The sequence below is a fragment of the Priestia sp. JSM ZJ58 genome (assembly GCF_044383985.1).
GTDB lineage: Bacteria > Bacillota > Bacilli > Bacillales > Bacillaceae_H > Priestia > Priestia zanthoxyli.
Window position 1 is genome coordinate 115,344 of the sequence record NZ_JBISEM010000004.1, and the last position, 40,557, is coordinate 155,900.

The 40,557-nt window shown below is 33.3% G+C and carries 48 protein-coding genes and 3 pseudogenes (1 of these 51 cut by a window edge); 27 read left to right on the forward strand and 24 right to left on the reverse strand.

Annotated features, from left to right (window positions below; all coding sequences use genetic code 11):
* From ACH6EI_RS24605 to ACH6EI_RS24620, 4 genes are all read left to right on the forward strand, one after another.
* Nucleotides 1-662: the 3' portion of a hypothetical protein gene (locus ACH6EI_RS24605; RefSeq protein WP_145983843.1), read on the forward strand. It extends 70 nt beyond the left edge of the window; 662 of the gene's 732 nt are visible here — the last part of the coding sequence; its start codon lies beyond the left edge, outside the window; its stop codon occupies nucleotides 660-662.
* Nucleotides 659-1,888, forward strand: coding sequence for a glycosyltransferase family 2 protein (locus ACH6EI_RS24610; protein ID WP_226313334.1), 1,230 nt, complete (start codon nucleotides 659-661; stop codon nucleotides 1,886-1,888). Before ACH6EI_RS24605 ends, ACH6EI_RS24610 begins: the two co-directional genes overlap by 4 nt.
* Complete coding sequence (locus tag ACH6EI_RS24615) at nucleotides 1,885-2,895, forward strand: hypothetical protein (protein ID WP_108674948.1); 1,011 nt, start codon at nucleotides 1,885-1,887, stop codon at nucleotides 2,893-2,895. The genes ACH6EI_RS24610 and ACH6EI_RS24615 overlap by 4 nt, the downstream gene beginning before the upstream one ends.
* A 272-nt stretch (nucleotides 2,896-3,167) precedes the next feature.
* Nucleotides 3,168-3,308 carry an anti-repressor SinI family protein gene (locus ACH6EI_RS24620; RefSeq protein WP_108674947.1) on the forward strand — a complete coding sequence of 47 codons (141 nt, stop codon included), beginning with the start codon at nucleotides 3,168-3,170 and terminating at the stop codon, nucleotides 3,306-3,308.
* 26 nt (nucleotides 3,309-3,334) lie between these two features.
* Here the strand turns inward: ACH6EI_RS24620 and ACH6EI_RS24625 are convergent, their stop codons facing one another.
* Nucleotides 3,335-3,466 carry an anti-repressor SinI family protein gene (locus tag ACH6EI_RS24625; RefSeq protein ID WP_318858014.1) on the reverse strand — a complete coding sequence of 44 codons (132 nt, stop codon included), beginning with the start codon at nucleotides 3,464-3,466 and terminating at the stop codon, nucleotides 3,335-3,337.
* 317 nt (nucleotides 3,467-3,783) lie between these two features.
* Nucleotides 3,784-3,891, reverse strand: a pseudogene (locus ACH6EI_RS24630) (hypothetical protein); the annotation flags it as partial.
* Between the two features lie 340 nt (nucleotides 3,892-4,231).
* Between ACH6EI_RS24630 and ACH6EI_RS24635 the strand changes: the two are divergent.
* The 6 genes from ACH6EI_RS24635 (at nucleotide 4,232) to ACH6EI_RS24660 (ending at nucleotide 10,332) form a co-directional block, all read left to right on the forward strand.
* A complete protein-coding gene (locus ACH6EI_RS24635) occupies nucleotides 4,232-5,332 on the forward strand; it encodes an amidohydrolase/deacetylase family metallohydrolase (protein ID WP_108674946.1) in 1,101 nt (366 codons plus the stop codon).
* Complete coding sequence (locus ACH6EI_RS24640) at nucleotides 5,310-6,413, forward strand: DgaE family pyridoxal phosphate-dependent ammonia lyase (protein ID WP_108674945.1); 1,104 nt, start codon at nucleotides 5,310-5,312, stop codon at nucleotides 6,411-6,413. The genes ACH6EI_RS24635 and ACH6EI_RS24640 overlap by 23 nt, the downstream gene beginning before the upstream one ends.
* Before the next feature lies 1 nt (nucleotide 6,414).
* Nucleotides 6,415-7,170 carry a 2-dehydro-3-deoxy-phosphogluconate aldolase gene (gene dagF / locus ACH6EI_RS24645; RefSeq protein ID WP_108674944.1) on the forward strand — a complete coding sequence of 252 codons (756 nt, stop codon included), beginning with the start codon at nucleotides 6,415-6,417 and terminating at the stop codon, nucleotides 7,168-7,170.
* Entirely contained in the window at nucleotides 7,163-8,179 is a 1,017-nt protein-coding gene (locus tag ACH6EI_RS24650) for a sugar kinase (RefSeq protein ID WP_397378312.1), read from the forward strand. Before dagF ends, ACH6EI_RS24650 begins: the two co-directional genes overlap by 8 nt.
* 8 nt (nucleotides 8,180-8,187) lie before the next feature.
* Nucleotides 8,188-8,913, forward strand: a complete 726-nt coding sequence (locus ACH6EI_RS24655; protein WP_397378332.1) for a GntR family transcriptional regulator — start codon at nucleotides 8,188-8,190, stop codon at nucleotides 8,911-8,913.
* An 87-nt stretch (nucleotides 8,914-9,000) separates the two neighbouring features.
* Nucleotides 9,001-10,332, forward strand: a complete 1,332-nt coding sequence (locus ACH6EI_RS24660; RefSeq protein WP_397378314.1) for a GntP family permease — start codon at nucleotides 9,001-9,003, stop codon at nucleotides 10,330-10,332.
* Between the two features lie 133 nt (nucleotides 10,333-10,465).
* Here ACH6EI_RS24660 and ACH6EI_RS27850 read toward each other — a convergent pair.
* From ACH6EI_RS27850 to ACH6EI_RS24685, 6 genes and pseudogenes are all read right to left on the reverse strand, one after another.
* Nucleotides 10,466-10,579 (reverse strand): annotated as a pseudogene (locus ACH6EI_RS27850) (DUF8096 family protein); the annotation flags it as partial.
* A gap of 510 nt (nucleotides 10,580-11,089) precedes the next feature.
* On the reverse strand, nucleotides 11,090-11,530 hold the full coding sequence (locus tag ACH6EI_RS24665; protein ID WP_108674941.1) for a pyridoxamine 5'-phosphate oxidase family protein: 441 nt from the start codon (nucleotides 11,528-11,530) through the stop codon (nucleotides 11,090-11,092).
* Between the two features lie 56 nt (nucleotides 11,531-11,586).
* Nucleotides 11,587-12,456: a GNAT family N-acetyltransferase gene (locus ACH6EI_RS24670; protein ID WP_108674940.1), complete on the reverse strand. Its 870-nt coding sequence runs from the start codon at nucleotides 12,454-12,456 to the stop codon at nucleotides 11,587-11,589.
* A 554-nt stretch (nucleotides 12,457-13,010) separates the two neighbouring features.
* On the reverse strand, nucleotides 13,011-13,160 hold the full coding sequence (locus ACH6EI_RS24675) for a hypothetical protein (RefSeq protein ID WP_168769274.1): 150 nt from the start codon (nucleotides 13,158-13,160) through the stop codon (nucleotides 13,011-13,013).
* A gap of 51 nt (nucleotides 13,161-13,211) precedes the next feature.
* Entirely contained in the window at nucleotides 13,212-13,544 is a 333-nt protein-coding gene (locus ACH6EI_RS24680) for a YolD-like family protein (RefSeq protein WP_108674939.1), read from the reverse strand.
* 13 nt (nucleotides 13,545-13,557) lie between these two features.
* The gene (locus ACH6EI_RS24685) at nucleotides 13,558-14,823 is read right to left on the reverse strand and encodes a Y-family DNA polymerase (RefSeq protein ID WP_108674938.1); all 1,266 of its coding nucleotides are present in this window, start codon (nucleotides 14,821-14,823) and stop codon (nucleotides 13,558-13,560) included.
* A gap of 216 nt (nucleotides 14,824-15,039) precedes the next feature.
* On the opposite strand from ACH6EI_RS24685, the gene ACH6EI_RS24690 reads away from it, so the two are divergent.
* Entirely contained in the window at nucleotides 15,040-15,582 is a 543-nt protein-coding gene (locus tag ACH6EI_RS24690; protein ID WP_226313333.1) for a hypothetical protein, read from the forward strand.
* A 35-nt stretch (nucleotides 15,583-15,617) separates the two neighbouring features.
* The gene (locus ACH6EI_RS24695) at nucleotides 15,618-16,187 is read left to right on the forward strand and encodes a hypothetical protein (RefSeq protein ID WP_108674936.1); all 570 of its coding nucleotides are present in this window, start codon (nucleotides 15,618-15,620) and stop codon (nucleotides 16,185-16,187) included.
* 254 nt (nucleotides 16,188-16,441) lie between these two features.
* Here ACH6EI_RS24695 and ACH6EI_RS24700 read toward each other — a convergent pair whose 3' ends face one another.
* The 3 genes from ACH6EI_RS24700 to ACH6EI_RS24710 are packed head-to-tail and all read right to left on the reverse strand — an operon-like array spanning nucleotide 16,442 to nucleotide 19,390.
* Complete coding sequence (locus tag ACH6EI_RS24700; protein ID WP_108674935.1) at nucleotides 16,442-17,074, reverse strand: ABC transporter ATP-binding protein; 633 nt, start codon at nucleotides 17,072-17,074, stop codon at nucleotides 16,442-16,444.
* 16 nt (nucleotides 17,075-17,090) lie between these two features.
* Entirely contained in the window at nucleotides 17,091-18,602 is a 1,512-nt protein-coding gene (locus ACH6EI_RS24705) for a hypothetical protein (protein WP_108674934.1), read from the reverse strand.
* A gap of 2 nt (nucleotides 18,603-18,604) precedes the next feature.
* Nucleotides 18,605-19,390, reverse strand: coding sequence for an ABC transporter permease (locus ACH6EI_RS24710; protein WP_108674933.1), 786 nt, complete (start codon nucleotides 19,388-19,390; stop codon nucleotides 18,605-18,607).
* A 302-nt stretch (nucleotides 19,391-19,692) separates the two neighbouring features.
* Between ACH6EI_RS24710 and ACH6EI_RS24715 the strand changes: the two genes are divergently transcribed.
* The gene (locus ACH6EI_RS24715) at nucleotides 19,693-20,094 is read left to right on the forward strand and encodes a hypothetical protein (RefSeq protein WP_108674932.1); all 402 of its coding nucleotides are present in this window, start codon (nucleotides 19,693-19,695) and stop codon (nucleotides 20,092-20,094) included.
* A gap of 307 nt (nucleotides 20,095-20,401) precedes the next feature.
* A complete protein-coding gene (locus ACH6EI_RS24720) occupies nucleotides 20,402-21,439 on the forward strand; it encodes a hypothetical protein (RefSeq protein ID WP_108674931.1) in 1,038 nt (345 codons plus the stop codon).
* A 7-nt stretch (nucleotides 21,440-21,446) separates the two neighbouring features.
* Here the strand turns inward: ACH6EI_RS24720 and ACH6EI_RS24725 are convergent, their stop codons facing one another.
* Complete coding sequence (locus ACH6EI_RS24725) at nucleotides 21,447-21,587, reverse strand: hypothetical protein (protein WP_189643556.1); 141 nt, start codon at nucleotides 21,585-21,587, stop codon at nucleotides 21,447-21,449.
* 598 nt (nucleotides 21,588-22,185) lie between these two features.
* On the opposite strand from ACH6EI_RS24725, the gene ACH6EI_RS24730 reads away from it, so the two are divergent.
* From ACH6EI_RS24730 to ACH6EI_RS24745, 4 genes are all read left to right on the forward strand, one after another.
* On the forward strand, nucleotides 22,186-22,416 hold the full coding sequence (locus ACH6EI_RS24730) for a hypothetical protein (RefSeq protein WP_025753458.1): 231 nt from the start codon (nucleotides 22,186-22,188) through the stop codon (nucleotides 22,414-22,416).
* Nucleotides 22,417-22,494: 78 nt separating this feature from the next.
* On the forward strand, nucleotides 22,495-23,814 hold the full coding sequence (locus ACH6EI_RS24735) for a hemolysin family protein (protein ID WP_108674978.1): 1,320 nt from the start codon (nucleotides 22,495-22,497) through the stop codon (nucleotides 23,812-23,814).
* Between the two features lie 175 nt (nucleotides 23,815-23,989).
* The gene (locus tag ACH6EI_RS24740) at nucleotides 23,990-24,178 is read left to right on the forward strand and encodes a hypothetical protein (protein WP_108674979.1); all 189 of its coding nucleotides are present in this window, start codon (nucleotides 23,990-23,992) and stop codon (nucleotides 24,176-24,178) included.
* 236 nt (nucleotides 24,179-24,414) lie between these two features.
* The gene (locus ACH6EI_RS24745; RefSeq protein ID WP_063247686.1) at nucleotides 24,415-24,759 is read left to right on the forward strand and encodes a DUF6176 family protein; all 345 of its coding nucleotides are present in this window, start codon (nucleotides 24,415-24,417) and stop codon (nucleotides 24,757-24,759) included.
* Nucleotides 24,760-24,832: 73 nt separating this feature from the next.
* On the opposite strand, the gene ACH6EI_RS24750 is transcribed toward ACH6EI_RS24745, so the two are convergent.
* Both ACH6EI_RS24750 and ACH6EI_RS24755 read right to left on the reverse strand, forming a co-directional pair.
* A complete protein-coding gene (locus ACH6EI_RS24750; RefSeq protein ID WP_098433885.1) occupies nucleotides 24,833-26,059 on the reverse strand; it encodes an MFS transporter in 1,227 nt (408 codons plus the stop codon).
* A gap of 92 nt (nucleotides 26,060-26,151) precedes the next feature.
* Nucleotides 26,152-26,733: a DUF2087 domain-containing protein gene (locus tag ACH6EI_RS24755; protein WP_108674980.1), complete on the reverse strand. Its 582-nt coding sequence runs from the start codon at nucleotides 26,731-26,733 to the stop codon at nucleotides 26,152-26,154.
* Between the two features lie 182 nt (nucleotides 26,734-26,915).
* Here ACH6EI_RS24755 and ACH6EI_RS24760 point away from each other — a divergent pair, with 182 nt between their 5' ends.
* The 4 genes from ACH6EI_RS24760 to ACH6EI_RS24775 all read left to right on the forward strand — a co-directional run bounded on the left by ACH6EI_RS24760 (nucleotide 26,916) and on the right by ACH6EI_RS24775 (nucleotide 29,429).
* Nucleotides 26,916-27,581 (forward strand): DUF2711 family protein, encoded by a 666-nt coding sequence (locus ACH6EI_RS24760; protein ID WP_108674981.1) that lies wholly within the window; start codon nucleotides 26,916-26,918, stop codon nucleotides 27,579-27,581.
* 409 nt (nucleotides 27,582-27,990) lie between these two features.
* On the forward strand, nucleotides 27,991-28,452 hold the full coding sequence (locus tag ACH6EI_RS24765; RefSeq protein ID WP_192907019.1) for a CDI toxin immunity protein: 462 nt from the start codon (nucleotides 27,991-27,993) through the stop codon (nucleotides 28,450-28,452).
* Between the two features lie 87 nt (nucleotides 28,453-28,539).
* Nucleotides 28,540-28,773 carry a hypothetical protein gene (locus ACH6EI_RS24770; protein WP_108674983.1) on the forward strand — a complete coding sequence of 78 codons (234 nt, stop codon included), beginning with the start codon at nucleotides 28,540-28,542 and terminating at the stop codon, nucleotides 28,771-28,773.
* Between the two features lie 161 nt (nucleotides 28,774-28,934).
* A complete protein-coding gene (locus ACH6EI_RS24775) occupies nucleotides 28,935-29,429 on the forward strand; it encodes a DUF2716 domain-containing protein (RefSeq protein WP_108674984.1) in 495 nt (164 codons plus the stop codon).
* Nucleotides 29,430-29,504: 75 nt separating this feature from the next.
* On the opposite strand, the gene ACH6EI_RS24780 is transcribed toward ACH6EI_RS24775, so the two are convergent.
* A complete protein-coding gene (locus ACH6EI_RS24780; RefSeq protein ID WP_108674985.1) occupies nucleotides 29,505-29,996 on the reverse strand; it encodes a HEAT repeat domain-containing protein in 492 nt (163 codons plus the stop codon).
* 207 nt (nucleotides 29,997-30,203) lie between these two features.
* On the opposite strand from ACH6EI_RS24780, the gene ACH6EI_RS24785 reads away from it, so the two are divergent.
* On the forward strand, nucleotides 30,204-30,572 hold the full coding sequence (locus tag ACH6EI_RS24785; protein WP_108674986.1) for a DUF5412 family protein: 369 nt from the start codon (nucleotides 30,204-30,206) through the stop codon (nucleotides 30,570-30,572).
* 808 nt (nucleotides 30,573-31,380) lie between these two features.
* Here the strand turns inward: ACH6EI_RS24785 and ACH6EI_RS24790 are convergent.
* Nucleotides 31,381-31,602, reverse strand: coding sequence for a DUF3006 domain-containing protein (locus ACH6EI_RS24790; RefSeq protein ID WP_108674987.1), 222 nt, complete (start codon nucleotides 31,600-31,602; stop codon nucleotides 31,381-31,383).
* Nucleotides 31,603-31,604: 2 nt separating this feature from the next.
* Nucleotides 31,605-32,453 carry a ComEC/Rec2 family competence protein gene (locus ACH6EI_RS24795; RefSeq protein ID WP_108674988.1) on the reverse strand — a complete coding sequence of 283 codons (849 nt, stop codon included), beginning with the start codon at nucleotides 32,451-32,453 and terminating at the stop codon, nucleotides 31,605-31,607.
* Between the two features lie 469 nt (nucleotides 32,454-32,922).
* On the opposite strand from ACH6EI_RS24795, the gene ACH6EI_RS24800 reads away from it, so the two are divergent.
* On the forward strand, nucleotides 32,923-33,267 hold the full coding sequence (locus ACH6EI_RS24800; RefSeq protein ID WP_108674989.1) for a hypothetical protein: 345 nt from the start codon (nucleotides 32,923-32,925) through the stop codon (nucleotides 33,265-33,267).
* A gap of 179 nt (nucleotides 33,268-33,446) precedes the next feature.
* Here ACH6EI_RS24800 and ACH6EI_RS24805 read toward each other — a convergent pair whose 3' ends face one another.
* Nucleotides 33,447-33,674 (reverse strand): helix-turn-helix domain-containing protein, encoded by a 228-nt coding sequence (locus ACH6EI_RS24805; protein ID WP_108674990.1) that lies wholly within the window; start codon nucleotides 33,672-33,674, stop codon nucleotides 33,447-33,449.
* 256 nt (nucleotides 33,675-33,930) lie between these two features.
* Here ACH6EI_RS24805 and ACH6EI_RS24810 point away from each other — a divergent pair, with 256 nt between their 5' ends.
* Nucleotides 33,931-34,452, forward strand: a complete 522-nt coding sequence (locus tag ACH6EI_RS24810; protein WP_108674991.1) for a hypothetical protein — start codon at nucleotides 33,931-33,933, stop codon at nucleotides 34,450-34,452.
* Nucleotides 34,439-34,603 (forward strand): hypothetical protein, encoded by a 165-nt coding sequence (locus ACH6EI_RS24815; protein WP_189643567.1) that lies wholly within the window; start codon nucleotides 34,439-34,441, stop codon nucleotides 34,601-34,603. Before ACH6EI_RS24810 ends, ACH6EI_RS24815 begins: the two co-directional genes overlap by 14 nt.
* Before the next feature lie 262 nt (nucleotides 34,604-34,865).
* Here ACH6EI_RS24815 and ACH6EI_RS24820 read toward each other — a convergent pair whose 3' ends face one another.
* The 4 genes from ACH6EI_RS24820 to ACH6EI_RS24835 all read right to left on the reverse strand — a co-directional run bounded on the left by ACH6EI_RS24820 (nucleotide 34,866) and on the right by ACH6EI_RS24835 (nucleotide 37,297).
* The gene (locus ACH6EI_RS24820; protein ID WP_108674992.1) at nucleotides 34,866-35,213 is read right to left on the reverse strand and encodes a hypothetical protein; all 348 of its coding nucleotides are present in this window, start codon (nucleotides 35,211-35,213) and stop codon (nucleotides 34,866-34,868) included.
* A gap of 266 nt (nucleotides 35,214-35,479) precedes the next feature.
* On the reverse strand, nucleotides 35,480-35,899 hold the full coding sequence (locus tag ACH6EI_RS24825; RefSeq protein WP_108674994.1) for a hypothetical protein: 420 nt from the start codon (nucleotides 35,897-35,899) through the stop codon (nucleotides 35,480-35,482).
* 71 nt (nucleotides 35,900-35,970) lie between these two features.
* On the reverse strand, nucleotides 35,971-36,465 hold the full coding sequence (locus tag ACH6EI_RS24830) for an SMI1/KNR4 family protein (RefSeq protein WP_108674995.1): 495 nt from the start codon (nucleotides 36,463-36,465) through the stop codon (nucleotides 35,971-35,973).
* Nucleotides 36,466-36,517: 52 nt separating this feature from the next.
* Nucleotides 36,518-37,297, reverse strand: a complete 780-nt coding sequence (locus ACH6EI_RS24835; protein WP_108674996.1) for a ParB N-terminal domain-containing protein — start codon at nucleotides 37,295-37,297, stop codon at nucleotides 36,518-36,520.
* Between the two features lie 160 nt (nucleotides 37,298-37,457).
* On the opposite strand from ACH6EI_RS24835, the pseudogene ACH6EI_RS24840 reads away from it, so the two are divergent.
* Nucleotides 37,458-37,542: pseudogene (locus ACH6EI_RS24840) on the forward strand.
* 66 nt (nucleotides 37,543-37,608) lie between these two features.
* On the opposite strand, the gene ACH6EI_RS24845 reads toward ACH6EI_RS24840, so the two are convergent.
* Nucleotides 37,609-38,910: a replication protein gene (locus tag ACH6EI_RS24845; RefSeq protein ID WP_108674997.1), complete on the reverse strand. Its 1,302-nt coding sequence runs from the start codon at nucleotides 38,908-38,910 to the stop codon at nucleotides 37,609-37,611.
* A 581-nt stretch (nucleotides 38,911-39,491) separates the two neighbouring features.
* Complete coding sequence (locus ACH6EI_RS24850) at nucleotides 39,492-40,184, reverse strand: helix-turn-helix domain-containing protein (RefSeq protein WP_189643536.1); 693 nt, start codon at nucleotides 40,182-40,184, stop codon at nucleotides 39,492-39,494.
* Between the last annotated feature and the right edge of the window lie 373 nt (nucleotides 40,185-40,557).

The window sequence follows — 40,557 nt, forward strand, 5'->3', positions numbered from 1 at the left end:
TACTTATGAGTATATTAAACAATGCTTATAAGTATTTATACGTGCTAACAATAAGCTTGTTAGTAGGATTTAGTTTTCTCTTTTATGCTTACTTTCAAAAAGCTTCATCTTCTTTACAAGTCAATTTAATGTTTCAGGATCTTTTACTTACCGTATCTCTTATTCTCTTATGGTTACTTTTTAATCACATTCGTCGTGTATATGAAGAAAATATAGAGTTAGCTAGACAAGTGAATGAATTGAAGAGATTTGAAAACATGCCTCTCTTATTGTCATACTCTGAATTTTTAAACCGCGCAAATGTGATTATGAAGGGAGTTAATCGAAGGGGTGAAAACAGCTATTTGATCCATATAGAGATTGATGCGTCCAAAAAAGTAGAAGATGCTCTGAGACACGTTATTACAAGTTCTATATTAAAAACCGTACGTGCAGACTTTGATTTAGTTACTCTTCTCAACAAAAAAACGCCATTGTTTTTTTTGCAAAATACAGATGAAAAAGGTACTCAAATCGTGATAAATAGATTATTAGAATCATTGCGTACGAAACTTAATACAATTGAGCTTCCCTTGGAGTATAACGTGATAAAGGTAGAGGATGACGTCACAGTTATGCTCAATAGATTAGTGACAGCAAAAAAAGGAGGAAAATCATCGTGAAAGCCATTTTAATTCTCGTTATGTTTTTCTTTTGGTTTTTACTGATATATTACTCATTTTTGACTATAGCTGGCGTTATAGAACGGTTAAAAATAAACAGAAAGAAAAGCTTAGATAGGTTTCCTTCGGTTGCAGTTCTTATTCCTGCTCATAATGAGGGCGTTGTTATTAAAGAAACTTTAGACGCAATGGTTAAATTAACTTATGAGGGGGATTTAGATGTATTTGTCTTAGATGACGCCTCCACTGATGATACAGCTTCTATTGTAAAAAGCTTTAGTGAGACTTTTTCACGTATTCATTATGTAAAAGTACCACCTGGCTCCCCTAAAGGAAAATCACGTGTCTTAAATTATGGGTTATCTATTACCTCTTCGGAGTATTTTTTAGTATTTGATGCGGATAATCAGCCTGAGAAAAAGGCCGTTATAGAGTTAGTCTATGCAGCTGAAACCACAGATAATGCTGCTGGAGCTGTAGGGTATGTAAAAACGATTAATGCTAATCGAAACCTTTTAACACGAATGATTGCCATTGAATTTCAAGTATTTCAATTATTAATGCAAAGTGGCAGGTGGAAAGTTTTTAAAACCGGGTCGTTAGCTGGAACAAACATGTTATTACGAAGAAGTGTGATTGAAGAACTAGGTGGATATGATCCTTATGCTTTGGCAGAAGATGCTGAATTAACGATGCGAATAACAGCTATTAATCAAACATTACCTGTGGTTCATCAATCACGCACATGGGAACAAGAACCTGAAAAGATGAATATCTTTATTCGACAGCGTACACGTTGGCTTACAGGAAACCTATATTTATTAGAAAAAGCCATACATGAAGTATCCTACTGGAAAGGGAGAACTTTAGTTCATAGTCTGCAGCATCTTTTAACTTATTTTCTTTTTGTCATCTTACTTTTGTTTTCTGATATATGGTTTATTCTAGGGTTAGCTGGCTATCAACTACCAAATTTTGAATCACCACTTCTTTTATTTTGGTTTATGAGTTATGTTGTATACACAGCGCAAATTTTAAGTGCAATGGTTCTTGAGCGAACGGTTACGCCTATGAATGTGCTTGTCGGAACAATTATGTACTTTACGTATGCTCAAGTATTTCTACTTCTATTGGTTAAGAGCGCTAGTGCCTACATCTGGAGCCGTTTACGAAAGAAAACAATTCAATGGGATAAAACAAAACGATTCAAAGGAGAAACCATGTGAGTAAATTCAAACTTTTCATTAGTGGGACACTTTTGTTAGGTATTATTTTTATAAGCCTATTTCTTTTGTTGAATCAAAAGGATCCCGTTGTTGAAACGGTTACTACACATTATAAAAATCAAGATGGGCTAATTCAAACGTATGAGAGAAAACAAGATATTCAATATCTTTCTGAAAGTATTGGTCTCTATATGCAATACCTAGTACTAGCAAAAAAGAAAAAAGAATTTGACAAGCAGGTTAACTTATTAAGTAGACATTTTTTGGTGCAAAAACACGATAATACCTTTATAAAATGGAATTTAGCTGAAGGTACTACTAATGCATTGATTGACGATATACGTTTAATTGATGCGCTAAAAAAAGGAAGTAAAGAGTTTAAAGAAAAAAGATATAATACTTTAGCTGCCAGTATTGAAAGTACACTGTTACACACTCATATCAGAAATAATCAACTTGTGGATTTTTATGATTGGTCTTCAAAAAGCCAAACTGACATCCTTCATTTAAGTTATATTGATGATTCTGCCCTGAAAAATATGAAAAGTTTATCTGTTTCGTATCAAAGTGTCGTTGAGAAAGGAATAGACCCGAAATCTCCTTTCTTTTTTGAAATATATGATGTGGACAAAAAGGAGTACAAACATGCACACTCTGAAAATGTAAACATGATTGATCAACTATTAATTGCTATTCAATATGAGCAGATAAAGGGAACTCCTCCTAAACAATTTGATAAGTGGTTAAAGAAAGAATTTACAGAAAAAGGAAAAGTGTATGGGAACTATAACCGTACTACGCTTAACCCAAGAAAAAGTTTTGAGTCTAGTGCTGTATATGCGTTGGCTACATTATATTTTCTTGATCAAGAAGACCATAAATATGCAAGTGAATTTCATAAACGACTAGTAGCACAACCACCATTTAGTTCAGCAGCAAACTATTCAACCATTCATTTCTTTGACTATATTTATTCGAAAATTGCGGACTATGAATATCAACATTAGAATGAAACATGTTGATGAATCTAAAAAAAAGAAAAAGACGCGTAAATAAGGATTTATAAATAATAAAACTTATAACTGGTACAACTTTATCTAAGTATTGCCTTTGGCTTTAACACCTCATTATACAAGTTCATTATTCTACATAAACTTCAGTTTTTAAATTTCTAAAAAAGAGACGATGATTTCAGAAAATACACTCGAATATTTACTTATAATAAATCGCTTTAAGTTACAATTTAAGGGTAGGCGAATAAGTGTAGGAGGTTATGATGATGAAGGGTTCCAAGAAAGATCTTCCTGAAGTATGGATGAACCTAGTTAGAGAAGCAATGAATTCGAATGTGAGTAAAGAACAATTCAAACAGTTTTTAGAAGAAAAAGTTAAAAATAATAACAAAACAAAAAAACATTAGATAATAATATCTAATGTTTTTTGTTTTCAAGATAGTTGTTTACTAGCTAAAAACTCTTTTATTTCTTCAACAGATAATCCCATTTCTTTAGCTTCTTGAATCAAATCTACCCATTCTAAATCTAACGTTGGATTCATTGCTTCCTTTCTAGTATTCAACAAAGTAAACTCCTCCAATTTTTGAAATGATTTGGTTTCTGTAGTTAGTAGAACTAGGTCACCTAGGATTGTGTTAAAGCTTTTAACTAACCTGTTATTAATCCGATACGTAAATTTATATAAAATATTACCATATAAAGGATGTCGAAGTATGTAAAATTAAGTATAATTATAATTATTTTTTGAATTTAATGACTATTATTGATATAAACTGTAGCCGAATATCTTAATCTACGTTAATCCAAGAGAATGTTCAATTGCATGAGTAATTGTACATATGTGGATTAACCCACTCGTACATATTCTGACGAATATTGGACATCTTTCCTTTTAGGAATTTCAAAAAGTCGACTTCCAGTCTTGATTGCTTCTTTAATAAAGGCGGTGGCAGTTAACACAACCAATCCTGACCGTTTGATAGCTGCCCATAATTCATTAAAAGTACTCCTCGACAAAGAACGTTTGTTCTCTATTATATACGAATAAACGTTCTTTGTTGATGAAAACTCTAAAGTTTTCCCGAATTTGACAGCATCGTAATTCAGAAAAAATAAATTAAGACTAAAAAATAATCGGAAACATCCCATTGAAGTAAACAAAACATTATAATGTTTTGTTTACTTCAATGGGATGTTTTGTTATTATAACATTATAACGTTATAATCTAAATGTTTATAAGCTCTTCTATACGTATCTAAATTAGTTTATATACTTCATTTAAAAATTTTAGGTAGCTAATGTAACGGAAAAAAGAGGGTGAGATAAATGAAAGAACAGTTTGTAATATCTAATGCAAAGCTTATGAATGGAGAGCAAGTTGATATTGTAATTGAAAACGGAAAGATTATTGAAATAACAAAGCCTGGAAGAGGTTTTGGAGAGTTACTATTTGACTGTTCAGGTATGTACGTGTCCAGTGGATGGATTGACTTACATGTTCATGCATTTTCTGAATTTAGTCCTTATGGGGATGAAATAGACGAGATAGGTATAAAACATGGGGTAACAACCATTGTGGATGCCGGCAGTTGTGGGGCAGATCGAATTGCTGATTTAATTAAGAGTGGAGAGCATGCAAAAACAAACTTATTTGCATTTTTAAACGTTTCAAGAATTGGTTTAAAAAGAGTGGATGAACTCTCTAACATAGAATGGATAAATAAAGAGAAAGTAAAACAGGCTGTGAATGAGTATCGAGATTTTATTATTGGATTAAAGGTGCGGATGAGCAAAAGTGTTGTTCGTGATAGTGGTATTGAACCATTACGTATTGCACGGGTACTATCTGAGGAAACATCGTTACCATTAATGGTACACATAGGTTCAGCCCCGCCAAGCATTGAAGAAGTTATCCCACTTTTAGAAAAAGGAGATGTAATTACTCATTATCTTAATGGAAAGGAAAATAATCTTTTTGATAATGAAGAAAAGCCCCTTCAAGTTCTGCGTGATGCGATTGCACGTGGTGTACATTTAGATGTTGGTCATGGCAATGCAAGTTTCTCCTTTAAAGTCGCTGAATCGGCAAAAAAATACCAGGTTGCTTTAAATACCATAAGCACTGACATCTATCGCAAAAATCGATTGGATGGACCTGTATACAATATGGCAAACGTACTATCTAAATTCTTATACTTAGGATATTCGCTTAAGGAAGTGATCGAAGCAGTCACAACTAATGCAGCGAACTGGCTAAAAAAACCAGAGCTCGGTCGAATACAAGTTGGAGATGTTGCTAACTTAACATTATTTTCTGTTCAAAATGAGCCGGTTGCATTGATTGATTCTGAAGGGGACAAGCGTGTAGGTAATAGAAAAATAGAAGCAAAAGGAGTGGTTGTGAATGGAACGTTCATTGAATGCTAAATATGGGTTGAAGCGAGTAATTAATGCTAGTGGAAGGATGAGCATTTTAGGTGTATCAGCACCAACAGATACCGTGATGGATGCGATGAAACAAGGCGGACAAAATTATGTTGAGATTGCTGATTTAGTTGATAGATCAGGTGACTATATTGCTGACATTCTAGGATCAGAAGCAGCTGTGGTTGTTAACTCGGCTTCAAGTGGAATTGCTCTCTCTATTGCTGCTCTTGTTACACAAGGAAACCGCCGTAAAAGCGAGCGCCTTCACCAAGAAGTTATCTCAAAAAATGAAATTATTATGCTGAAAGGTCATAACGTACAGTACGGGGCCCCAGTTGAAACCATGGTTTATTTAGGTGGAGGAAAGCTTATTGAAGTTGGCTATGCTAATGAGGGTAGAGCGACTCATGTTGAAGAGGCGATTTCCGAAAATACAGCTGCTATCCTTTATGTAAAATCTCATCACACTGTTCAAAAAAATATGATTTCTGTTGAAGAAGCGTGGGAAGTTGCACAGAAGAATAATATTCCATTGATTGTGGATGCCGCGGCAGAAGAAGACCTTCAAAAGTATGTAAAATACTCAGACCTTGCGATTTATAGTGGTTCAAAGGCAATTGAAGGTCCAACGTCTGGAATTGTTGGTGGTAAACGTAACTATATTGAATGGTTGAAAGTTCAATTACATTGCATTGGAAGAAGTATGAAAGTTGGTAAGGAAACTACGTTTGGATTACTTCAAGCTCTTGATGAGTATCGCGAGAAAGAAGATAAAAGTGAACAAGAAAAAGAAAGTTTACAAGCATTGATGTCATTAAAAGATATAGAAGGCGTGAATGTGACAATTGTACAAGATGAAGCAGGTCGAGCGATATTCCGTGCACGAATTCAAATCAGTCCAGATCAGTCCAATACAACCGCGAAAGAGGTTGTAAAAGAGTTGCGCGAAGGTGAGATTGCTGTTTATACACGTGATTATGGGATAAGACAAGGATATTTTGATATCGATCCAAGACCTTTAAAAGGTGACGATATACATGTAATTGAGTCTAGAATACGAGAAATAGTAGGAGGGAAATAACATGTCAAACATTACAAAACGATTTTACAAAGAGCGAGTGGCACTAAATGTGCTAGCAAATAGTATTGAAAATGCCAAAGAAGTATTTGAAGCTGCAGAGGGGTACGTGCTAGTAGGTGTATTATCCAAGGATTATTCTACTGTCGAAGAGGCAGTAAAAGCAATGAAGGAGTACGGAAAGGAAATTGATGAAGCAGTATCAATCGGTTTAGGCGCTGGAGATAACCGTCAGGCAGCTGTAGTAGCAGAAATTGCAAAGTATTATCCTGGTAGCCACATTAATCAAGTGTTTCCTGCCGTTGGAACAACACGTGCTAATCTAGGTGAAAAGGATAGCTGGATTAATAGTTTAGTATCCCCAACCGGAAAAGTTGGATATGTGAATATCTCAACCGGTCCAGTTAGTGCAGCACAAGATGAGCATGCTATTGTGCCTATCAAAACGGCAATTGCATTGGTACGTGACATGGGAGGAAACGCATTAAAATACTTCCCAATGAAAGGATTAAGTAGAGAAGATGAGTTTCGTGCTGTTGCACAAGCATGTGGTGAAGAAGGATTTGCATTAGAGCCAACTGGTGGAATTGAAAAAGAAAACTTTGAGCCAATTTTACGTATTGCTCTGGAAGCTAATGTCCCACAATTCATTCCTCATGTCTATTCATCAATTATTGACAAAGAAACAGGAAAGACAAATGTAGATGATGTACGTGAGTTGCTTGAAACAATGAAGAAGTTAGTTGATCAACATGGCTAAGAATTTTGCAGCATTTGGAGAGGTAATGATGCGCTTGCAAGTGCCAGGATATGCACTATTATCTCAATCTAGCACATTAAACTATTCCTTCTCAGGAACAGGAGTAAATGTAGCCTCAGCGCTATCTAGATTCGGGTATAAAGGTCATCTTGTCTCTACATTACCATCTAATGCAGTAGGAGATGCTGCAGTATCATACCTTCAAAAGTTAGGTATTACAGACTCGTTTATTACTCGGGGTGGAAACTACATTGGCATGTATTTTTTAGAAAATGGATTTGGTGCACGATCTAGTCGCGTCACCTATTCCAATCGCTTAGAAAGTAGCTTCAATAGAGCTTTTGAAGGAGCATATAAATTTAAAGAAATAGCTAAGCAAATAGATATCATTCATTTTTGTGGAATTACATTAGCTATGAATGATTCTGTTCGCAATCATATGAAATTACTTGCGCAAGCAGTAAAAGCAACTGGAGGAACAGTTGTTTTTGATTGTAACTATCGTCCATCACTCTGGGGAGATGATGGTTATGAAAAGGCAAAGTCACATTATGAAGAAATGCTTCATTTAGCTGATATTGTTATGATGAATGAAAAGGATGCTATGTTTGTATTAAACATGGAAACAGAGAAAAAAGGTCGTACAGAGCAACTTATGGATCTAATTCCAACTGTTGCAGAAAAATATGACATCTCTGTGATAGCAGGTACACACCGTTCTATTAATGATAATAATACGCATTCATTACGCGCATATATCTTTAAAAATCAAGAATTTACTTTTTCTAAAACGCTTACTTTCTCTGTTTATGACCGAATTGGTGCAGGAGATGCTTTTACAAGTGGTATTATATATGGTGAGTTAGAAGGCTTTTCGCCAGAAAAAACCGTCTTATTTGCTGCTACAGCAGGAATGCTTGCCCATACAACTGTAGGAGATACTCCAATGTCCTCGAAAGATGATATAATTCGGGCCATGACAGAAGCAGTGAACGATGTAGAAAGGTAGGAAATAGAATAGTGAAAGTGAATGTATCTCGAAAAAAAGGTCCCTTATATTTACAAATAAAAAATATCTTGAAGGATCGAATTTTACACGGTGTGTATCCCATTGGAGAAAATATACCTTCAGAGCCTCAATTGGAAGATGAATTTCATGTGAGTAAAATTACTGTTCGAAATGCTATCAAAGAGCTTGTTAAAGATGGCTACCTTGAAACAAAGAGTGGTAAAGGAACGAAAGTAATTCGAAATAAATCCATTTCAAAACTTTCTAAAGGAAAACGTTTTACAGAAGTATTGGTGGAAAAAGGTCATAAAATTCGCAAACAATTATTAGGGGCAGAAGTAATTTTTAACCAAGAAGGTACAGAAGAATATCAATTATTCGGAGAGCAGTGTTTTCGAATCGAACGTCTGTATCATCTAAATGATGTGCCATATATTTATTACAAACATTATTTAACAATACAGCTCATGGAGGATATTGAATTATCAGATTTAAATGTTCAATCCTTATACGATTTGATAGAAGCCCAAGGTATTTCTTTAGAAAAATTTCGAGATCAATTTTCTGTTACATCTGCTTCTTCTCTTTTAGAAGAAAAATTAGGTGTGAAAAAGGGAACAAATTTATTAAAACGATCACGTTATTCTTATGATGAAGTTGGAAATTTGATTGAATATAGTAAAGGATATTACAACACAGAAATACAAGATTATGTTGTCAACTATGATATATAAAACTCAGTGAGAAAAAGATTTATAATCTTTTTCTCAGGGATATTTTGTAAGCGTTTTCTTATTTTTAGGGGGATGGTGGGATTTTTTATGGGTACAGACATGTATTTGTTAATAATTACATTATTAGCGATTGTAATTGTGATTCTTGGAGTATCATGGTGGAAATGGCATGCATTTATTAGCTTAACTGTAGCAAGTTTATTTTTAGCTATTATGTCTGGGTTATCAATGGATAAAATCGTCGGTGCGTATGAAACTGGGGTAGGAAGCGTTTTAGGCCATTTAGTCGGTATCTTAGCGTTAGGTACCATTTTAGGAAAAATGATGTCGGATTCTGGTGCTGGCATGCAAGTGGCAGATTTCTTTGTTAGATTCTTTGGGGTCAAGAAATTACCATGGGCTATGTTGTTTTCAGGGTTTATTATTGGCATTCCTGTTTTTTTTGAAGTGGGAATTGTAATCTTATTACCTCTAGTCATTTCGATTCGTAAAACAACCCAGCAAAATATTTTATTAATTGCGTTGCCCGTAGTCGCTGGATTATCCATTGTACATGGCATTGTACCACCGCATCCAGGAGCAATGACTGCCATCGGAATTTATAATGCCAATCTAGGAAAGGTGCTTCTCTACTCACTAATCATTGCATTACCAGCAGCTATTATCGCAGGACCATTGTTCGCAAAATGGGTGCATAAGCGTGTAATTCCTGAAGGGGAGCCAGAATTAATTCGTGTTACCACGGCATCAAAACAGTTACCAGGAACAGGAATTTCATTCTTTATTATCTTATTACCAGTTATCTTAATGGTACTATCGGTTGTTGTACCATATATGTCACTACCTAGTGGCTTGACGAAATTCTTTGTCTTTATCGGTAGTCCAGTAATTGCACTTCTAGTTTCCTGTTTTGCAGCATTTTATCTTCTTGGAATTCGTCAAGGGATGGATAAAAATATCATTAAAAAGTTAACAGAAGAATGCTTACTTCCAGTTGGATCAATTATTTTAATCATTGGTGCTGGTGGCGGATTTAAACAAATTCTTATTGATAGTGGTGTGGGTACGTCAATTGCTCAAATGTCTGAGCACTTATCTCTATCGCCAATTGTCTTGGCATTTATGGTAGCTGGATTAATACGAGTTGCAACAGGATCAGCTACAGTAGCGTTAACAACAGCAGCTGGCATTGTTTCACCAATTATTGAGCATATGTCGGGTGTAAACTTAGAATTATTAGTTATTGCAACAGGTGCAGGGTCCCTTATGTTTTCACATGTAAATGATGCAGGTTTCTGGTTAGTAAAAGAATATCTAGGATTAACAGTAAAAGAAACCTTTAAGACGTGGACTATATTAGAGACATTACTTTCATTTATCGCTTTCGGGGGAGCTATATTATTTGATATGTTTGTTTAAAAGCAAAACTCCTTCTACTTATTCGTAGAGGGAGTTTATTTTTATACTCAATAAAAAATTGTAAGGCGGGGCGTTACTAATTAAAAAAGAGAAGGGTAAAAATCTTCTCTTTTTCATATATAATCATCTATGGTTATATACTTTTCTTCATGCTGCACTCTCTACATTCACGTAGAAAAATGCCACCTTTTACAGAACTTTTGAAGTAAGATGAGTTGCAGTTATCGCATCGGCCACTAACCTTATTATCAAGACCTAAATCGAAAAAAGACATAGAAAATAAAGGTTGATACATATTGCACATGACTAATATGTATCAACCTTTTAATTTTTGCTCAACAAACGTACCCGATTCATGAACATGAGTTAAAACAGGAAAATTTCATCTATGACCAACATACCTCGTTGACTTCATAGTCTTTTGAGGAATCTGCTTCCCCAGTTATACACGAAAAACATCCTTGATAGGCGACCGCACTACCAATCGCCCAGATTTCCTGACCGCAGTTATGGCAAGTTGCTCCATTTTTCTTATCCTTAACTGCCTGTTTCAGATTTTCTCTTAACTGATTCGGATTTTCCCCAGGATTATTTTCGCAATGCTTATTTATATACGCTTCTATCGATATGGGTACTATTGATAATTCCCCTTTTTTATGTTCTTTTTTCTTATTCTATCGTAATTCTTTAGTTCGAAAAAGCTTTCGATAAATCGTTTCTTATCAGTCAATAAAAATGAGCGCCTGATTGTTGAATATTATCTATTGACGTTATATGATTGATCCCTAACTACTACAGTTTCAGGTGCAAAACGAATGAAGACATTTTTTGAATCTTGATTTTTGAATCTAGAATCCCAGTCCTTTTCGTTTGAACCCAAATATTTTGCAAATAACCGTTTTGCTAAGTCAAAGTTAAATGGTTCTACGGTTGCTTTTCCTCTGAAACCTGCATGCAATACCTTCCCTGTAGCAGGATCAAAATCAACAATACCGATGGCACAATTTCGATTTTTGTCTATTCTTAATGGAAAAGTATCTCCAGGAGTTCCTATAATCCAAAGACATTTCTCTTCCCAAAAAAACCACACCGGAGATTCCCTTGGTCCTTCGGATGAAACCGTCGATAGATGAGCAAATAATGGTTTATGTAAGAATTTATCCAAATCAAAACTTCGTTTACCTCTTATAATCTCCATTTATTCCATTCCACCTCTTTATTACGGATTAGCCCTTATTTAGCTGAAGAACAAAATTATCCAAAAATCTGTGCAGCTATCCCATATAATGCTTTATTACGTTGTGGTAATTGCTTTGAATTTTTAATCATTATAGGAGGTTGACTTACTTTTACGAAGCCACATTTATCTATATGGGACATAAAAGCCTCATTCCCTGATGGAATATCGATTCTTAATTTACCTTGATGATTGCTAGCTAATTTATCAATTAATAAAGAAGCTGTATGATGATCAGGTGCTACAATGGGGCCAAGTATAAGATTGGTAGGACCTAAAATAGACAAACCATACCCTATAATATTTCCATCTGAACTTTTGATAACTAGAGCCTCTTTTGCTTGGTTAATCCGGTTTATTAGAAACGTCCTTCTTTCTTCTCCAAATGCATCCTTGTCTATTTTTACAACTTGAGCTAAATCTTCCTTACGCATTGGAACTATTTCAACATTCAAAGCATCGTTTGATTTCATAGAGAGATAGTTGTCACAAAGATATTTATGAACACTGTCTTTAGAACTAAACCCCATACTCTCATACATTGGTTTTCCTTCATCTGTTGCAATTAGCATCACCATTGTATCGCCAGAAACAGAATCTAAACATTTTTGTGTTACTTTTCTTCCAAGTCCTTTACCTCTGTAATCTTGATGAACAATTACCATACCAATAGATGCTAGGCTTGATCCATATGGAATAATTGCCGCACTAGATACAATTTTGCCCTCTTTAGTCTTGTGTCCGTAAACTTTACCAGATGACATCACTGTATTGATTTCATCTTTATCATAGTCCCATCCAATTGATACTGAAAGTGCAATTAATCCAGGAATATCCCACTCTTCAAGTCTTACTAAATTAGTTATGGTTCTTTCGGATACACTCATTCGGAATACTCCTTAAATATTAAATATTTGTCATTTTAATTCTATATCTTTATCCCGTTTATTTACTATTCTTTTCTTCACCAATTGAATACGTTATAACTTCAATTCATTTTCTAATAATTCCTTCTCTTCTTCAAGGTCTGGCCCGACTGCTTAATATCATTTATTACAAAGTTACAAAACTCATACCACTCACCTTCTAAATCATATTAACGCTCGGTCTAAAGACCTCACTACGCCTCCCCCTGTGGGATACGTCCTCCATTTGCAACAAACTTATGTTCCTTTATAAATACATATTAGACTATATTTACAGTATCTAAATAACGAATCTAATATGTATTAGAAAAGAGGATATATGCTCGTATATTGAACATAATATCTTCTTATTAGTTTAGTCCATTTAAACCTTATCCGGAAATTCAGCATAGTCATCATATACTTTATCAAGATCTATTTCTTGCTCCTTTATTTCTTCCAGGTTGATCACTCTTTTCTATTTGGATTGTATTAGACTACCACAATTAGGTCTATACAAGAGGTGTATGTTAAAATTATTCTGGTTTTTCCACTAGTTGCATTTGAAAAATTTGCGTTTCTTGAATACCGGCTCTTTGGAGTTCCTGTTTAAAGGATTCTCCTTCTTTTAGTTTAATGATTCTCTTTGACCCGTCACGTAACGTATATATTCTAAAATTGTACATGAATGTACCTCCACCTAATTAAATGATTCCTTTACACAATTTCTTCAGCAACTAAGCCAAGCGAACATCGACGAGCTCGCTTAATCTCATTTTGTTCTTTAACTCAAACACCTCATCAATAAAAATAAATACGTCCCCAAGGGAATCAACAAACTGAATGTATCCTGTCCCTGTTATGCATTGGCCTCTCTTATAATAAGTAAGGTACACTTGTTTATTTGTATGTAAGGCTTCAATTAAGGTGAAATTCATCTGTTCCATTTGCTCTTCTGTTAAAACAGGTTGATTTACCTCTAATTGCTTGTTTATAACTTCCTTTAATCCTATGTATTGCTCGGGCATAGTGGCGAATGGACGCCATTTTTTCATTCCTCTAGATTCCATCTCTTTTTCCTCCTTAAGCTTTATGGCCACCTATAAGGCCGTTTCGATAACGAGCTGTTGAATGAGGAAGGTGACTAGACGCACGTAGTACACTATTCTTGCCATAACGCAGCCGAATGTCATCAATCGTTTTGGCAAGAGCATGGGCTCTTTCGCGCTGATCAATATCCTCAAATAAGCTCATTTGCTCTTCTTCTTGAATGCTAGTGTTTGATAAGGAAATACCGATGGAGCGAATCGGCATGCCATTATCATAGATATGTAAAATGGTTAAACAATAAGGAAAGATATCCTGGCTTAAGTTCGAAGCTCTCCCCATTTTCTTTTGTCTGGAGAAGCCTCCACTTGTTTGCTTGCTGTAGCCAATCGATAAATGGATGGTTTGTGCGACTACCTGATGCATCCGTAAGCGAAAACACACGTCATCCAATAGTTCCAACAGCAATAACTCCACTTGTTTTCGGTTTGTATAATCACGGAATAGAATTTGACTCTTTCCAAAGGAACGAGAACTAGGAATATATACATCAGAAATGCGACTGTAATCAATGCCATTCGCATGTTGGTGCAACTCTTCGCCTAGTATGCCAAATTCCTTTTGTAACATCTCTTTTGAAGAAAGAGCGAGTTCCTTTATGGAGTGAATGCCCAAACGATTTAAGCGCCTTTCCGTAGCAGACGATATCCCCCAGAAATCCTTCATCGGATGAATGGACCACAACTTAAAGGGAATATCCTTATATCGCCAATAGGCAACTCCTGTTGGGCTATTCTTGGCTTCATGATCTAAGCTCACCTTCGCCAGTAAGAGATTCGGACCGATACCTGCAGTAGCTGTCAGCCGTGTCTTGCGATAAATCTCGTTGATGATTTTATGGGCCAGTTCTTCTGGTGTTTGAGCGAATAAATGCAACGAAGCTGTCGCATCAATAAACAACTCATCAATGCTATAGGCATGAAAGTCTTCAGGAGCCACATACTGTAACACCAAACTCGAAATATAGTTCGAAGCCTTAATATATCTCTCCATAGATGGATTCACCACATGGATATCTTTCTTTTTAGGAATGTCGAAAAGACGACTTCCTGTTTTGATCCCTTCCTTTTTTAATAAAGGTGTGGCAGCTAGCACAACCGATCCTGATCTTTTGATATCTCCCACCACCGCAAGCCTTGTTTTCAATGGATTTAACCCCCGTATGACAGAGGAAACCGAGGCAAAAAACGATTTCATGTCTATACAAATAATCACTCTGTTTGGTAGCTGCCCATCATCCATTAAAAGAACTCCTTAAAAAAAGAACATTTGTTCTATCTATTATATACGAACAAATGTTCTTTAATCAATAAAAATTCTACAGTTTTCCCGATTATTGCTATCACTTATGAAGAGTTTATTGGTACATTAAAAGGGTCAATGGCGGTATAACGCAATAGTAAGAGTTCAAAAAGATTAAATACTAAAGGAGGCTAGAAGCTGAAAAAAGAATATTATGTGCAATATTCAGACCAAAGTATAATTGATAGCTTTGACTTTCCACAGGATATTTTTGTATCTATTACTGTAGGGATCAGTGAGATCAGGCATGATCTGATTACTTCCTTAATTCAAAAAATGTTCCGTTTACCAGTTTTCTTTGTTTTAGAGTCAATGATATTGGGATATGAAAAAGAGACTTTAATTGAAAATAATGTTCCTTTTTTTGAGTTTTCATCGGATGGTGCTATTATCAAAGTTGACTCTGTAGAAAAATTGAATCTTGTTAGTGGGTTAACAGAGGTATTAGTTAATAATGGACTGGGTGTATTCATTTTTCACGGGGAAGGTCTTGCAGAACAGGATTTAATTCCTTCGAGACAATGGAATAGGCCCATAGAATTTAAAAATGTCGATATATATAAAGTCAATACATTTATAGAGGTGGAAGAGGTTGGATTTACGATATTCAGTAAGAGTGATCTATTTAACTCGCCTAGAAAAGTCCAAAATTATATACCTCGTTGCTATTCACTTGATATTAATAGTAGCGATATTTAACATTTCTAGATTAAAAGGAGGAGGATTTATAGTAAATGAAATATAAAAGTAATAAGAGTATATTGAAAATGTCAGCTATCATCCTTCTTGCTATGGACATACTTTTTTATCTTTTAGCATTAAAGAGCCTATACGTTTTCTCTTTAAGGGTTTCAATATATCTTTTGATTTTTGTCCTGCACTTTATCTATCTATACATAGTCCTTATAACTGTTAGCAAAACAAAGGAGTCTAAAGTCTTCTGGGGTGTAATTGGGCCATTCTTTATTGTACCTATAGCAATCCTTGGGTGGTTTATATTCTTTTATAATAATAAAGTTGACTATTACTATCTTAGTTCACCTAATTCTACACAAAAACTTATTATTGGCTATTCTAATTGGAGTCTTGGTGAAACTAACCATTACTATGACTTTTATAGACAAACTGGATTCCCTTTGGTAAAAAAACGACTAAATCACGAATCTCTTCATGTCATGACACGAAATACGGATATGAGTGATTTAAATGTTTTAGGAGCTCATGATGCACAATGGTTAAATGAACAAACAGTAACTTTTACATCTCCATATCTAAATAAGGAAATAACCTTAAATTTAAGGTGAGTACCTAGTTCTACTCAAATAATAGAGTTGAGAAAAATCCTGTATCTAAGAAGATACAGGATTTTTCTTTTCTACTTTAGTTACCATAAGTTTAATTCTAAGTAAGGTTCAATACTAACCAGTCATTGTTCATTTTAATTAGAATATGCTTGTTTTATTTCAGGTCTTAATATAAAAGAAGCATCTAAAATCGAACATTTATTTTCTTGGTTTTCTTTATTAAAATAATGAAGCGATTATCAGTAACTTCCCCGTTATACGCTTTCTAAGGTATGACCATTAATTCGATAGACCATATCGCAAATGTTAATGTCCTCTTGATTATGACTCGTTAATAGTATTGTGCGTCCTTCATCTTTAAACTTAAGCAGCAGATCTCTTATTTTTTTTACACTATCAATGTCTAAAGCATTAAATGGTTCATCTAATATTAATACTTGTTGTTCTTCCATAATTGCTTGACAAATAGCTAATTTCTGTTTCATTCCTAAAGAGAAATTTTTCACTTTCTGATCAGAATCTGGATCCAATCCAACTAATTCCATTGTTTTGATAATCTGTGCATCATTAATTTTACCTCTTATTAAGGATAACTCCTTTAAATTTTGAAATCCGGTCTTATTCGCAATATAACCAGGGCGTTCTATAATCACTCCAAAGTTATCTGGAAACCTCTTTTTTTTACCAATTTTTTCACCATTTATAAATATATCTCCTCTATCTGGAAACATAAATCCGCAAATCATTTTAAATAAAACAGATTTACCTGAACCGTTTGGACCTATAATCCCGTAAATTTTTCCTTTTTCAATATCTAAATTGATATTTTCTAGAAGAGTGTTTTTTTTAAAACTTTTAGTGGCGTTATTTATTGATATAATAGACATTTTAATAACTCCTCCGTTAAATTTTTAAATTTTTTGTAAAGATATATTTCATTGCGAAATATACAACTAAGTTAGCAATTAATAAGATTACAGTTATATGAAATGGAGAAAAATCTACTGTATAAACTAGACTATTTAACCCCACAGGAAGTATTCCCAAGGGGTTAAATCCTGGTAACATTAAAATCATGAAAATACTAACTAATATTAACCCTTGTATTGAACCCCTTTGTGCCCATGAGAATATAAAAATTAATAATATATATAGCACAATTTGTAAGAAACCATTAATGAAAAATTGATAAAAAATAATTAATGTATTCAAGTCTAAGATTGTAGCATGAAATTTGAATTGCATTCCCGAAACTGCTCCTAAAGTAAAGGAGAATATTGTTAAACAGATTAACCAAAAGGCAATTTTTATTAATATTCTTTTAAACCAACTCCAAAACCATTTTTCCAAATTTCTAAATCGAATGATTTTATAGTGTCCCATTCTATCTATCTCTTTATTCATTTCAATGTTAACTAAGTAAACTAGCCCAAAAAATACAATCATATAATAGAAGAAAGATGAATACGTAAAAGAATTAGAAGAAACACCTCTAAAGGATAATATCCAATTATCCAGTACTGTATTTTTATCACTTTCTAAAGACAATGATGTTGAGAAAATACCCATTATACATAGACATGAATACAGCAAAAAAGGCAGGTGAGATTTTATAGATACAACATATTGCTTTATATTCAGATCTACTAATGCCAGGAATATAAAACAGATAATAATTGCTCCTAGCAAAACGGCTATTCCCATTATTGGCGGGTTAAAAGAATGTATATATTGCGTAATAGAAAAGTACGTAGTAGGAGATAAAAAAGCATAATTGTTAGGAAGTAATTTAAAACCTACTATTCCCCAAATAAAAAACCCAACACAAATTGCTAACAATAAAAGTTTTTTTCTAGTAATTGTATATATCACTGACAAAGTTATGTGCAATATAGTTAACGCTAAGAATAAAAGTATTAATTCCAATATAAATACCCATAAGGGCGATAAACCCATTACACTAATTTCATAGAGATCATTATAAACACCATTTGTTTTACTGAATAGACTCCAGTTCCAAGAGAAAGGTAGCTTTATTGTCATATATAAAGAAATGAATGACCAAATTAATATTAAAATAGAAGATTTTTTCCAAAATTTTAATAACGAACGTAGAATCCATTTTTTTATTGTTCCTAAACGGATTAAAGTTTGATAGTTGAAATCCTCAAAAATAGAGGTTAATGAAATAACAAGTATTATAGGAACAATAAAATACAAAATGATATAAATATCATTTTGTACTGTCAATGATATATCCCATATATTAACACCTATATGCTCTTGCACAGATCCTTCTATAAGCTGTTTCTTTAATACATATGCATAAAAGTAAAATACGACTCCTACTGCTATCCATCTAAAATCTATTAATTCTTCCAAATATCTTGCTACGTGAAATCTAAGGCGTGACATATTTATACCATCCACTCTTCTTTATTACAAATTACCCTAAAAAATAGAATCAATAAAATCAGTAGTAAAAATGCAAATGGTACTAATACAGTCCACAAGCTTTGCTGTTCAATGTTAAACGGAAATATTGTACTTAAGGGTGAAAATCTAGCTGCGCCAAGTATTCCTGCAATAAAGTTAAATATATGATAAATCAAAAATGGCACAGATAGAGCTATAAAGGTACGTCTCACAATAAGCATTAGTAAAAAAGAAATAGTTGTATATACAATTGCATTTATAGTTACCCATATAGAATAAGCTATAAAGTAAATGAAATCACCATATTTTAGAAATTGTGAGAAAGTGACATTAGAAGGTTGATTATTTTCAGATAGCTTAATATATTGAACAATATTAAAGAGGTTAGGTTCTATGAATTGAACAAATACATAAGAAAACAGAAGCATTAGAAAGATAATCAAACCTGTAAAAACAGCATTTATTATACTTTTACTTAAGATATAGCTATTTAATGATACTCTAGGACGTATATATGTAATAAAATTATCTTTTTGTTCTTTCCCAAAAATCGGTAAGTAAATAATAACAGCAAGTACCGGGAAAATCAGAGGTACAAATCCCCCAAGTATTTCTTGAAAAACTTCAATAGGACTAAAAAATATGTATCCTTGGCTAATAGGGAAAAAAGCTATTAGTGGTAGTATTAAAATTATAAATAACCAAGTCAATATATTTTTAACATTCATAGCTCTTTTAAATTCTAGACATAATTGAGCAATAAGCACTGTAAAAAACCTCTTTCTTTTTATTTTATAAAATTAGAATGTATTTATTACACTATAACAATTATATTTCTCTTTCAAGTTTTCTTGAAATAATACATTTTTTATTTTTTATAGAAACAAATGCAAAAACCTTAATTAGACAACGTTTTGAGTGTTACTTAATCACTTATTTTCACAAAAAAATATTTTTTAGAATAATTTAAATCATTACAAACCGTTGTAATCTATGTAAAAATATTATATTGTAATAACAACTTCGGAAATTTAAGGAAGTTAATATATGCATAAAGGAGAAAATACATATGAAAAAAGGTAAAGCACTTGCCCTAGTATCTGCTTTTGGATTATTAATTACAGGAGGAGTTGCTGAGGCATCTACTACATATGACTCATATTCTAAAAAGGTTCCTGCATTTAATGGTAGTGCGTATACAGGATATCAAGAAATGACTGGTTACGATACCAAATCGGAAACTATTGATATTATTAGTAAATCAGTTGGTGGAGATTATACCGTTGATATAAGAGCACAGAGAGATAGTGGTGAAAAGACTCCTTGGCAACGTAATGTTGGGGATGATACAAGTTGGACTTTTTATACAAATTATTTAAATGACAGTGACCATTCATACCGACTACAACTGAGCAATGACCTTTCTACACCTGTAAAAGTTCTTGCTACAGGAAGCTTCAGAACTCATTAATTAAAACAGAATTTTAGATAAAAAGAAACCACGTGCCTTTACGTGGTTTCTTTTTATCTAAAATGATTATGGAAACAAATTTCATTTTTATAATTAAAATTGTTCATATTTTACATTACTCTAACTTTTACATTACATGTCATACAATAAAAACGGTAAATATAGACTTATTTAATTAGAACAAAAAGGAAAAAAACTAGTTTTTTGATTCATTTTTATTAAAGGTAAACCCTTTTATGGAATTTCATGTTAAAGTTGTTACAGCTTTTGATCAAGAGTATTACACGTGATTTTTGGAGGTTAACAAATGTTTAAACGTTTTACATGCTTAACATTAGGTTCTTTGTTAGTAGCAGGAAGTTTAACAGGAATTCAAACAAATGCAGCAGAAGATAACTCTCAAACTGATTCTCTAGATATTCAAGAGATAGTGAAATCAACATGGAATGAACAGAAAAAAAAAGGAAGTACAACAAATACACTTCAAACTAAAAAAGCAACAGTATCGAATGTGGAAGGAACAGATAACCAAGATGAACTCATCCACAACAATGGAAAACCCATTAATACAGACATCATTGAGCAGAGTAAGGAGATAGATGGAGAGCAATACCCAGACCAACATTTATTTGCTATTTATCGAGAAAAAAGTGGTGGAGTTAATCGTGATATCTATTACTTTGAGGAAGGTAATTCAGCTAATCTCTCCGACATTAAAGAGAATGTAAAGGACCAGCAGGAGAAATCAGCCACAGCAAAGAGTACAAACAACATGTTAGCTTCAAAATCAGCTGTGTCTAAAAGCAACCCATACGTAAAAGAATACAAGTGGACTTTCAAATACCTAGGTAGGGTACAAGGTACTTACACGTCTGTAAACAATTTTGAACGAAAATCAACCAATACAAATATTAATGGAAAAACTGGATCAGTATGGGATGTTCATTCTTTTAATACGTATGAAGCTGGCAAGTCAGGTCAATATGTAAAATCCCAAGTCACACGGATGGATGCGGGTTACTCAGCTGAAAAATTATTGTCCTATGGCCCTAAGAATGGATCAGGCGCAGGCGTAGCTGTTAGTCTTTCTAATGCAGTGGATCCTATGTCATGGACATTCGATATTGGCCGTGCATCGTTAACAGATAAATCTTCCCCAGCCAATAAATATGGTAGATGGTCTTATTATGTATCGTTAGGACATACGGATCCCTTTACTACTGAGCCAGGAATGCGGGTTTCAAATACAAGTGGTAACTTTGCGATGAAAATTAGTAACACTTTCACCATTTATACACAAAATCATAGTACAGGTGTAGTAACTGCAAGCCTGCCTGATCGATAATTAACATTTATTTATTTGCTATTGCGCCTAATATTTGAGTAATTTGATACAAATAGTAAGCGATATATCCTGTACAAATTGCAGTAGCAATTAGTGCTAATACTTTTATTTGTTCTAATTGTGTTTTATTGTTTTTGTCAAATTTCAAAAAGATTCTCCTTTTAATTATAATAATATGTATACCTATCATAACGTACATACGGGGATTACTTCCATAGGAAGATTAGCGTAGATATTCTAGATTAGAAATGTATTAGTCATAAGCCCTTTTGCAGTATTAGATATAAAATCTATGAAACAATAGTTTTTGAGAAAACTTGCAAATACTTACTTTTCAAACAGACTACTTTTACGAAAATAGAATTTAGGGCCGCCTTAAGGCGGCCTTTTAACACTTATTTCATATAGGATGGTTAAAAATCACTTTGTCATGTACATTATTTAATATATGATAAATCCTAGGAATCAACTAAAATAAATGTCATTGATCTCTCCTCATAAAATGGGACTAATTTTTCTTTACTTATTTTCATTTAAAAACGTTCGCAAAAGTGATTTCATTCAAGTGTACGTTCGTAATTTATTTTAAAACTTAAACGAACGGTGAAAATGATAGATTTTTTATATAAATCAAAAGTTCGCAAAAGTATACTTTCACGAACGTCGCTTTTATATAATTGGAATATATGAAAATATATGGAACTTTTATACACGCAAATCGTATAAGCATATAGGAGGGGATTGAGATGTTTGGTTTATTTGGAAAAAAGAAAATTGTCATTGATTTTGAAGAAAGATACTACAATCTAACTGATTTAAAAAAAGCTGTCGTAAAGCATTTTCAGCACAAAGGAACGACCTGTGAAGTTATTGATACTCACACCTTGCTAGTTGATCATCAGAAATATACGTTATCTGAAAAAACAATAAGCATGGGCGGTGTTCCTTTACAACGAGTGATTTTAAAAGAAGCGTAGATAGCTAAATATTTCTACATACGGTTTTTGTCATTAAATCTATTGGAGGTGTACGTCTTACTTAGGTAAGACAACTAATTGGACATAATTAACTTGTTATTGGTAGCAGTATTAATTGGATTGACTGGTTTCTTTGTAGCCACAGAATTTGCGATTGTAAAAGTACGAAGCTCTAAGATTGATCAACTTGTAGCTGAAGGTAAAAAAGGTGCTGTCTCTGCTAAAAAGGTCATTACGCACTTAGACGAATATTTATCTGCTTGTCAACTAGGTATTACAGTAACAGCAATGGGATTAGGTGTGCTTGGTGAACCTACGGTAGAAAGGTTGCTAAGTCCTGTTTTTATGAAGTTCGATTTAAACGAGTCCATTACACACCTTTTATCGTTTGGTATTGCCTTTATTGTGATGACCTATCTTCATGTTGTGGTAGGTGAATTAGCACCTAAGACATTTTCCATACAGAAAGCAGAAGCTGTCACATTGTTATTCTCAGCGCTCATCATCTGGTTTTATAAAATCATGTATCCATTTATCTGGATCTTAAATGGTTCTGCACGAATACTGGTTGGAATGTTTGGGTTAAAACCTGCTTCAGAGCACGAATTGGCCCATTCAGAAGAGGAACTTCGTCTCCTACTGGCTGAGAGCTATAAGAGTGGTGCTATTAATCAAAGTGAGTTAAAGTACGTAAACAATATTTTCGAATTTGATGAACGTCTGGCCAAAGAAATCATGATTCCACGAACTGAGATGATAACAACCTCTGAACATGACACGATTGGTGCATTTTTAGAAATGGCTGCATTGGAGCAGTATACTCGTTACCCAGTAACAACTGATGGAGATAAAGATCAAATCATAGGGATGATAAATATAAAAGAAATCTTAAGCGATGTTGCATTTGATAACACATTACGAGACCAACTCATTAGTCATTACGTTAAACCAGTGATTCAAGTCATTGAATCGTACTCTATCAATAAGCTATTAAGAAAGATGCAAAAGGAACGTATCCACATAGCCATCTTACTTGATGAATATGGAGGGACAGCTGGTTTAGTAACCGTTGAAGATATTTTAGAAGAAATCGTAGGAGAAATCCATGACGAATTCGATTCTGATGAAGTGCTGGATAGGCAAAAAATTGGTGAACGTCACTATGTTTTTAATGGAAAAGTATTAGTAAGAGACGTAAACACACTGATGGAAACGAACATTGAAACTAATGAGGTCGATACGATAGGTGGATGGATCTTATCTCAGAAAATAGACGTTAAGTTAAATGAAGTCCTTGTGTATAATGATTTTGAGTTTACTGTGAGAGAACTTGATGGGCGAAATATTCAAACCATCGAGGTAGTAAATAAACAGTATTCTTTGAGCTTAGCTAAATAAGAAATAAAAAGACCTTTATAATGCATAAGGGTCTTTTTATTTCTTATCACATATCTTATGTTAACTAGAAAAGCATACCTTCACGGACTGTCTGTTTTTTAATAAAGCAGGTTTAATATTTAAGGCACATACTGGATATGGAGAAGCTTATTAAAGTAAAAGGAGATTGTTTTACATGTTTAGTAAGAAAAGAACCTATCAAATATTAGTAGCTATTGTTGGAATTTCATTCGTCATCTATAACTACACATTAAAAGCCAGTGTAAGTAAAGCGACAGACTCTTATATTATTTTTCCTATTAGCATTACATTACTTTTGTTGTTTGCCTTTATATACATTAAATTAGATAAAAAAAATGAATAAATACTTTACTTTTTTATGCATTCTCAGAGTATTTATCTTCACCATAAACCTTATGAAATCAAGAATGCATAAAAAGCTGCATAAAGAAGAAACAAGGCCTCATCGAGAACCTTACTCCCATAAGGGTTCTTTTTTTGTGTGTTCCGGAAAGAGTGATTATGTTAACTGTTGTTGTATATGGTATTCATGTTGTAAAAGAGCATTTATGCTATTGTTTTCTATAAAGGGGGATTTGCATGAATGTTGAATTAACAAGGTTTAGAGTCAAAGAAGGAAAATCTGAAATTGTTGATGAATGGTTAAAGTTTCTTAATGATAATATGGAAGATGTACTACTAACACTTGAGGGAGAAAAGATGTATGTAGAGACTATATTCAGAGAGGAACTAAATGGCCATGAATATCTATACTGGTATTCGATTCAAGGCGAGAATGGACAAGATGTTGAAGCTTCTAGCCATTGGATAGATAAAAAACATATAGAGTATTGGAAAGAATGTATCGACGAAAGATTTAAACCTGTTGATTTAAAAACAGAGGTAGTTATGATTCCCAATACTATAAGAAAAAGCCTTATGTAGTTAATAAGGCTTTTTTGCTACCTATAATGTGGATTATGGTGACTAAATAAGGCCTGGTTTTATTGTAGATGCCTCATGTATTTTTAAGATCTGAAGCCTTTAAAAGAAGTAGTACACTAAATAATACAATCACGATACCAGCACATAAGAGGATAAATTTAATATCGACATTAATGCTAAGAAGAGTGGAAACTAATCCATAAGAAACTGGAATAAGTCCCATGGAAACCATTGTATTTACACTCATAACTCGACCGACTATGGTTGAGGGTGTTTTCTCCTGTATTAAACTAACTATGGGAATATTAATACTCGATACACAACATCCAATAGCTAACAAGATAGCAGCAGCAAGCCAGAGATCAATTTCTCGGCTAAATATCATAAGTAATAACCCTTCCAAGAATATGAAAGAAATTGCAAGTTTTCCTCTATTCCTTTTTATGTTCAACCAGCCCATGATTATAGCTCCTAACAACATGCCACTAGCAAACGAACTTTGTAAAATACTTAAGTAAAAAGCATTTCCTTTAAAACGATCCTCTGCAAGGATAGGGATGCTTAACATGAGAGGTCCAATAAAGAATAAGTTGACAATAATAAATGTCACCATGACTGTCAGAAGAAACGAGGAATCTTTAACATAATTAATTCCTTCAGCTAAATCCCTTAAGATAGATGTTTTCTTGGGCCTTAATGTCTTCTTTTCTTTGATGAATTGTAACAAGATTATGCTTATCAAAAGTGTAAAGGCAATTACCAGAAAGATGGTTGAATATGAGAAAAATGAAAGGAGAGTAGCACCTAAGACAGGGCCAAACATGACAGAAAGCTGATTGGTTGTTTGTATTACTGAATTCGCTCTGACTAGTTGCTCTTTATGAACAATCCCTGGAACAATTGAATCTCTAGCTGACCAAAAAAAGGCATCAGATGCCCCGAATAATAATGCAAATATAAATAAAACGGAAAGAGATAATAAATTATTTGTATAGAATAAAGCCATCAGAAGTAGCATAAAACACCTAGTTAGTAATGAAAAGAATATAACTTTAGATCGTCTGTATTTATCTGATACAACGCCTCCTATGACCATTAATAATACTCTAGGAATCGTAGTCGCCATTAAAATAATTCCTAAAGAGCTCTTCAAGTTTAGGTAATTGACTACATACCACTGCTCAATAGTTAAATACATTGAAATAGAAAGGCTTGAAAATATACTTGCTACCCATAGATAAATAAACTTTCCTTTCCAAATACCTGTTTGTACTTTAGCCTCTTTAGTTATTGGAATCACATTTACACCTCATTCTTATTAAAAATAACAGTAATCTAATTAGATAGATATCGAATTAGATTGATTGAAAAATGAACGAAGAAACGTTCATTTTAAAAGGTAACAGGCCACATCTCTTTTGGATTTAATTCATATTCTCCATTTTGCCTATACATGAAGTGTTGCATAATTAATTCTCTACGAATAGTCGCATAATCTTCATGATAGTTTTTTATATATTCATTAAGATCCCTTTCTTTATACGTTTTTCCTTGATGTAAATCACGTATTAAATACGCTAATATAACGTTCTTTTTCTTTCTTTGACTCGGAATTTGTTTCAATGTCCCGTCGCTATTTATAAAATTTTTAACAATAGATAACTTATCTTGATTATTGATTTTACTATCTTGGTTCTCCATAGACTCCTCCCCAATATTTAAGATAGCTTTTGAATTATATTCTAGCCTTTCACTATCGAGATAAAAATAAATAATGTTCCCTTGTCTTCTTTGATAAACTAACCCTACATCTCTCAATTTTGAGATATGGTGAGTAATGGTTGGCGGTTGTAACCCAAGTTTATAAGCGATTGCTTGCCCATGAAAAGGGCCATTTTTTAATAAGGAAATAATTCTAATTCTTGTGGGGTCTCCAACTGCCTTATGGTAATTGACTAATTTATCTAGTTGCATAATTTAATACCTTCCTCCTCCAATTCGATTATTATCTAATTAGATAATAATCGAATTGGAGGTCTGTGTCAAAAAGTACCAGATTGATAATTTCCTATAATCTGGATTATGTTGACTAGAAATTACTGTTCTCTGTATATAAAATGTACGTAACTAATTATATTCAAAGGAGATGTCTCGTTTTGTTGGATTATATATGGATCGATGGAGATTTACCTATTTTGTCCCAATTACCTAATGACTTTAATTCTGCTGCTATTCTATTCCACCCTTTTATTCAAATGCCCTCTGGTTGGGATAAATCAAAGAGAGAAAATCCTTATCAGCATATATATCCTAGTGATGAGGAAATGCTTAAACTTGGAGAACCAATATCATGGAAAGAAGTAATGGCCAAATGTAATTTAAAATCCTACAAGGAACTATTCAGAGCGTTGCAACACCTTACTGGTGTGCCTAGTGATGAATATAAAAAATTAGCTCCTTATGTTAAGTCTAATCCAGATTTTTATTACCCCGAAGAAGATCGTACATCGTTGTTTATACTAAATAGTTTAGTAGAGATCCTCTGTTCAAAAGGGGCAAATACTTTATATTTTTCTGAACCTATTCACGACACAAACGGTTCATTTAAAGTCAATGATATGTCACCTTTAGAAATAGCTAACTTATCTCCTAACGAGGCAATTATCACAGATGAAAATATAGATTTTGCATTTATGGGGATCTATGATTCGTTTATAACATTGTTTTTAGCTAAAGATACAAATATTGAGGATACAATTAAGTCTCTAAACCTTGAAGCTTTAATATGTGATAAAGAAACATACCTTAATTCGTTTATTTAATAGGCACCGATAAAATGTTTTATGTTAATTAAAAAATGTAATAAAATGCAAAATTTGATAAGATGTTATTATATAGGTATTAATCTAAAAAGAAAACATTTTATAGGAGAAACTATGTAACTATGCTTAGTAATTTTAATGTTTTGTATGTACTAGGGGTAATATCATTGATTGGTGCGGGGCTTTTCCCAATGGGATATTTAAGATCTTTTGATATATTCTTATTTTTATTTATATTAGGCCTAACATTTATATTAGGAGGTCAATTTTTCAAAAGAAAAAATAAGTAGTTAAGACCTCTTTTATTTTTAGATAATTCTTGTAATAGCTGTTATGGTAACTAGAGTCTCATACTAACTATTTCTTGACCTCCAAATAAGACAAAAAATATGAAGAAAGGTATTATATGATGAAAAAACAAGACCGACAAAAAAGATTAGAGTTTCTATTGACAAAGAGAAAAGAATTAGAGAAAAAAGAGGATAAAGGGCCTCTTTTTTCAGAATGTGTAAATGCCTTAGGTAAAGGCGTTATTATTTATTCTCCTGAAAAAAGTGAAGAAAGATATTACTCGTTTCAAAAAGAGGTTCCATTCACATTTTACGGAAGGATAGAATGGGATAAATTTGATAAATACTGCGTAATCACTTATTTAGAAGATGTAAAAAGCTTAATAAATGACGATGATCTTGAGATATATTGGAGTACAAACAATTTTCCTGTACTAAAGACAAACTTTGAGAACATCTTAAGCGTATATGACGATGTTGTGGCTGTAGGTAGTGACACTTTTCTTTATGTAGAAAATAAATACGTAATAGAAATTTATCATGACGGAGAAATGAGAGTAGGTTTCTTAAATAATTTCTGATAAATGGTTGTATGTTAACTAACAATTAAGTAAGTCTCTTTATGTTAAACTGTACATAGAAACATGTGTGAGTTTGGAGGCAAGGTCATGAAACGTGCAATAGGTGTATTTCTTGTTGCTCAAGCTTTATTAACGTACTTAACTATTAATACGATTTATACTCCTAGTACGACTACCATAGTGGATAGAAATACGGGAGTTACAACAGTTTCATATAGTTACCCTTGGGTCTATTGGTTAAGCTTTATTGGTTTGGGTATTGTGCTTATATTGGGAACATATTTAGTTTTTACTAAGGTAAAGAAGCAGATCTTTAATTAAAGGTCTGCTTCTTTTATCTACCGATAAAGAGGTATTATGCAAACTGGTTTTGTATATGGTATACAGGGTTAGCTAGTATTTTTATATTTCTCAGATTATCTATTTTCAAATTATAATGTAATTAGCTGCTTAGACAATTAAGTAGGAAAGGTGGCTAGTTAATGAAAAACTGGGCGTCGTTCAACGACAAAGAGTATAAACAAATTTGGAAGAAGGTATATAAAGATCTTAAATTCAAGCCAAGTATTTCTAAATTCCCATCATTTAAGGTGCCTTACCCTTTTATAACTTATAATATTTCCGATTATTTCGGTGAATCGGTACCAGGTTTAAATACTTATGATGATCTTGAAGAAAAAGCGTTACTTGCGTTTAAAGAGAACACATTAGCTGAAGAATACATGTTGGCACTGAATTGGCAACACGACTGTTATTGGGTGAATCCACGTTTAAAATTCGAAAGAGATGAGTTTGGGGAATGGACAATACCAATCTTTCCAGATGGTGATTATTATTTTTTTATCCAGAAAGATTTTAAGTGGGGCTTTTTGGGACACCCCTGGGAACGAAGTATAACGATATTTGGAAAAGATTTAATAAGTACTTTTGATAAACACAAACCTATAATGTTTCATGAAATTTTAAGAGAGGGCTAACTCATTAGAGTTAACCTTTTTTTCTGTTACCTAGAATACCTGTTATGTAAAGCAGGTTTCTATATGATATACAAATTAATCCTCTAAAAACAAATCCAGAGCTTCTGTTAAGAATTGAACCTTATTAGGAGTTTCTCTCAATTGTTGTTTTATTCTTTTTATACATTTTGTTTTTATATCGTTTGAGATATGAAGCATCTGAGCTTCTAACAGTATAAAAGCTTGTCTACTTACTTCAAAGTTGTCTTCAAATAACAATTCAGTTATTAGTTCAGCATAGTTAGAACAATTAAATGATTCTAATGCGTATAATAGGGTTCCTCTAGATTTAACTGTCTTAGGATTCTTCAATAATCTAATAAGTGGTTCAATAGCTTGATAATCTCCAATATCGGCTAGCGCTATTGCTAAAGCATCTCTTACAACATTATTGTTGGTACTGACTAAGTATTTTATTAAAGTTGGTACTGTTGAAGGATCTTGCATTGATCCTATTTTTTCAATAGTTTCTAATGCTTTTTCTAAATTATCGGTGTTTAGTTCTTTTTTTAAGTCATCTAATAACATGTAGGCTCCCTATTTTGTGTTAGTATCAGTCGTTAGTTATATAATAACTTACCACTGATTAAGATAGTGAGTTTTCTGTTCCTAAAATTCACATTATGTTAAGTGTCACTAATTCTAAATATAATATTCAGATTTTCCTATTTTTGCTTTATTATTATATAGGTTGTTCAGGGGGATTTTATATCTAAGACAAATTGGAGATAGAAAATGAAAAAAGTATATATGATTATTTTGGGTGCATTAGTATCAGTCTTTATTATAGGTTTTACTATATGGCAACTATTTTTTAACCCACAGCATTTACCTTCAGGTGATTATATTTCTCAGAGTACTTCACCAGACGGAAACTACACAGTAAAAATATATCAATCAAGTGGTGGAGCAACAACAGGCTTCGCAATAAGAGGAGAAGTTATACACAATAATAAAAGCTTTAACAAAACTAAAAATATTTATTGGAATTACCCTCAGGAAAGAGCCAAAGTAAAGTGGATCAATCATGATACCGTTAATATTAGTGGTCATGTACTAAATGTGAAAAAAGATACATTTGATTTTAGAAATGATACGGAATAGATGATTAAAACATAAAAGCCCTTTAAAAAAGGGCTTTTATGTTTGTACCTATAAATAGTTTTATGTTAAATGAAGTTGTAGACGATATTCATTTCGTATGATTAGCTTTTTATAAACAATAAAATATAAACCGCCATGTATATTAATCTATAAATATGATTAGACTAGTAACGTATTCCCCCCTATTCCGTTATAGTTGAAAACCCTTTGCTACTTTATAGCAAAGGGTCCTTTTTTTGTCCTTGATAATACTCATAATGAAAGTAGGTTAGGTAGTAAAAGTAAACATAATGACATAAGGTCAATGGAAACTGAAAATAGCTGTTCTTATAAAATATGTTGTTAATTTAGATGTATAAGAGATTACTAGTCGGGGAACAATAAAAATAGAAATTTATATGTAGGAGGTCAAACTAGTGAGCGAACATAAAAACATTTTTTCTACGTTTGTTAGTGAAAATAAATTTGACTTACATTCATACCTTACTTATTTATTCATCAATGAATGCAAGGAAGGTGTATTAAACGAATTAGAACAGGAACATATAAACAAATAAATTTATAAATAAAAATGTAAAATGAGAGGGTAAATCATAGTGAATGAAAAAATAGTGTAGACGACCTTATCTTTCTAAGAAGAGGGAATAAGTCGTCTATTATACTTGCCCAATCAAGTGCGCATAAAACAGGGTATCAGTGAGACTTCTCCTTGCAGTCCCATAACATATCATAACAAAAAAGCCGGAAAGGTAACTCTCGGCTTTTTCGACCACATGATAATAGCTTTGTATACAACTAGTAAGGGAGTTTAATCTTCCCAAACCTCATTCATTAAATCTTCAATTTCTTTTGCTAGCTTTTTCGTTTCGCCTTTATCAATCTCAACTTTATCTCCCGTAATATAAACGACGTCTCCAATTTGTGTATCCTTAGGGAAGATATCTTTAGGGTAATCCTTTGTTTCTCCTTTAATTTCAACAACAGCAAATCCTTCTTCAAATCGATCAATAATACCTTTTATCTTTTTCATAATTACCTCGATTTTTTAACAGAATAAGATGATCCATCACCTGTAATTATAATCGTACCACTTTGGTCTGTTCGCAGAATACTTGCTTTAGAGTTTTTTAGTAAGTTTACAACTTGAGAAGTAGGGTGCCCATAGCTATTTTTACCAACACTGATGACTGCATACTTAGGTTTTACAACATCTAAGAAATTCTTACTTGTAGACGTTTTCGCCCCGTGGTGGCCTACTTTAAGCACATCCGCACGTAGTGTTTTCTTTGCTTTAATCATATCTGCTTCTGCTTTTGTTTCAGCATCCCCTGTGAATAAAAATGTATTCTTTTTATAAGCCATATGGACAACAGCACTCCAATCATTTAAATCACTGTTAGCATATGTTTTGGTAGGCCCTACAATTTGAGCATTTACATCTTTAACAGGTAGTTTTACGCCTGCTTGTGCTGTTTGAACCTTCAATTTTTTCTTTTTAACTGCATTTAAAAAGTCTTTGTAAGCTTGCGTGTTATTACTTACTTTAGGCGCATAAACGTTTTCTACTTTAAATGCATTAATGATTTCATCTAACCCACCAATGTGATCAGCATCAGGATGAGTAGAGATTAATACTTCTATATCATCAACTTTTTGTTTCTTTAAATAACTTACAACGGCATTTCCTTTTCCTTTATTTCCACCGTCAATAACAATGTCCTCACCATTAGGAGCTTTGATATAGATGCTATCTCCCTGACCTACGTCAATGTAATGCACTTTCATGGTTTTAGGTGTTGCTGCGTAGGATGAAGCTGGAGCTGCAGCAATCCCTAAGCCTATAGCGAGCGAAGAGACAATCTTGATAACACGACTTTTCATTGTTTTATCCCCTTTTGGTAAATATATTTTTCTTTGCATTGTTCATTTATAGCAAAATTAATTTTACTACATGAAACCACCTGTTAATATAAATAATTTGAATATTTTTACTTATAAAAGTGAAAAAAGTCATGTTATATGTAAAAACAAATAACAAGATAGAGGTAAATAGTAATGAAATGTGCTATTTTAGGAATTAAGCGAAGTTGACATTTTAGAAGAAGTTGACCTCATGATTAAGCCGTTATATACAGCTAATCGTAAATTCTCTAATATGCCTAATTAGCTTAAAAGAGAGGTGCTTTCAGGGGGCAAGTTACAGGAAAACCAATAAAAATGATGGATGCAGAAGGTCAGCAAAAAAGGGTTTAGTATAAAATATGTTTTATACTAAACATCTAGATTGACTTGAGCTTTGTGGTAACCCTAATTTGACTATTTGTAAAATCTTATAAAGGGTGGCATGTGAATGAAGAAAGAACGCTTGTTTGAATCGTATGTCTTGCTGTTTGATATTGAAATATCACTTGTCAGTATAATAGAAAGCGAAATGAGTACACATTATGGGCACTTATGGCGACAAATTTTTTTCGTGGAAGCTGGAACTCAACTTTACGATAATCTCCCCTTGTTATTCAGGTTCAATCTTCTTCAAGACATCTTCACTGATCATGAATTACACGACTTATGTATATTAGCAGATATAAAAAATACTTTAAATCAACAATCAATTATTTCTCAGAAGGATTTTGACCATCTTAAACATCTCTCCCACCAACTAAACAGAAAGAAATTCCTCTCATTATCCATCTAACTTTATTCACAGTGAAAAACCAAGAACTCCTAAGCTCAATCGAAATTAAAGAGGGGTCATATTTGTAAGTAATTGATGAAGCAAAAAAGTCTACTTGTGATGCAAGTAGGCTTTTTTGCTACGTTGAAGTTGATCAAAAGTTTACGTATCATCTTCAAAAAAATTAGAGCATCGTCTATTTACATTTGTAGAAAATCTTCTACTTTTACATCTTTCTTTAATCTCTTCAATCCTCTATTTATTTTATGTACCGTTGAAAATTTGGGTATGTACTGCTTATCGTTACACAACCTTGAAATTGTATGACGGCTCAGATTTGTTGCTTGTTCTAGTCCTAATTGATTTATATCTTCTTGTTTATCTAACCATCTTCCAAAACGTGTTCTTTGTTTTCCCAATCCTAGCATTACTATAACTCCTTTTAGACCCAGTATGTCCTATATGTTGTTTTTTTAAACTTTGGCAAAAAAACAACATATAGGACAAGCATTAGCTCATATCATAAATTAAGACGTCAGGAAGAGACGTCACCTTAAATCATCCTGAATGGAGCGAATGAAATGACAAAAGAATTAGTAATCTCGCTACTAAGTCGAAAAGACGTCTATTTAACGCTAGAAGGAAAACAGATGTTAGAGGTCATCTTGAAAGAGAAAAACGCGTATGAAGAGAAATAAGAAGTCGAAAAATCAAGTTGATACCTATCGACCAACCGTGCGGTACCATTCTATGTATCGTACATATGTAGATAGTCTGTTTCAAGCTACAGAATTAGACCGAAATCAAATTATGAGGTGTGCGCTTTTTACTGCAGCGCACAATCCTGTTTTCTTAGCATTAATGAATCAGTATAAAATGAGTGACGTCCCTCTACCCTCCTCTCCGTGGCAGCCTTCTTCCCACCCATTATGGATGGAACAAGAGCCCAACATCGAAGAGAAAGGAGGAGGAGAACATGATGACCTTGAGCGAAAAGGAACGGCTACAAACACTTCTACGTTACTTAGAACATCAACAGATGGCCAATCAATGTCAGGAGCAACTATTCACTCCAAACAGCAGCCTTCTACCAGTGAAAAGGCTGCAGGCACTGCAAGACGTCAGCAACCGATTGAGAGACGAACAAGGACGTTTCCTACCTTACAATTATCAAACAATGGAGGAATCAAACTTGATTTCAGGTAAAGAAGTAGCCTTACAACGAAAGCTAAAAATAAAACCGATTGAAGGTTCTTATAATAGCTATGCGGTGAATGAAAAGGAAAAGAGGGATTGCAGTGGGAATATATATTTAGCTTGTGTGGCAGCGATTTTAGTGATCGCCTTTTTTACCTGACGTCTTTTTAGAATAGTGTCGATATTTTGGTCATAAACATATAGCATGAATACAGTTAAGACCGCCTTATACACTGATACGTAATGGGCGGTCTTTGTTCTAAATATGATTAAAAACATTTGGAAAGTAAAAAGAAAGTCGGTAATAAAAAACAAGGATAAAGATTCATATTAAACATATCTTTTGCGCCTTATAATATATATGGCACAGGAGGAATGTAGATGGAAAATAGCTCTCGTTTCGATAGAAGAGAGATAAAAGATTAATTAGGTTTTTTTAGTTGTAAATTTCCCTTATTAAAGATAATAACGGCATTATAAGCTTCATATAAGGCATACACAGGGTAACAAAAAGCCATAAATACAATCATAGTTGGTACCTTTTCAACAACAGGAAAATGGCCGGCCAAGAAACTTTTAACCGTAATTCCTAGATAAACCAATAAAGGAATAATAATAACAGCTAATAACAATAACCACGGGGTCATTTTGGTTTCCTTCAGTTTTTCTCGACAATGCGGGCATTTCATTGTAAAAGGACTTGAAAAATCTTCGAAATGCTCAATTGTAATAGGTTTTTGACACCCTGGACAAGGTGTTGACTTTTTCATATAAGTTTCTCCTTTTTGAAATGTAAAAGAGTAGAAATAATAGGGTTATTGAATATATAACATTGCTCTTTTAAAAAAAGTTTTAAATAAGTTTAGAGCTGTCTACTTTGGTAGGATCTACACGTTTCACATAGGTAGCTGCCATCGAATCGTGTAAACTTCGCTTATCCTGGCGGAAAACCACCATAAAAAGGCTAATGATAACAACTATTGTTATCGTAAGACCACACATAAGACTCACGATGAAGACACGTAAAACCATAGATCTACATTTCGCTAAGGTTATAGTTAAATCGTTTGTATACCTTGTTTTTGTGTTGGTGATTCGTTTTCATAATGTTGATGATGACATGTTGCTCATTTTTCCAATGCACATTCACATCATGAATCATAGAAGGTTGAATGCCTTGAAGCTCTTTATATTGGTTAAGAGTGCTTCCGGGTTGTCCGTAGTACATTCTAAGAGAATCAGCCTTTTGTTTTTGCTCATAATCAAAGTAATCAGTGGTTTGTTTGTACATCTTTTTTACTTCTACAATGTTTTGTTGCTCAGGAGATGTGCTGGTTGTAAGTGAGACGCTGTGTATCATGCTTTGTTGTTCCTGACTTTTGTCTATAAAGTAATTCATCATAAACACGAGAGTAATAACTCCAACGGATAACATGATCCAAAGCCACTTTTTCATGTCGACACTTCCTCTTTTATGATTAAAAATCAAAATGAGTAGATGATCTCATTACAAAATAGCATTTTCTGCTATTTCGTATTCTTAGATAATAACATACTCAAAAAAACTTGAAAGTTATCAGCAATCTTTGATGTAGCTGGATCACACTCATATGATTCTTCGTAATCTAGAAAATCAACAGACGGATTATTTTTATCATAGTGAAAGTTCAAGCATAAATAATCTCCCCATGCTAGCTTCGCAATTGGAATTAATTCAGATCCGATGAGATTTTCATCATAAAAATTCCGGCCTTGTTCTCCTAAAGAAGTTTCGCAGCAACCAATATCATACGCCCCATAAGGATGCTCACTGAAGTTTTTAATAATGCCTAAAAAACGTTCAATTTGACACCTCTTATTGATGATTGTTAGGGGTGTAGAATCTATTACTGTACATCCGTTATATTGTTTCAAGAATTCTTTATACGCATTGGGCAATTGGATGCGAAAAGAAGCTTCTAATTGCCCAATGTCTTGATCCTCTGGTAATGGATAAATAATGCTTTCTTTCACAACTCTCATTGTTATCAATCTCCTTGCAGTCCTTGCAATGGGTCATCTTCAAAGAAATACATTATGACTTCTGGTATTCATACATAACTGGAACTTTATCCATTTTAAGGGTTTTGGCCACAATATAACGACGGTAACCATCTTTCAAGATATTCGATCCTTTTTCGATCGTTAATGGCTCATCCAGACGCCCTGTACGCTTCACAAAATCAATGACCTTTTGTGTTTTTTGAGGGTTTGGACGTGTCTTTAAGAACTCTTCAGGTACGATGATTTCGTCGAAACTTAGAAGATCTTGTGTCCCTTTTGGCTGATTTGTTATTTGTTTCTTTTGTGGCTCCACCTTTTTCTCTTGAACAGGTGTCTCCTTCACTTCTGTCTGTACTTTTTCAGCTTTCTTCTCTTCATTTGCTGCAGGTTGAGAAGTAGGTACCGGTTTTTCTTCCTGTTTAGTAGCAGCAACTTCTTGTTGCGCTGCAGAAGCCTCTTGTTTGGCCTCTTTTTTATCGTTTGGTTCATTGTCTTCTTTGTCTTTCTTATTCGGGAGAACGGTAATCTGGAAGCAGATTACACCTACTTCACCAGGGCATTCATCAATCGGAATGTCTAAAGTTGGTTCTCCTTGAATTAAGATCTTTTCATGCATAATACTTTTTTTCGTGAGACCGGTTTTGTTAAAAGCCTTTTTTGCAACAAATACCGTGTACGAAATAAACGTACTCTTCTTCAAGCCTTTAGGCGCAGATGGTGACCCTTTTTCACGCATATCAAAGGCAACATAGCGATCGTATTCTCGTAGTGGTCCTGTGGCTGATCCAGTTAACGTAATTTTATGTGGCATAATGTGCTCCTCCTGCGTAGATATAGATTTATTTATTATTTAGAACACTGTTCTAAATAAACATATCCTAATAATAATTTAGCTTCTAAGGGATTTCTTCACTTTTTACATTTTCCCGTGTCGTACATATAACCAGAGACTATGTGCATACTTGTAGTGTGGACTTGTAGCTCAATGGCAGAGCAGCCAGTCGTATTACACTATACAACTTTGGCGTCTTGCAGGTTTAAATCCTGCCAAGTCCTCTCTTAAAACACTGAATACGTTAGAAATAGTGAAAGTCCTTGCTATGCTTTAACTATTTTTAAAAATTAAGAAGCTGGTTCCTTTAATTTAGCATGTTGATGCAACAATTCCTGCTCCTCAGGTGTTACTGCTTGTCCTAAATCTTGTTTCAGTTTCGCCATTTCTAACGAACTGTATGTTGAGCAATGTTCTTGCAGCAAGTATTCCTCTTCTGGTGTAAGTTCTTGCCCTAAGTCTTGCTTTAACTGAATCATTTCAAGCTGTTGTTCTAAAGATATTTCTACTTTTTTTGTACCCTTCTCTTGATCCTGCTCAGCCTCTAACCAATCAGGAACGATTTCTTTACGGATAATATGTTTTGGTATAAACAATTTTGTTGATGACTCTTCTTTATGTATAACTTCCTCATGAGTTGGATATACTGATGAATAATCCTGGTTTTTAGGATCTACCAACTGATAGAATTGGTTTTTCGCAATTTTATAGAGTAATTGGCACATATTATCTAAGGACAAAGAATTGCCTTTATGATTAGCTTCATGTACATATTTGTCTAATGCAATAATAGATGTATACGCAATTTCATGTACTTGCCCTTTGGTAATATCAATCTCTGTATCCCGTTTGACCGTTTTTGCAGCATTTTGAATGCGAGCATAAAAGTCTTTTAATTGATGACCATACTTACCTGCATAGACTTGATTGACTTTCTTAGGAACACCTTTGATATAGGTAAATGACTGTGAAGCAGACATTAAATGATTATTTATATGATTTACAGGTAAATCAAGGTTAATAAAGGCACCAGGTGATTTATCAGTCTTTAAGCTTGGTGTATCAACGTTTTCTGCACTTTCTGGAGACATCACAGGAAGCGTCACAGGAGTTGTCATTTCTTCTTGTTGGACCGTTTGTATACCTGTTGTATCATGGGCAAAAAAGATTTCGTCGCAAATCCGATTAAAGTTCTTATGACTTTTAAGAATAAATACATAGCTATCAGGGTGAGTACCTGTTGCATCCTCTTTAATGTAACGTGCTACAAGGACAAACGGCGTCGCTTTTAACGAACGTACAAAACGAGAAACCGTACTTTTAGAAACTTCAAATTTCTTCATGAGCGTTTCAGAACGAATGGCCTGGATGCCTGTAGCCACTAGGTTATAGATGACATGATCGAGCATTTCCATTCTTTTTTTAGGAAATTCTTTATGTATGGCTGATTGGTTCTGTTTGTAATGAGTACGGATAATTTCTAAAAACTCTTCTTTCTTTTTCCGAAGTGTGGATTTGTTCTTCCATAACCACTTAAACCGTCCGTTGAAGGTGTCTACATCTCTTAAATAGCAGGTTAATATTTTTGTCATTTGTTCATCTTCTCCTTTAAGGAACAAAAAAAGACACTGTTTCCCTGGAAAAAGGAAAACAATGTCGTGATTTTGATGAACTAAGCCCTTGAAATAGATAGCTATTTCATATAAAATAAAACCATAAGTTTTATTTTATAGAAAAACTAAATCTATTAACAAGAGACTTCGACAAGTGTTTTCCCTACCGTAACTAGGGGGAACGGTTTAAGAGTGCTACCAACACTTCTTAAACAGTTGAAGTCTTTTTTCTATTCCGGTCATTTTTGTTAGTTTTATTATAGCGTTAACTAGTCTCATAATTCAATAAAAATTAGCAAAATATATCAAAACGAGTATTTTAGGCTAATCTTTTTTATTTAAGTAATAAATAATTAAACAAATATTTGCTTATAAAACAAAATCTATCTCTACTTTTAATCAGCTTGTAAAAGGTTGTCTTTTATTTTGTTTACAAAGGATCTTCTAAATTTATAGTATCAAAAGAGGCATTGAACTTAGTTAATTTAGCTTAACTAAGTTCAATGCCTCTTTCCTTCTCTCTATTTCACATTTATTTAAAATCAGATTAATTATTAATTTTATTGAATATCATACTCTTTTTCAAGTCGATCTACTAAGTGTTCGCTTATATAGTCCTCTATGAAAGATCGTTTTTTATTATAATCTTCTTCCTTCTTGAAGCTAAATAGGCCAGTTTTCACAGTTATAGTACGATCCTCTTCAGGTAAAGTACCCCATTTTTGAATTGCTTCTTTTCTTAGTTTGTTTCTAATTTTCAATTCGTTTAGACGTTGCTCTTTTTCTAATATTCTTTGGTTATCTGTGGTTGCAGATGTTTCTGGGAGTGCCTTTAGTACATCTTGAAATTGAGATAGAATCTCTTGATTTGTTTGTCCACTTTGTTTCATAAATGTTGTTAAAACCTGAACCATAGAATCAATTTTCTCAGTTGCTTCTGCTAATTGTTCTTCTAAATCTACTATCTTCTTCTCAAAAACTGTTTTCATGGGCTCATTCTTTTCCAACATCTCAGATGTTGTTTCTCCGTTAAAATGTGAACGGATTTGCTTAATAGAATAGCCATTCTCTTCTTTTAATCTCTTAGCCTCAAGCAACATATCAATTTCTTCTCTTTTAAAACGACGATGACCACCTTGAGTTCGGATCCCTTGAATATTAAAATCCTCTTGATATCGCCTAATTGTTTGATCAGAAAGACCAGTAAGCTTTATCACTTCGCTTAATTTGAATTCTTCCTCAGCTTGTTTCAAAATTACCCCCCCTTTTTTCTCAAATATAATAACAACAAATTTGTTGTTATTATAACAGAACTTACACTGGTTTTTGAGAGATTTAATGATGGATTTTATGTTAGATTTACAGTGTTTTTACTATTTTGATTGAATAAATAATTTAAAGTTCTAGTCTATTATAACAAAGTTCTTACACAGACTAAAGAGATGAAATCTAACTCTGAATCTATAGTAAGTGGTTGTTAAGTTTGGGTTAAGGAAGTCAAAGAGATGAAATCTAACTCTGAATCTATAGTAAGTGGTTGTTAAGTTTGGGTTAAGGAAGTCAAAGAGATGAAATCTAACTCTGAATCTATAGTAAGTGGTTGTTAAGTTTGGGTTAAGGAAGTCA

Coding starts and splice junctions, on each gene's coding strand:
- ACH6EI_RS24805 (WP_108674990.1), bottom strand. CDS start 33,674: ATGCTAGGATTGGGAAAACAAAGAACACGTTTTGGAAGATGGTTAGAT.
- ACH6EI_RS24755 (WP_108674980.1), bottom strand. CDS start 26,733: ATGCAACTAGATAAATTAGTCAATTACCATAAGGCAGTTGGAGACCCC.
- ACH6EI_RS24765 (WP_192907019.1), top strand. CDS start 27,991: ATGAAAAAACAAGACCGACAAAAAAGATTAGAGTTTCTATTGACAAAG.
- ACH6EI_RS24685 (WP_108674938.1), bottom strand. CDS start 14,823: ATGGATGATGGGCAGCTACCAAACAGAGTGATTATTTGTATAGACATG.
- ACH6EI_RS24810 (WP_108674991.1), top strand. CDS start 33,931: ATGAAGAGAAATAAGAAGTCGAAAAATCAAGTTGATACCTATCGACCA.
- ACH6EI_RS24705 (WP_108674934.1), bottom strand. CDS start 18,602: ATGTCACGCCTTAGATTTCACGTAGCAAGATATTTGGAAGAATTAATA.
- ACH6EI_RS24700 (WP_108674935.1), bottom strand. CDS start 17,074: ATGTCTATTATATCAATAAATAACGCCACTAAAAGTTTTAAAAAAAAC.
- ACH6EI_RS24800 (WP_108674989.1), top strand. CDS start 32,923: ATGAAGAAAGAACGCTTGTTTGAATCGTATGTCTTGCTGTTTGATATT.
- ACH6EI_RS24830 (WP_108674995.1), bottom strand. CDS start 36,465: ATGAGAGTTGTGAAAGAAAGCATTATTTATCCATTACCAGAGGATCAA.
- ACH6EI_RS24695 (WP_108674936.1), top strand. CDS start 15,618: ATGAAATATAAAAGTAATAAGAGTATATTGAAAATGTCAGCTATCATC.
- ACH6EI_RS24775 (WP_108674984.1), top strand. CDS start 28,935: ATGAAAAACTGGGCGTCGTTCAACGACAAAGAGTATAAACAAATTTGG.
- ACH6EI_RS24825 (WP_108674994.1), bottom strand. CDS start 35,899: ATGAAAAAGTGGCTTTGGATCATGTTATCCGTTGGAGTTATTACTCTC.
- ACH6EI_RS24660 (WP_397378314.1), top strand. CDS start 9,001: ATGGGTACAGACATGTATTTGTTAATAATTACATTATTAGCGATTGTA.
- ACH6EI_RS24785 (WP_108674986.1), top strand. CDS start 30,204: ATGAAAAAAGTATATATGATTATTTTGGGTGCATTAGTATCAGTCTTT.
- ACH6EI_RS24640 (WP_108674945.1), top strand. CDS start 5,310: ATGGAACGTTCATTGAATGCTAAATATGGGTTGAAGCGAGTAATTAAT.
- dagF (WP_108674944.1), top strand. CDS start 6,415: ATGTCAAACATTACAAAACGATTTTACAAAGAGCGAGTGGCACTAAAT.
- ACH6EI_RS24780 (WP_108674985.1), bottom strand. CDS start 29,996: ATGTTATTAGATGACTTAAAAAAAGAACTAAACACCGATAATTTAGAA.
- ACH6EI_RS24620 (WP_108674947.1), top strand. CDS start 3,168: ATGAAGGGTTCCAAGAAAGATCTTCCTGAAGTATGGATGAACCTAGTT.
- ACH6EI_RS24740 (WP_108674979.1), top strand. CDS start 23,990: ATGTTTAGTAAGAAAAGAACCTATCAAATATTAGTAGCTATTGTTGGA.
- ACH6EI_RS24720 (WP_108674931.1), top strand. CDS start 20,402: ATGTTTAAACGTTTTACATGCTTAACATTAGGTTCTTTGTTAGTAGCA.
- ACH6EI_RS24745 (WP_063247686.1), top strand. CDS start 24,415: ATGAATGTTGAATTAACAAGGTTTAGAGTCAAAGAAGGAAAATCTGAA.
- ACH6EI_RS24770 (WP_108674983.1), top strand. CDS start 28,540: ATGAAACGTGCAATAGGTGTATTTCTTGTTGCTCAAGCTTTATTAACG.
- ACH6EI_RS24650 (WP_397378312.1), top strand. CDS start 7,163: ATGGCTAAGAATTTTGCAGCATTTGGAGAGGTAATGATGCGCTTGCAA.
- ACH6EI_RS24845 (WP_108674997.1), bottom strand. CDS start 38,910: ATGACAAAAATATTAACCTGCTATTTAAGAGATGTAGACACCTTCAAC.
- ACH6EI_RS24835 (WP_108674996.1), bottom strand. CDS start 37,297: ATGCCACATAAAATTACGTTAACTGGATCAGCCACAGGACCACTACGA.
- ACH6EI_RS24790 (WP_108674987.1), bottom strand. CDS start 31,602: ATGAAAAAGATAAAAGGTATTATTGATCGATTTGAAGAAGGATTTGCT.
- ACH6EI_RS24635 (WP_108674946.1), top strand. CDS start 4,232: ATGAAAGAACAGTTTGTAATATCTAATGCAAAGCTTATGAATGGAGAG.
- ACH6EI_RS24670 (WP_108674940.1), bottom strand. CDS start 12,456: ATGAGTGTATCCGAAAGAACCATAACTAATTTAGTAAGACTTGAAGAG.
- ACH6EI_RS24820 (WP_108674992.1), bottom strand. CDS start 35,213: ATGAAAAAGTCAACACCTTGTCCAGGGTGTCAAAAACCTATTACAATT.
- ACH6EI_RS24795 (WP_108674988.1), bottom strand. CDS start 32,453: ATGAAAAGTCGTGTTATCAAGATTGTCTCTTCGCTCGCTATAGGCTTA.
- ACH6EI_RS24675 (WP_168769274.1), bottom strand. CDS start 13,160: ATGTACAATTTTAGAATATATACGTTACGTGACGGGTCAAAGAGAATC.
- ACH6EI_RS24730 (WP_025753458.1), top strand. CDS start 22,186: ATGTTTGGTTTATTTGGAAAAAAGAAAATTGTCATTGATTTTGAAGAA.
- ACH6EI_RS24665 (WP_108674941.1), bottom strand. CDS start 11,530: ATGGAGATTATAAGAGGTAAACGAAGTTTTGATTTGGATAAATTCTTA.
- ACH6EI_RS24715 (WP_108674932.1), top strand. CDS start 19,693: ATGAAAAAAGGTAAAGCACTTGCCCTAGTATCTGCTTTTGGATTATTA.
- ACH6EI_RS24680 (WP_108674939.1), bottom strand. CDS start 13,544: ATGGAATCTAGAGGAATGAAAAAATGGCGTCCATTCGCCACTATGCCC.